The following is a 57,671-nucleotide window of genomic DNA, read 5'->3' as shown; positions in this document are numbered from 1 at the left end:
CCGTCGATAAAGACACTGAAATAGACCCAACCCAAAAAGCCGCTAACGTTGAAGGGCGTTCACCGGCCAACATCATCGGCTCAACCTTTGCTGATGAACTTAGTATCAGCACCAATGGCAGGGCAAAAGTATTTAGTGTTTCAGTGAAAGACCGTGGCGCGGTGTCATTGGCTGGCCATTCAGGAAAAGCGTTTTGGTTTTCAAAACAAGCCGGTGAGTTTGTCACCTCAAATTATTACTACCAAGCGTATCCAAGCTGGGTGGAAGACTGGAACAATAAAAGTTATATAAAACAATTTGCCGGCACTCAATGGCAATTGTTAAACAAGAAAGACACCTATTTGTTTGGCAATGACGATGATAAAGCTTGGGAGATGGATATGGCTGGCTATGGACGCACATTCCCGCACGCATTTGGCAGCGAATCATCTAAATATTTCACTACCTTGTTAACGGTCAGCCCTGTGGGTGATGAAATGACCGTCGATTTTGCCAAAGCGCTAGTAAAAGCTGAAAGCATTGGTGATGACGATATCACCGATTACTTAGCCATCAGCTTGTCCGCTACCGACTACATCGGCCACTTTTTCGGCGCGTCCAGTCTCGAATCGGAAGATAACATCTTACGTTTAGACCGAACCTTAGCAGACTTGTTTGAATTCATTGATGAGCACGTCGGTCTTACCAATACGGTGATCGTGTTATCGGCCGATCACGGCGGCCCTGAAGTGCCAGGCTATTTAAATGAGAAAAACATCTACGGTGAATATGTGCCGCGTACCGATTGGGAACAAAGCGATGAAGTCAAAGCCGTTAAAAAGCTGCTGCGCATTAATGAGCGATTGGTTGAAGCATTTTCACCACCGTATATCTATCTTGATATGGACACCATCGCCAAGACTGACTTTCCACCAGCAATGGTACAGGATTTGTTGGTCGCAGAGCTGAATAAACGCGAAGAAATTTTTACAGCGATTGCCAGCCATAAACTTGAGTCTGGAAATTTCCCAGATACGCCCATATACCAAGCGGTATTTAACAACCACAGTCAAGGGCGTTCAGGCGATATATATCTGGTATTTAATCCACACGATTTTATCAATGATTTAGAAGGCTTAACGGTCACAGCAACACATGGTTCGCCTTGGAATTATGATACCCATGTGCCAATAATATTTGTCGGTAAAGACATAGCAGCGAGAAACGTTAGTCGCCGTGTGGAAACCATTGATTTGGCACCAACCCTGTCGGCCTTGTTAAACATCAAAGCGCCGTCAGCCAGCGAAGGCAAAGTGTTGGTTGAAGTTGTCCAGTCGAAATAACTTAAGCAAATAAAAAGCCGGACTGTGCTGCACACAGACCGGCTTCTCTTTCGGGAATAAATCGATATTATTAACCGTACTTTTGCTGCAAGTGCTTAAATACGGCACGAACGCCAAACGCTTCACCGCCTTTAGGTCGACCCGATAACGGACGCACATTAAACGCCATAATATCAAAATGACACCAATCGGTACCTTGCTCAATAAATTCTTGCAAATACAGTGCTGCAGTAATAGCGCCACCAAATGGGCCATTGGCACAGTTACTCATATCCGCGACATCACTTTTCAGCATATCGGCATAGGGTTGGTGCAATGGCATCCGCCATACAGGATCTTGTATGGTTAAACCGGCATCCGTAATGCCTTTCGCAGTCGCATCATTAGTGGCGAAAAAGCCTGGCAATTCGGTACCTAAGGCAACACGCATTGCGCCAGTTAATGTAGCAAAATCAATCACCATATCTGGTTTATCGTTCATTGCTTCATCAAGCGCATCACACAACACCAAACGACCTTCCGCGTCGGTATTATCAATTTCTACTGTAATACCTTTACGAGTTTTAACCACATCACCTGGGCGCAAAGCATTGCCTGATATGGCATTTTCAACCGCAGGAATAAGCACCCGTAAACGCACATTCAAACCAAACGCCATAATGAGGCGAGCAAGACCTAGCACATGCGCCGAGCCGCCCATATCTTTTTTCATATAGCGCATACCAGCTGCAGGTTTAACATCCAAACCACCGCTGTCAAAACACACACCTTTACCGACTAAGGTCACTTTCGGTGCATCTTCGCTGCCCCAGTGTAAGTCAAGCAAACGTGGTGCGTGGCAACTTGCTCGCCCTACAGCATGAATGGTAGGGTAGTTATGCTCTAACAAATCATCACCGACAATTTCAGAAAACTGTGCGCCAAATTCATCAGCCATTGCATTGGTCACTTCAGATAAATGCTGTGGCATCATATCTGCTGCTGGTGTGTTGACCAAATCACGTACCAGAGCCGTCGCTTGATATTGCTTAAGTGTTGACTCAACCAAGTCAGCGTCATCAATGGCAAGCACAGGAAAACCGCTGTTACCGGCTTTATAACGATCAAACTGATATGCACCAATTAACCAACCAAAGGCCACTGCTTCACGGTTTTGCGCATCGGTTTGCAGCGCATATTGACCACTTGGCAACTTATTGATCAAATCGCCACAAGCAAAATGCTCGCTCGCGGATTTCACTACCATTAACGCAGATGCGATACAGCCGTCAGTTGTAGGAATAACAACCAGCCCCTTACCTTTATATCCAGTATTGTTTAACCAGTTTTGCACACTTTCAGTTTGTGCGCTTAACCAGGATTCGTAATCGCTTTCATTGATAACAAATAACGGGGTGCCAGTATTGCCGGCAATCAGCAGGTTGGACATAGTCACTCTCTTTAACGTAGGAAAATCTTGTTGTGTCATTGATATGAGGGTTGCTGCAATAAATTACAAGTAATTTAGCTGATGTTTATTGTGGCACACAATTACCTATAAAAAATACGTACTTAACATTTTTTAAATATGATTATTTTGTTACCCACAAAACACAGTTTATTAAAAAATCGATCATTCCCACGTAGCGAAATATTCAACGAGAAAGTCAATTGCCGCCCTGACACGCAAAGGCATAAACCTTTTATTTGGATAAACTATCCAGCTGTTGGCGCCCCGCCCCCAATATGGCGCTAAAATAGGTATTAGCAAATTATCGTTTACGGCATCTTCAAACGTACTTTTGGGCATGTATGCAACACCCAAACCTTTAATACATGCTTGCATAATGAGGTTTGCATTATTACTTTTCCAACGGCCATTGACCTTTATCTGTTCCTTTTTGCCGTCTGACTCGAATTCCCACGTCTCTTTATTGGCTATTAAACAATTATGATGCTTGAGGTGAACTGGGTGTTTAGGCACACCGTGTTTGTCTAAATATGATTTACTAGCTACCGCCATTAACGGGCGACTAACAAGTTTTCTGGCTATGAGACTCGAGTCGTTAAGTTCACCATAACGAATGGCAAAGTCTACTCCATCTTCAATCAGATTGACCAACCGACTGTTCAAATCGAGTTCGATAGTTAAGTCAGGATAATTAGATGCAAATTCCATTAACGCTGGCGCTAAGAAGTGCTCAGCAAATCCTCCTGCAGCGGAGACTTTCAATGTACCAGTTAAGTGGGTTTGTTGTTGACTAACTTGTTCGTTCGCCTGCTCAAGGCCAATGATTAAGTCCTTCACTTGTTGATAATAAGTACTGCCGTTGTCAGTGAGTGTGACAATCCGAGTTGAACGAGCTAACAAAGCACAACCTAATCGTTTTTCTAAACGAGACACTTGCCGACTAACATGACTCGTACTGCAACCCAATTGCTTAGCTGCAGCAGAAAAACCATTTGTTTTTGCAACGGCCGCAAATTCAATAATACCTTCAAAACTATCCATAATCGCCATTATTGCCATATAGCAACACTGTTTAACCGGTTAACTATATTATCACTTATATAGTAATAATATAATATAACTACAATAAAGTGACCTAGCTTATTTTAAATGACTAATTGGAACTATTATGAAAAAAGTACTTATACCTGTAACAAATCATGCAACCTTAGGTGAAACCAATCACGCAAATGGAACTTATGCTCCAGAACTAACCCACGTGCTAAATGAGTTAATTTTAGCGGGTATTGACTATGACATTGCATCAATTAAAGGTGGTAAAGCACCACTTTATGGCACCGACATTGAAGGTGATGATGTTAATAATAAAATATTGGCGGATGAGAGTTTTCAAAATCGCATAAACAATACTGTCCCAGCTCATCAAGTTATCATTAACCATTACGACGCGGTATTTTACCCGGGGGGGTTTGGCTTGTTAACTGACTTAGCAACGAACCAAGATTTTGCGCAATTAAGCGCTCAACACTATGAAAGTGGCGGCTTAATAGCTGCAGTTTGTCATGGCCCAGCAGCCTTGCTACCAATCACATTGAGCGATGGTGAATCATTATTATCTAAAGTTTCGGTAACAGGTTTTACTCGTGAAGAAGAAATTGATTTTGGCACAATTGACGACATTCCATTTTTGTTAGAAGAAGCACTTGCAAGAAAAGCGGCTCGCTATAACAAGGTTCAACCATGGGGAAGTTTTACTATTGAAGATAACAATGTTATCACAGGCCAAAACCCCGCAAGTGCCCATGCAATTGGTCAAGCCCTAGTTAGTAAATTAACGTCTACACAGAATTAATTAATCGAGATCATAATGGAATTATTAGACAAATTAAATTGGCGTTATGCCGCAAAAGCAATGAACGGCAAAACCGTACCTCAAGCAAAAATAGACAATATTATTGAGGCAATTTCTCTAGCACCAACGTCCAGCGGGCTTCAGCCTTTTGAAGTTTTTATTATTACAAATAAAGAAATTAAAGAAAAAATAAAGCCCATTTCGTGGAATCAATCGGTAATAACGGATTGTTCTCATTTATTAGTTTTTGCTGCGTGGGATACTTATACTGCTGACAGGATCAACAAGATGTTTGATTTAACAAATACCATTCGAGGCTTCAAAAACCAAGGATGGGAAGACTATCGTCAAATGCTATTAAATACTTACCCACAAAAAGGCGAGGAAGAAAATTTTCAACATGCGGCCAAACAAGCCTATATCGCTTTCTCTCAAGCCATCGCTGCAGCGGCTTTTGAACAAGTCGATGCAACACCTATTGAAGGGTTTGATCCAATCGCATTAGATGAAATTTTAGCGTTAAGAGCAAAAGGCTTAAGAAGTTGTGTGATGCTGCCTTTAGGATATCGTGATACCGACAATGACTGGTTAGTTAGTCTAACTAAAGTCAGAAAGAGTAAAGATGATTTAGTAACGTTGATAGATTAAACATAAGTATTCGCATATTAAATGGTATTTGGGTTAATAAAGGTCGTGACAAAATCAATGACTTTATATTATTAAATAAACACCTATGCCAGACAAAAAAATAGCGCCTTGAGGCGCTATTTTTTTATAGGGTTCAGATTAGAATGGCATTTTCATACCTGGAGGCATTTGCATACCGCCAGTAACGGCAGACATTTTCTCTTTCGAGGTTTCTTCAACACGACGAACGGCGTCGTTAAATGCTGCGGCAACCAAGTCTTCAACCATGTCTTTGTCGTCTTCCATCAAGCTTTCATCGATTTCGATACGACGAACATTATGGCTACCTGTCATGGTTACTTTAACCATACCTGCACCAGACTCACCGACAACTTCCATATCTGCGATTTCTTTCTGCGCTTGTTCCATTTTTGCTTGCATTTGCTGGGCTTGCTTCATGATGTTGCCCATGCCGCCTTTAAACATTGATCTTCTCCAATACAATAAATGATGCCGCAGCATCGAATGTCTGTCGTTATTATAACCGCCCTTGCTGATAAGGTTAAGGGCGCTTATCGGTTAATTTGCGTTAATATGTAAGGCTTGATGTCCGACGTTACAATGGCATGATCGAATTTTCATCGACAAATGCTTGAAGTTGTTGCTGCAATGCCGTGACAAAATCATCGTCGTTGATCAACTGTTTGGCCCAAGCCAATCGTTTTTCGTTGATGATTTGCTGGATCACAAACGGTGTTGATTTCGGTTCATCAACAGGGTTTATGATAACGTCAGCCTGTTGTTGCTTTAAGTTGCTGTAGCATGCTTTCATGCTTTCTAATGCCGCCGATGAGTTTAAATGCATCCAGCGGTTATCCAGATTAATGACCAATTGACTGTCGGTTGTGCTTAAATCCAACTCGGCATTTAACGCCAATTGACGCACTCGCCCACTCAAGCCCATGGCATCAATGGTGTGCGCCCAACTATCAATTTGATTGGCATCGCGAATAACAGCGGGATCAATCACGTCAGGATTAAATTCATTTGAGTGACACAAGTTCACTGCTTGATGACTTTGATGTTCAGCTGCAGGGTTTGCTTGCGCTGTGCTTTGCCCTTCTGTGACTGACTCTTCAGCGACGGCCACAGCATCATGTGATTGGCTTAAAGCGGTTGGTTCGACGGTTGCATTTGGTGTCGCAATCGCAGTAGCTCTACTTACTTCAACCGCTTCTGCTGCAGCCGTGTTTGCGTCAGTAGCACTCAAGTCGAATTCACTGGTATTAGCGTCGCTTTGAGCTGTTGCTTGTTGACCTTCTGCTTGTTGAGCTTCTACTTGTTGAGAAGACTGGGAGCTAACTTTTGGCGGACTAAGAGTCGCCTTTGCTACCGGGGCTGATGGCTTTTTTCCAGTATCCTCCGCCGCTTTACGGCGGCTACGCAACATATTGCGTGTGGCAAGCATTTTCTCGACATCGGAGTTTACATTGTCAGCAACCGGTTGTTGGTTGTCGACTTGTGGCTCAGCAGCCTGCTGTGAAGTTTGTTGTAATGGCTGAGCTTGTTGTTCCGAATGCAGAACCGGCTCAATCGCTTGCTCTGTCGTTTGAGTTGGCAGTTGCTCTGATGCTGGCGCACGTTGCATCTCAGCCATCGCTTCAAGTTGTTGCTGCTCCGATTGCAATTGCTCCGCTGATGTTGCTCGCATTTGTTTTGCTGCGAACACATCCGCTTGAGGTGCTGGGTTTTGTTCATCTGCCGAACTTAACTCAAGTTCAGGTTCAGGCTTAAACTCTGGTTTAGGTTGAGCTTTAGGCTCTGGTTCAAGCTCTTGCTTAGGCGCGGGTTCGGCTTTTGCCTTTTTTTCAGGCTCGGCCGCTGGCGTTATGCTTTGCTCAGCTGCTGTGACAGCCGTTGATTGTTCAATATCTGCGTCAAACTCAATCGTTTGTGTCGCGTTGTCCGGCATAGCGCTGGTCAATGCTTGATGAGATGCTGCAGGTTTGAAGGCCAACATACGTAACATAACCATATCAAAACCGCTTTGTTCATCACCAGCATAGGCCAGATCTTTGCGGCCATTGACGGCAATTTGATAGTAAAGCTGCACATCTTCCGGTGCCATAGCTCGAGCGAACTTATCAATCAATTTAGCTTTTTGTGCATCAAGATCAACACCGTTTGGCACCAATTGCCACAACGCCACTTGATGTAATAGCTGCAATAGCTCTGCCAATAGACGGTGATAATTAGGTGCGTATGAGGCAATATCTTGGCTCAATTGCATTAATTCTTGCGGGTTTTGTTTTAATAAGGCAACAAGGATCTTGTATACCCAATTTTGATCAACACCACCTAGCATTTGCACCACATTGTCAGAAACGATATGGCCTTGCCCTTGCGCTATAGCTTGATCAGTAAGGCTTAAACTATCGCGCATACTGCCGCGTGCAGCCTTCGCTAATAAGGCAATGGCGTCTTCTTCAAAGGTTACGGTTTCCGCATCAAGAATTTCTTTAAGCTTGGTTTCAATTTGCGTTGGTGTTAATGCTTTTAAATGAAATTGCAAACAACGCGACAACACCGTGACCGGTAACTTTTGCGGATCGGTGGTGGCGAGAATAAATTTCACATGCTCTGGCGGCTCTTCAAGCGTTTTCAATAAGGCATTGAAACTGCTTTTCGATAACATGTGTACTTCATCGATAAGGTACACTTTGTAACGACCACGACTTGGCGCGTACTGCACGTTATCCAGGATCTCACGCGTATCGTCAACCTTGGTGCGTGATGCGGCATCGATTTCAAGTAAATCGACAAAGCGACCGGCATCGATATCAAGACATACATCACATTGACCACATGGATTGGCCGTGACGCCCTGTTCACAGTTTAGGCTTTTTGCAAAAATACGAGCTATGGTGGTTTTACCGACACCTCGAGTACCGGTAAACAAATAGGCATGATGCAGGCGCTGTTGGCTCAAGGCATTCATCAACACAGTGACAACATGCTCTTGCCCCATCAATTGGGTAAAATCCTTTGGCCGCCATTTTCTGGCAAGTACCTGATAGCTCATAGTGTTTACAACCCTAAATTTGTTCTTATTATTCTGTTACAACAATGCAAAGGCGCGTCCGTTAACGGTTACTCGCCTTCATAATCCACCATAGTGTAAACATCGACACTCATCGACTCTAGGCGCTCTGGCCCTTTTAAATCAGGCAATCCAATGACAAACGCAGCGTGCTGTACTGAGGCGCCAACGTTGCGAATTAACTTAGTGGTTGCTTCTATAGTACCACCAGTGGCCAGTAAATCATCAATCATTAACACTTTATCGTCAGCGACTAAAGCGTCTTGATGAATTTCCAAGGTATCTTGACCGTATTCCAAGTCGTATGTTTGCGAAAAAGTTTCGCGTGGCAATTTGCCAGGCTTTCTTACCGGGACAAAACCAATGCCTAATGCCAATGCTAATGGCGCACCAAATAAAAACCCACGGGCTTCAGTACCAACAATTTTGGTGATTCCCATATTTTGGTATTTTTCTTTTAGGTGCTCAATGCAAAACAGAAAGGCTTTGGCATCATCTAAAATGCCGGTGATATCGCGAAACATAATGCCTTCGATTGGATAATCAGGCACGTCATGTATAACGCTTTTTAAGTAATTGATGTCTTGTTCGGTCATTAATCAAACATGGCTTAAAAGTTTGATTAAAAGGATAATAGATTTGACGCGAATTTTATAGTCGAGATTGCATTTAAGCGGATAAAAATTCGCGTATTTAGAGGATCTTGCGCTCAAGATTCGTAATTAGTTAAGCAACCTCGGTTGATTGCTCAGTTAACGAATGAATAAGGGCAATAAAATCTTCATCACTGATAGGCTTTGACAGAATAGTGTCAGCGAACTGCACTTCTGGTAATTGCTCAACAGCTTTTAGATCTTGAGTCGACATAAAGACGACAAACGATGGTTGGTTGTCAGTTAATGCTGATAAATTTTTCAACAATTGACGACCATCCATTAACGGCATCAAATGGTCTACAACACATACATCAAAACGGGTTTGTTGTGCTTTGTTATATCCATCTAGACCATTAATTGCTGTGGTGACATCGAAACCAGCCTTGGTTAACGCATTCTCCAGTTGGGTCGCAACTTTGGCGTTATCTTCAACCAACAGAACTTGCATTGTCATAATTCTTCCTTACTACAGCTTTAGAGAAACTTGTATGGGTTACAAGTAGGTAAACCAACCCATTAACATTGGCAATAATGGCATTGCAACTAAAGTTAATAGAGCAGCAAAAAGGTGGCGCTTCGAAGAAGCTTCTTTAAAGTTATCGTGTGACATTATATCGGTCTCCCTAAAAAAATCTGGCGGGATAATACACGATCAATTTAAACTTTGATATAGATCAAGATAATTATTTTTCGATCTAGCAACTAAATTGCTTTTTTAAACAATTTTATTTACAAGCATGAGTTTTGATTAACATTTTTTTAAAAAGTTCAGCGTTAAAAGCAATAATTTTCATAATAAAAAATAGAGCTTTTGAAAGCCTTAATTTACTTGATTATGAGCTAATATTTGCGTGATATTTGAGATGCGCTTAGATGGTTGAAATTTAAACAACCAACAATTTAAAAAGATATTATTGTCATTTTTAGCGTTGTCGTTTTTAGCAATGCTATTTGAAAACAATCCAAGCGAGACACTGAAACAACAATACGATTAAACAGGATTTAGGCTATCGATAAAAAGTTCTGTATATAAGTCATAAAAAAAGCCAGCTAATGCTGGCTTTTAAATTTTTGACCGGAGTCAAATGTATTAGGCGTTACTCACCGCATTTGCCTTCACCGCATTTGCTTTTTTTCTTGCCTTCACCACATTTGCCTTCGCCACATTTACCTTTTTTGCCTTCCTTGCCTTCGCCGCACTTACCTTCGCCGCATTTACCTTTTTTGCCTTCCTTGCCTTCGCCGCATTTACCTTCGCCGCACTTGCCTTTTTTGCCTTCGCCGCACTTACCTTCGCCGCATTTGCCTTTTTCTTTCTCTTTTTCGTCACCGTCGAATTCAGCTGAAGCTACAACACTTTGACTGTCAAACGGATTAACATCAGCCTTGGCAGGCATGCTTGCAAAAACCGTTAACATCAGAGCGCTTAAGGCCGCTGTGAAAAAATAATTTTTAAATACTTTCATAGTTGTCTTCCTAAATATTATTTGATTACTTACTACCATAAACACTCAGTCCAGGTCGTGGCCCGATTGCTTATTTTCGAGCAAATCAGGTATCCCATACAGACCAAGGTTACCGTTAAATAATTTCACTAGTTTGAGAATTTAGCAAGTTTTTAACAAAAACAAATACTAAGGTCACATATCCACACTACGAAAAAGGCCATTATTTTGATCAATAAAAAGCATTATTTATTGGTCAATAATCGAGTTAACAAATGCCTTTATCGACATTAACCGCGTCTCGCTGCTGCAAATTGAGATTTCACTTTGTCTGTACAATCGATCACACCACTGGTTGTTAACTGCAAAATCACATCGGCTTGCATTATGGTTTCTAATCGATGCGCAACAATAATACGGGTCATCGATAATGCGTTAATCGCTTGATTTACATAAAATTCATTATTGCTATCAAGGTGTGAGGTGGCTTCATCTAAAAACAAAATATCAGGCTGTTGGTACAAAGCTCTGGCCAGTAATAACCGCTGTTTTTGCCCTCCGGATAAGTTGCTGCCCATTTCACCAATCAAACTGTTTACCCCCATCGGCATGCTTTTGATATCTTGACTCAATTGCGCCTGCTCAATGACATTGGCCAGTTTTTGTCTATCGACTTGTTCGGCAAAGAAACTGATGTTGTCGATAAGACTGCCGCTGATCAACTGATCATCTTGTAAGACGGCAGAAAGCTTACGCCGATATTGGCCTAAACCATATTGATTGATCTCATGCTCATAAAAACACACCTTGCCCTGTGTTGCTGCTTGTAAACCCATCAGGATCTTTAGCAGCGAGGTTTTACCCGAGCCTGATGCGCCAATAATTGCCACCACTTGCCCTGGCGTTACAGAAAACGACACGTTCTTAAATAACCACGGCTCTTTATCATGATAACGAAAAGCGAGATCCTCGATACGCAATATCGCTGCCTTCGATGCTGTATTGCTGGTTTGACTAATGCGAGCTATCGGCGGTTGTATGGTAGTATTGATTGCCCTTTTTTTATCAAAATGAGGCTCTTTATCTGTTAGCGCTATATCGGCAATACGCGATAAATGCAGAGTCAGCATTTTCATATCAATAAGCCGTTCAATGAGATTGATAAGTTTGCTGATCAATTGTCGCTTATAGGCAATAAACGCAGTCAACATACCGATGCTAAGATCGCCTGCCATAACCAAAGTCGCCGCTATGTATATAACCAACAGGTTTTCCGCGGCAAAGATGGCATCATGCAGCCAATTAAAGTGAATACGCAGCTTGCCCAGCTTTATGGATAAGTTGATTTGTTTAACCAAACTTTGCTGCCACACCTGTTGGCGTTGATTCTCACATTGTCTGAGCTTTATGGTTTCAATGGCGCGCACGTTTTCCATAAAACGGCTTTGTTGTTTGGCCCCAGCAACCAACTGTTGTTCGTTAAGTTGTTTGAGTGGTTCATAGCAAAGACTACGCATGATGGCATACACGGTTACCGCAACCATCACGATCACGGTTAGCTTGACGCTATACAGACACATCATCACCAGCACGACAATTACCATCAATCCATCAACGATGGCTTCCACTAAACCATTACTGAGTAATTGCCGTACCGAGTCCATCGAACCAAACCGTGAAACAATATCGCCCATGTGCCGTCGTTGAAAAAAGGCCAATGGTAATCGTAACAAGTGATGACATAGTTGACTGGCCATCTGTAGGTTCAGCACATTAGAACAATGTAAGATAACAAAAGAGCGTAACGCTTTACTGACCAATTCAAACAGTGCCAACAAAGCAAAACCTAGTGCGAGAATCATCAGTAAGTCACTATCGCCATTTACCACAACATCATCAATGACCAACTGCAAATAGTAAGGTGTGGCAATCGCAAACAGTTGCAGCATTACACTAAGCGCTAATACCTTAAACGCCGTTGGCCATAAGCCAACGATGTGTCGAGCAAAGTCGCTGATGCGCAGTGATTGCTTTGCTCTTGCTTTAACAAAGCCTTCGTTGGGGATAAGCTCAATCGCGACACCGGTAAAGTGCTCTCCACACTCGCTTAACGACAATGTTTTTTCACCCATTGCAGGATCGTGAATAACCACTTTATTACGCTTGCATGATTTGAGCACAACAAAGTGATTTAGATCCCAATGCAAAATACACGGTGTGGTTAGCTTGGTTAAATCCGATAACGCTAACTTTAAAGGTCGGCTGTTTAGTCTAATGCCATCAGCGATATCGATAATATGAGCTACTGTGGCACCGCGACTGGAAATTGCAAAGTGTCGTCGCAAATAGGCTAAATCTGTTTTAAAACCATGAAAGCAGGCGACCATGGCAAGACAGGCTAACGCGCATTCGCTGGCTTCGGTTTGCAAAATAACAGGTAATTTCTTACCTCTAAAAAACTCTAGTCCCGCGTTAAACACGTCGGCTTTGTTTTTGTGCTGATTTTGATGCGTGTTTTTATGACTACTTTTATGATTAGGTATTGCGCTTTCACTCGACATCCTTGCCTCTTATTCTTTGTTGTCTGTTGCTTGTTGTCTGTTGCTTGTTTTCTGTTAGCCGTTCATTAGTACACCGATTGCTTCATTAGCCACTCCATTGGCCAATTATGGCTAACTAAATTACCGCTATGCTTCTCTCTCAACTGCGCGATTTAATGCGCTATCAAGGGCGCCATCAGATGCGCCCTTTAAGGCTATAAATAGGCTCAAATAACCAGTCAAACAAGGAACGTTTATCCACTTCTATATCCGCTTGCAGCAACATACCGGGCGACAGCGTTATCGCCTTACCGTAGGCTTGTACCGCTTGCGACTCAAGAGCAATGGTGACTTTATAAACAGGCTCATGAATTACTATAGGCATATGGCTATCTGCTTTGGTTAACACGGCGTTGCCAAGTTTACTTACCGTACCTTGATAGCTACCAAACTGTTGGTACGGAAAGGCTTGATACTTGAGCTTGGTGATTTGCCCTTGATTGATAAAACCGAAACCACGGGTTGGCACCAGTAATACGGCTTCCATTTGCGAGTTTTCGGGGACGATGGTCAGCAAAGAACTGCCTGCGACAACGCTCTGCCCAACCTTGTATTTAAGATTGGTCACTTGGCCACTAATTTGGGCGACCACTGTATATTGATATTGAAATTTGGCATTACTCAGTTGGCGCTGCAATTGTTGTTGCTGTTGCAAAAGCGCATGAACATCGGAAGCATGTTGATACTCAAGTTGCTGTAATTGCTGAGACGCTTGTTGCTGTTCAGAATCCATTTGTAATTGTAATTGTTCTAGCTCGTACGCCTGTTGCTGCAACAATAAAGCACTTTGCTGTAAGCGAATTACTTGCTCATCAGCAATGTGACCTTGCGCCAATAACTGTTTACCGTTTAGATATTGTCGTTGCGCCAAAGCAATACGCTGCTGTAATGCCGTGTTTTGTTTGTCAATTGCGCTGCGTAAACTTGCTGATTGTTGTTGTTTGATGCGCAAGCTGTGTTTTGATGTTTGATATAACCGCTGTTGATTATCTCGTTCGGCATCGAGTTGGCTTATTTGGTTTTGAATTGCCTGTATTTGGTCAATGTTTGCATCTTGTAATAGATCATTAGCATTACCATTGCTCATGTTATTGACAACGCCAATCGCTTGTGAGCTCAATCTTTTTTGCTCAACAACAAACAACACATCGCCGACATTAACCGTGTCTCCTTCATTTACCGCGACATGACTGACCGTGCCGGCATGCTCAGCAAAACTTTCTACCAATCCCTGTGTCGGCTGCAGGTAACCAAATACACGGGTCTTGCGAGTATATTCCTGGCCTATTAAAAACATCAGTAAGGTTGATAACAACAAGACAAACAATATTGTTAGTAAGGTAAAGCCAATAGGTTGTTTGACGATGATCTCGCCATCAAGCGATAGGTTTTTATCAACTACCTGCCGACGAAATAAACCAGAGTTACGAGCGCACCTAGAATCTATAGATTCGTTTCGTGCAACAGAATGTTGTGAAGATTGCGCGTTTGGCTTTAAACGCTTTGGCGTGGTGTCGACCATCATTCATCCTTGAATACTCGATAGTGATTTGGTTTACCATTGCTGTGCAATGTGCGAACTACAACTGTTGTAACACAACATTGGTAATGAAACTTTGGCTAAATCAGTTTGCGTAAAATACGCCAGTACCTGCACTTCAGTGTTAATGCTTGTCTATGTTAAAACAGTAAAACCTAAAGGCAGAGGTTGCAATCCATGGACGTTTAATAACCTTTAGTTTCGACATTTCTTTGAGCTTAAATATTAATTAGCTTGAGCTTTAAAACGATATTATTGCTGTATCAGGGATAGCCCTGTACTAGGCCTGTACGATTAATGAGGTTTATACAAAAACACCGTTAATGCCAATACTGTACTTAGAGTAAAGGTTGCTAGCGGAACTAATGAGCTGGTGTCTGTTGCTAACCACGCTGTATTTGTAGCTAACCAGCATGAAACCGCTGCGCCTGCGGCAAACTGCATTCGTTTTTGCTGAATTTTTGAAAGTTGCATTTCAACGTTTTCCTTATATGTGTGCCTTTTGACACATAACTGCCACCTGTTGTTATGCGGGTTTGTTTAAAAGAAATAATCCGTTCAGTTTACTGCTGAAAAAAATTATTTAAGTTGGCTGGTAAGCAAGCATGCCTTAGCGCAAAACATCCTAAAAATTACTCTACCGGTCCACCCATTTTTATATGGCTTATTAACCAAGTGTATATTCAAGCCTAGATCTGAACTGTTAATTGTCAAACCGAATTGGTTTAATTTTTTATGAAATATTTAAAACCTTTATCTAAGTCGTTCTGGTGGCAGTTACAAAGACGCGTTGTCAATTGAGCTGTGTCAGCCATTACCGCTTTACATTGACTGATGAGACCTAATTAGGTTGCCACTCTGACACTATTTACGTTTTGATTTAACAGCTTGAAAAGCAACATTTTATAAAAAATATAATCCATACAATTCATACACTTAAACCACAAAAACATCTTATTGCACAATTTTTCAATTTGCTTTTCAATTAATAAATTCTTACATTTTCCATAGGCAATGTGCACCATTGTCAGAGAACAAAAATACTAAATTCAAGGACGAGTATGATGATGACAGGATGTTTTCAATTAACAAACCTAAGCCATAAGCCCACCGCAAAAGCCCCCTCTGTTTGCGACGCAAACCTGCTTATGAAATTGCAGCTATATAAGCCCATATGTCAGAAGACCCCATAGCAAACTTGTAATTAACCAACTACCCAAAATAATAGAATTTTGCCTGTCGTTTTACCCCTTTTCGAACGTCAGCAAAATGAAAGTTAATGGATTAACTTTCACAGGAAGCCCTCAAAGGATTGAGCAATTGCAGGATGCATTGTGTACATGGATGTAGCCAAGGAGTGGCAAAAATCTTCACCGAGTAATCAAGGTGAAGTAACGAGCATGATTGGGTCTGCTGTCTTACGGATAATCCCTAAACCAGTAAGCAGCAGCTCCCGGTCATGTGAGATCGGCACAGATGTTTCGCAACTTATGGACAGACAAGCGAAACACACGAGCGGAGCGACGTACAGTATGATGCCCTTTCATTCTGGGTTACAGGACGTAACGATGAATGACCAGAACGTTGTACTGATGCTCTACCGATCTTTTTATCTGTCTATATAACTGTATAGCAAGTTGTATAGCTAGCTGCATAGGCGCAATAAACGAGGAGTAAGCATGCCCAGAAAACCGAGACATTATCTAGCCAATGTGCCGCATTATATTTTGCTGTCAGGTCATAACAAGCAAGCGATATTTTTTAACGAGCAAGACTATCAACAATTTTGCCATTATTTGAATATGATGATGCGCAAATACCATATCGCCATTCATGCCTACACTTTACTCGATAATCAGGTGCATTTATTACTCAGCGCCAGCGATGAAGAAGCGATACCGCGGGCGATTCAATACCTCAACAGCTGTTATGTAAAATACGTTAACCGCTGCTATGAGCGCAGTGGCACATTATTTCAAGGGCGACACAAAGCCAGTATCGTTGACCCAGATGGCTACCTAATCGCCTGTATGGCGTATATCGAGACCCTCTATAATCGTACTTGCTCAGAGGTAAACGATGCTCATACTTACCCTTATTGCAGTTACAGTGCCAACGGCTACCTAGAGCAAGAGCAGCAACGTAGCATAGAGCCACAAATCGCAGAGCTTATTACGGAAATCATCACACCGCACCCAAATTACCTGCGTCTCGGTGCTGATAAGCTCAATCGACAACAATATTATCAGCAGTTATGTATCGACGAAGTCGATGAACCAACCATTGAGTTTATCGAAGACAATCTAAAGATTAACTTCCCGATTGCTAGCCCATATTTTATTCGCAACCTTAGCTTTGAAACCCAATTGTTGTTTTCACATAGCAAACGAGGTCGACCACGAAAACAGAAAAAGTCACTGTTTGGTTTTATGTTAAGCGCTAGAAACCCGCTTTTATAGTGAGCGGTAAAGATCGATAATAAGCGTTAATAAGGTAATAGACTTAATAAGCTAGGCACATACAAAAAAGGCAGCGTCAGCTGCCTTTTCTTTGATTATCTAACGCAATGCTATTCGAGGATATCTCTCAAGAATTGCTCAAACTCGCCATTCACTTGTGGGTGGCGTAAACCATAAACAACATTGGCTTTCATGTAGCCAATTTTTGAGCCACAATCGTGCGACTTCCCCGTCATATGAAACGCTTCAACTGGCTCAACTTTCATCAGACTTGCGATGGCATCAGTTAATTGAATTTCATCACCAGCACCTGGTGGGGTAAATTCCAATAACGACCAGATCTCTTTTGACAACACATAACGGCCCACAACGGCTAAATTGGATGGTGCGTCCTCTAACGCTGGCTTTTCAACGATTGCGGTCATTGCATGTGATTGTCCTGGCGATATATTTTCGCCACCGCAATCAACCACACCATAGCTGCTTACTAATTCTTGCGGTACTGGCTCTACCATAATCTGACTGGTACCTGTATCTTTAAACTTGCTAAGCATGGCTGCTAGGTTTTCTGTTTTCGGATCGCTGGCAACGTCATCGATTAACACATCAGGCAACACCACGACAAACGGCTCTTCACCAACAATTGGGCGTGCTTTAAGTACCGCATGACCCAAGCCTTTAGCCTCACCTTGGCGCACGTGCATAATGGTGACATCTTTTGGGCAAATCGCCTGCACTTCATCCAATAACTGACGTTTTACCCGTTTCTCAAGGGTGGTTTCTAATTCAAATTGTTTATCAAAGTGATTCTCAATAGCATTTTTAGAAGAATGCGTCACTAAGACGATTTCTTTGATCCCAGCAGCGATACACTCGTTGACTATGTATTGAATAAGCGGTTTATCAACCACAGGTAGCATTTCTTTTGGAATCGCTTTAGTCGCTGGCAGCATACGGGTACCAAGACCAGCAACGGGAATAACGGCTTTTTTGACAGATGACATTGGCTGAGATACAGACAAAACGTATTTCCTTTTGTTTTTCTTTTAAACTCGTAATGATTATCTTTTAGTATAGACACTAAAATAACAGTGTCTTTAAAACGCTGTTTGATTATTTCACAGTACTGTGACACTTATATTATGGTCTGACAAATGAAATAAATTAACCCCATACCTGCTCGTAAATACCGCTAACATCGCCTGTTTATCTACCTTTGTGCTGCACATTATTATTCAAAAATTGCCATTCATAACATAAACATAGATTTATCTGCGTGCTTTGCTAAGCTATATTTAATCTTTTAATAATAATAACTTAACCCGAATTTTTGTAATTGATGAGTATGGATATTCACTTTGATCATCATGGCGCTGTCGAAGGTGTCACTGGCTCTTGCCATCAGCTCACCGCGTCTTTGGGAAACCATCAGCTGTCTTACTTGGTCGATTGCGGTCTTTTTCAAGGCGCTGAGATACAGCATAAACAAAAAACATCACGCCAAGCCATTACAAACTCCGCAGATATTTTGCCAGCTCATTTAGCAATAGAATTTAACGTTGATAATATTGACGCCCTGATAGTGACCCATTGCCATATCGATCATGTTGGCAGAATTCCGTATTTACTGGCGGCCGGCTTTAAAGGCGATATTTTTTGCTCTACCGCCAGCGCCACATTATTGCCGCTGGTGTTAAAAGACGCACTTAAAGTTGGCGCAATATCAAATCAACGCTTAATTGATAAAGTCATGCAACGACTCAATGAACAAATCGTTGCAGTGGACTATGGCCAAAGCGTTGAATTACCCGGTAGCAACGAAACGCTAACCGCACGATTAACCATGCAACCCGCCGGTCATATTTTGGGATCAGCCTATGCTGAAATTCAATGCTGTGGCTTGCCACTGCAAACCGAGCAAACGAAAAACTCTAAAACACAACCTACACAGCAAACCATCGTTTTCTCTGGTGATTTAGGCGCTAGCAATACGCCGTTATTACCGGAGCCAACATCGCCAAAAACTTGTGATACTTTGATCATTGAGTCAACTTACGGTGACAAAAACCATCAAGGTAGAGAGCATCGTCGTAGCACCTTAGAAAACGTTTTGTGCAAAGCGCTAGCCGATAACGGCATGGTACTTATTCCAGCGTTTAGCATTGGCCGCACGCAAGAGTTACTATATGAAATTGAAGACATATTGCACCGCAATCATCAACAATTGAGCGCTAACAAACAGCTCGGCAATCGCAAAGATGACGCCTTAGCGCAATTGCTTGATCGCATTGATATCATCGTTGACTCGCCTTTAGCGGCAAAATTTACCGAGCATTATCGAGGCTTGAAACAGCTTTGGGATGATGAAGCAAAACACAAAGTTGATAGCGGCAGGCACCCACTATCATTTGAGCAACTAAGCACCATTATTGACCATCAACAGCATATACAAACCATTGATTATTTGAAGAAAACACAAAAGCCAGCAATCGTCATTGCCGCATCAGGAATGTGCACCGGTGGCCGTATCCTCAATTATATGAAGGCTTTTTTATCTAATGCTAAAACCGATGTGTTGTTTGTCGGCTATCAAGCAAAAGGCACCTTAGGTAGACGGTTGCAACAATTAGCTCAACACCAAGATAAGCAAAATACCTTAAATCATCGCACAGTTGATATTGATGGCGAGCAAATAAACGTGAATGCCATCATCCATTCATTAAGTGGTTACAGTGCCCATGCGGATCAAAACGATTTACTCAATTTCATTCAAGGTATAAAGCCGTCACCCAAGCAAATTCGAATTGTCCACGGCGACACAGATGCAAAGGCAGTTTTAGCGTTTAAATTACAATCCTTATTGCCTACATCACAAATCGTCATACCAAACCAATAAAGGATGATAATAGACTGAAGAGAAAAGAAAATACGGTAACGTTACATTGCCAAAGCAATTGCCTAACTTTCTGATGCAAATCAAAATAATTTTATAAAAACCTATTATGCTTAAGGCATGATAATGAAAATATTGATCGGGGAAATTTATGGATAAAATACTGGTCATCGCCGACCCAGATTTTGAACAGACCACGGCCATCGAACAGGCAGATAATATCGCCAAAGCGATGGGCGCTAATTTACACGTCGTATATTTCTATTATGAAGATTTACGAGGCCTTGGAGCCAAGGGGTCAGCCCTTAGAGACAGCCTGTTATCGCGATTAGAAGACAAAGCCAATGATCAGCTAGCTGAGATCTGCGACAACAATCAATATACCTACGAAGTCGTCTGGCAAAAACACATTGCTAACTGGGTAAATAAGTACGTTGAACAACACGACGTTGCTATGGTGGTTAAAACAGGTCATCGCAGCGAGTCAATGTTTTACACCCCGACCGATTGGCATTTGCTTAGAGAAACACAAGCGCCTGTTCTTATCGTTAGTGAGGAGCAATGGCATAAAACACATAACATATTAGCTTGTGTTGATTTACAAACCCAATTGCCAGACAAGCAACAGCTTAATCACGATATTTTGCTGCAAGCATGCGAGTTAGCGCAATTGTTCGACGTTAATGTGCAGGTGTTATACACACCGCTGTTCTCCACGTTTTTACGCGATTTAGGCATTCAGTATAAAGATGAAGTGGAGGCTCATGCAAAAGACACATTAATGAACGCCATAGGTGAATTATCGGCAAAATATAATATTCCTGGTGAGCATTTTCACATACATGCTGGTAAGCCAGAGTTAGTGATCCCATCAACCGCCGGCGAACTGCATTGCCAGATCGTAGTGTTAGGCACCGTTGGCAGAAAAGGGTTACAACAAAAGCTGCTGGGGAATACCGCAGAGCAAATATTAAGCCGCTTAAAGACCAACGTACTGGCATTAAAACCTTAAGCCAAAGTGTATTAAAAGCTCTTAAATAGCACTTATTAGCCTAGCCTGCTTGGATCACACTGATACTTACCATGCAATCGAACTTGGCAACGAAACTAGGCAGCACAATAACCATTGATATGATACCGCAAGCGGATATCAGATGTTTTCATTGACCTTAGGTTAACGCATTATGAAAAACAGCATTCTAGTAATCTCTGACCAACAAGAACAAAATTATACCGCCATTAAACAGGCCGCTGAATTGGCCAAGGCGTATGATTGTGATCTGCATATCGTCAACTTTTGTTATGAGTACTTACGTGGTGTTGCCGACGTCGAGCAAGCCAAAACCCAAATAGTACAGCGATTGCATGAGCTTAATGCCCACAAACTGGTTAATACCTTACAAGGTTTGTGTGACTACGAATTTGAAACCATTTGGGCAAAAAACATCGCGGTGTGGGTCAACGAATACGTTGCTCAATTTAATCCATTTATGGTGGTAAAAACAGGTCACCGCAGCGAAGCCCTGTTATATACACCAAGTGATTGGCATTTGCTCAGAGAAGTCAAAGCACCGGTGATGATCGCATGCGATCACAAATGGCACAAAGCTCGCCATGTACTAGCATGTATCGATCTAGATACCGAATTAGAAGAGAAAAAACGACTCAATAAGAAGGTGCTAGAAAACGCCAGTATTATGGCTAAATATATCGGCGCAGAGTTGCACGCTGTTTACGCGATTGGCTATCCAAGCATACTTGCTACGGTAGGTTTATTAGATAAAAAAGAAATCGTTGCCGAACGGCAATTAGAGCTTGCCGACCGCCTCACCTTACTGCGCAGTAATTATGATATCAAACAAGAAAACCTACACATTAAAGCGGGTGACATCAGCAAGGTGATTACCTCAGTCGCTGCTGATTGCAAAGCCTCTATGGTTGTAGTTGGTACCGTTGGTAGAACAGGACTTGAGCAAAAGCTTATCGGCAATACCGCTGAACGCATTATGCACTTGTGCAAAACTGACTTATTGGCGTTAAAGCCCTAGTCAGGTAGAACCGATGATGATGTTCTACATCAAACTTTAACAAGTAAATCACGCAGCATTTGATTAGGATAGTTTTGCGTGTTGATAATTTATGATGGCGGTTTGTATTACTGCCATCAGGATCGCTTTGCAAATAACCTGTATAAAGCTGTAAATGGCGACAGCAGCAATTATTGCTGTTCCGTATACATTACCCGTCATTATTAAGGTCAGAACAGTAAGCACCAACATCAAGAGAATGTGCCTTTCAATACCACTTTTTATCGCAAAGTTATCACTGTTTTTGCGTACCACTATTTTTTCGTTAATAAAATGCTTTACGCTAATCGAACGTCCATCTTCAGACAGGAAGCAATTAAGCCCTGCATTTTGCAATATTGGATATAAATTTATTTGATGATGCCATCCTTTTAGCTAAGATTATGATTTAATTGCTTTTTTAAAAGATAGCCAAAATAGCTAACACAAACAATTACCTCTTCAATTTTCACCCAATAAATAAAAGTACCAGATTAAGTCAATAGCACTTGCCCTCTATGCATATCTATACGCATTTAAGCCCGTCTCTACTATAGAAATACTAAAGATCCCGACTTTCATCGGGATGACGGGTAAAAACACCGCAATCGAGCGACAAAATGTCTATTACAAATGCTCTACATACCATGGCATCGCTTGAGCCAGGCCTTGGTGGATATTATGTGTTGGTTGGTAACCTAAGTGTTCGCGGGCTTTGCTGATATCCGCTTGTGAGTGACGTACATCACCTGCTCTAAAGTCTTTCATATGGGCGCCATTAGGATAGTTGACACCACATGGTGATAGGTTTTCTTTAATGGCATTAAATAATTGATTTAAAGAGGTTCTATCACCAACGGCGACATTATAGACTTCATTTTTTGCTCCATCTGATGCAACTGCTGCCAAGATATTGGCTTGCACTGCATTATCGATATAACAAAAGTCTCTGGAAGTCTCGCCATCACCGTATATATCTACGGTATTTTCCGCTATCATCGCTGCAGTCCATTTTGGGATCACTGCAGCGTAGGCGCCATTGGGATCTTGACGCCGACCAAAGACATTGAAATAGCGCAAGCCAATGGCATTAAACTGGTACGCTCTTGCAAAGACATCAGCGTATAACTCATTGACGTATTTTGTCACTGCATAAGGTGATAGAGGGTTGCCTATATTTGCCTCCACCTTGGGTAGAGCTGGATGGTCACCATAGGTTGAACTTGACGCCGCATACGTAAAACTTTGCACTTTAGCTTCTTTGCTCGCGACCATCATATTTAAAAACCCAGTGATGTTAGCTGTGTTGGTTTTTATCGGATCATCCAACGAACGAGGTACGGATCCTAACGCGGCTTGATGTAAAACGTAGTCAACCTCAAATACCGCTTCACGACAGCGTTCGAAATTACTTATGTCACCTTCTAAAAATCGAAAGTTTTGCCACTGTGTAGATGACACATTGTGTTTCACATCGTCCAAATTATGACGATGACCGGTCGCAAAATTATCTAGGCCGACAACATGTTGATCATGTTTCAGCAAAGTTTCCAATAGATTAGAACCAATAAAACCGGCAACACCAGTCACTAACCAACGCTTAGGTTGTTTAGACAGTTGTGATAAAACTTGTTGATATCGTGACACGAAAACTCTCCTTTTTCGAAAGGCAGTAAGGTTATAACCTTAAATCGACGGCGTGTTTGGGCAAGATGTATTTCAAATCATAAATAAAATGACCACGTCTGCCCCACTCACGAATTTGCGCTTCTGAGAGCGCCAGAAACTGCTTGTGCGCCACAGTAAAGATAATGGCATCATAGTGATTAGTTTTAGGGGTAGATACCAAGTCGATGCCATACAGCGCTTTCGCTTCGTCTTTATCGCACCAAGGATCGTATACATCTACCACCATATTGTATTCTTGCAGCTCATTGACGATGTCAATGACTTTGGTATTACGCAGATCGGGGCAATTTTCTTTAAACGTCAATCCCATCACCAATACATTGGCATGTTCAACATGGGCATGTTGCTTCATCATGTTTTTGACTAACTGAGAGACGACATATTCACCCATATCATCATTTAAATGACGCCCTGCTAAAATCATTTTCGGATGATAACCGATATTTTCAGCTTTTTGGGTTAAATAATAAGGGTCAACGCCAATGCAATGACCACCAACAAGACCAGGGCGAAACGGTAAGAAGTTCCATTTGGTGCCAGCCGCCTCTAAAACGTCTAGCGTATCGATGTCCAACTTATTGAAAATAATGGCAAGCTCATTGATTAAGGCAATGTTTACGTCACGCTGGGTGTTCTCGATGACCTTGGCCGCTTCAGCGACTTTAATTGATGGTGCTTTATGGGTACCCGCGGTAATTATGCTGCCATAAACATCATCAATATAATCTGCCGCTTGCGGTGTAGAGCCCGATGTTACTTTGAGTATTTTGGTTACCGAATGCTCTTTATCACCAGGGTTGATTCTTTCTGGTGAATAGCCTGCAAAAAAGTCTTGGTTAAAGACTAAGCCCGACTGTTGCTCGATAACCGGTACACAATCTTCTTCCGTCGCACCTGGGTATACGGTAGATTCGAACACTACAACATCACCTTTACTGATAACTTGGCCGAGAATTTCACTGGCTTTTATCAGCGGCGTTAAATCAGGTTGTTTGTTTTTATCGATGGGCGTTGGTACCGTCACAATGTAAAAATTACAGCTTTTCAACTCACTTTCAACATTGGTGAAGCGAAGCCGTTTTGCATTTGAAAATTGTTCGGAAGACACTTCTAGGGTTGTATCGATGCCATCACGCAATTCATCAATGCGTGCTTGCTTGATGTCAAAGCCCACGGTAGGGTATTTTTTGCCAAATTCAACAGCCAAAGGCAAACCAACGTAGCCAAGACCAATGACAGCGATTTTTATTGTTGTAAGATCCATTATCTGCATAAAATATTGTTGTTTAAACAAAAGTATAGATCTGTTTTTGGAAAGTGCGCTTAAAATGAAAAAGCCGCACTATACAGCGCGGCTTCGGTGATTTAATTATCAATAATGTTATACAAGAAATTTTCTCATTATACTCGCACAGAGCCCACTCAAAAGAATTAAAAATGTCGACGGTTCGGGGACGTCTACAGGGGGTTCGACGTTTGATCAAGTTATAAAGCGAGCAGAATCAGCACCAACATCGGTTGCCCATCTAAACTCAGTTTTATCGCCTAAAAAGCTCATGAATTCTCCTTTACTTTCTCCATTGGCCTTTGGTTTAGGCAAAAAAATACCAGGCGTTGCCTGGTATTTTTGCAATGATTTGTGCTGATATTAGAATGGCAAGAAGTTGAAGGTGTAGTTCAATTCTGTTTCATTCACATCTTGTGCGCCAAAGTTAATCAAGCGAATACGTGCCAATAATTTCTTAGTGAAATCTTCATGCTCCAAATCACTTGAAACAATCTTGACGTTTTGTACTTGACCTGCCGGCGTGATGACTAGATTAACAGTCACTTTACCTTGAAGACTTGGGTCTTGACGCAGTGCACGGCGATAAATGGCGTATAACGCACCTTTATTTTTATCGAAGGTTTGACGAATCGACTCCGTTGTTCGGTTACCAGACGCCGCTTCAGATTCACTTAATGACGCCGCTGTACCGTCGCCATCGCCACCGCCGGTCGTTGGAACCCGAGCGGTAAACTCGGTTGTCTTACGACCTTCTAAGCCATTGCCGCTGCCAACATCGGCACTTAATGCCCCTGTTGCAACACCACCAGAAGTGCCTGCGACGGTTTTACCTAGCAACACACGTTCTGTCTCTTCGGCTTCACCACCACCATCTTCTAAGCTGTTTTCGGCTAAGCTGTCCATGTCAACAGACTCACGCATTTCTGCTAATGTGTCTTGCATCGCTAACAAACCGCTTTCTTCCGCTTTTTCACGAGCGCTTTTGGGCGCTTCAACGGGTTCTGGTTCGGGCTCAGGTTCAGGCTCAGTTTCCTCAGGCTCAGCTTCAGCAACCTCTTCAGGCTCTGGCTCAGGCTCAGGCTCGACTTCAACCTTTTGCTCTTGTATCTTCACTAATTGCGGTGGAATACGTTCAACTTCTTCGCGCGTACGCTCTGGTAACTGAACGATTTTAACCACGATGGTGAATAACACCGTCACCACTAAGGCGATAATCAACAGTATTCTAAACAGTCGATTATCCTCATGTTTTTGCCAAGTTGGTAACTGGTGTCGTTTAAGCTTTTGCACCATTAATTACCCCCTACCGCATCACTGCTGTCATCTTCTGCCGTACCATTTAAGATATCTTCATCAGATGCGCCGTAGGTTTGCTCTACTGCCAAAGAAATATTGGTATAACCGGCGTTTGCCGAGGTTTGCATGATTTTTTTCAGCAAACTGTAAGCAACGGTTTTATCGGCCATAATATTTACAGACAAACCATTGGCTAACTCTTCTTCGGTTAAGTCGGTGCGACGATTGCGCTGGTACTCAAGCTCTTTTAATAACTCATCGACGATGACGTCTTCATTATCAATAAGCTCTTGAGTATCGGCAACCTTACGACCTTGCAGTAGCACTACATTGGTGTTTATCGTAATGATCAAGTTGTCTTCAGCCGTTTCTTTTGATAACGATTTAGGCAACTCTATTTCTTTATTGTTTTGCAATACTTGTACGTCGGATGCATTAACCATCAAGAAGAAAACCAAAATGGTAAAAATATCCATCAAAGATACCAAAGACAATTTTGATGTCTTTGATAAACGCTGATGATGGCGAGCCATGCGTTTGGCTCTTACAGACTTCTTCACTGACTTCCTCCTTGTGCACTCATCGCTTCCAATAGCTCAGGGTTACTTACCTGTGGCGCATCACCTAAGCTAATATCTGGAAACAATTCGGCATCGACTACCGAGGCGACAACAACCGCTTTATATGAGCGAGATCTATCCATTAAGGTGACAATAGTTTGGTAATCAATTTGCGGTTCAAGCAAAATGCTTATATCGCTTTTCTCAATACCACGTTCGCTCAATAGTTGTTTTACTTGCTTTAAGACGGCCACCAACGATTCAAAGTCGTAACCTTCATCGGTATTTGGGATGGTTTTAAGCAAGTATGTCTGTGGGTAATATATTTCAATCTGGTTATCACGAACCATAAGCTCAAGAGTTTCGTCTTCCTCTTGTTCTTCATTTTCACTTTGCAGTGTTGGGTCCGTAAGTTCCGGCAACTTAAGATCTAAAACGGTAATGTGTGAAAATACCATCATCATCAAAAGCACCGGTACCAGAACGATCATCAAGTTCATAAATGACGTGATGTCGAGTTCTGCGTCCTGACGCTTGATTCGGGTTTTTCTTAACATAATTGCCCCGTATTAATCAGTCGCGCGTGATTTGCTAGCGACAGTATGGTTTTTGCTGATGATGTTTAAGAATTTAACACCAGCCATTTCCAAATTATCGACAATTTCCGTGGTTTTAGTTTGTAGTACTGAGTGACACAACAATAGTGGAATCGCTGAAATCAAACCAAATGCCGTGGTGTTCATCGCAACCGAGATAGAGTCAGAAAGCAACGAGGCTTTTTGTGACGGGTCGGCACTTGCAACCGCAGAGAACGCAGCAATTAGACCAATGATGGTACCTAATAGACCTAATAGCGTGGCAATGTTAGCCAAGGTCGCTAAATATGCGGTACGCTTTTCAAGTCGAGGCAATGTTTCCATAACGCCCTCTTCCATTGCGTATTCAATTTCTTCACGACGCGGAGTTTGCTTCATGCGAGTGATACCCGCTTTAAAAATACTGGTGATAGCGGCACCGTCATTGACTTTTTCAATGCCGTCAAAATCTAAGTTTTGTAGCATAGGCGTGATTTTATTCATCGCAGAGCCATTTTGTATGGACATTTTCATTAAGTAGATTGCGCGCTCGAGTGCAATGGCCAATCCAATGGCCAGTACAACAGCGATTGGGAACATGAAGGATCCACCTTCCTGGAAAAAACGAATAATAGTATCAAACATGGGTCTATCACCTTAGGTTGTTATCTTGCAAGCTCTTGGGCATTGCTTATTAAAATTAAAAAATCAAAAATTCGTTGCTCAATCAACGTTAGGATATTTGGGAATAGGTTATCAGCGCGATGTTACTCTTTTGTTAACACTGAAATCAGGCCATACTCTACCACAAAGCGTGGTGGTGATGACGTAAAATCTGTATTTTCAATAATGAGCGCTTGTGCCTTGTGCCCTTTTATTCTTGCGTTGCTTGTTTATGGTATTTCAATTCACGCTTTAAGCTGTCATCTTCAAGCGGTTGAAACGTCATTTTTACGCGTTGGCTTACCTCTTTTGAGCTGACCACTGTTTGCTCTGGCTTTTGCCATGGCACAATGGACGTAACTTTCGGTTGTTCCTTATCACCAACAAATGTTGATTCTAAGGTTATCACCGTACGCGTATTTGTTTTTGTTGTCGCTGTTTGGCCAACATCACCGTCATCGCTACTTTGTTGCTCATCAGTTGTTGCGTTTGCGTCATTTGACTGAGCAGCTGGAGCAGTTTCAGTTGCTGTAGTAGCAGCCTCTTGCGTCTCCTGCTCTGGAGACATTGGCGTTGCTACAACAAAACCACTAAAGGCCATGACCGTGCTCAGCATTAGCGCTGATGACCATGCAGTAATTGGTGTTGGTTTAATGTTCATAGAGTTCATCACCGTTATCCTTACTGTTTAAGCTGCATCGAAATATCTGCGATCCAGCCCTTTACCTTGTTGTTCTTTTCTTCTGTGAGCACTTGATAAGTTTGATAGTGCTGCAGAGCCTGTCGTTTTTGCCCCATATACATATCGAGCAATATACCTAGATTCAAATGCGCTTGGGCAAATGCGCCCCAAGCATTAAGTGCCGCTTCGTAAGATGCTTTAGCGCCGGTAAAGTCGCCAGCTTGGCGTTGCATAAGACCTAAACGATTGTGAGCAAAATAATTATTGTCGTTGGCTTGCACCGCACGAGTATAGTAATCGCGCGCTTTATCATTATTGCCTAACTCAAGCTCAATATCACCAAGTTGAACAAACACACCCGATAACTGCGGATTGGCCGCAGCAACATTTTCTAGGCTGACTTTCGCCGCGAATACGTCGCTTTCTTTCGTTGCCATGGCCTGCTGTACTTTTACTCGCACCTCGTTGGGCACGGTTACGGCATTCTCTTTATAAGCATTTGGCAATTGCATCAAACGCTTATATTCATCGCTTTTGCCTTCGTATGGGTCAAACACCGGCTCAACAGGTTGCTGTTGTTGCGCAGAATCTTGAGTTGCAACCTGCGGCTCTTCCACGTCAGAATCAGAAAACGTCGAGCAAGCGCTTAACAACATTAATACAGTCGCTGCACATAAAGGTTTCAACAAACCCCTTCGTCCTTCGTCATTCGCACTTAGTCCGTGTAACGGGAAATTAATACACTTCATTAATCACCTCAACAACTTGTTCTTGTTTATTATATCGTCCAGGTAACAGGCGAGATAAATCGGCAAAACTCTTTTTCACCCACTCATCATAGATACCATCTATGGTGCGTTTGGCGTTGGTTTCGTGCACTTCAATGGCTTTATCTTCAAACGGGAACGCTTGTTCTTCAAGCAGTATGTCATATTGCTCTAAGGCCAACTCGTCCAAATCTTTTGGACGCTCAGAATCCATAAGATCGGCGGCCAACTGACTGTATACTTCGGCTATACGATAATTTGCCACCGTAGTGAAATCTTTCACCTGATAATTGGCGGTTTTATTGTACGCCGTTAACGTTTGTTCTAATAATTGACGTTTACGTGTCAAAGACTTTTTCAACGGTAAGGTTAATTTCGCGCGTTTGTATTTCCCCATAAGCTCGTCGGCAAAATGCATACTCGCACTAGCGGCCAAATATTTAGAGCGCGTTGTACGGTTGGTACCGGCGTTTTCATCGGCCTTGATGATTTTATCAAGCCAAAAATTGCGTTTGCTTAAATCGCCACCTGATGACAAGGCATAGTCACTATCACCGCGGTAAAACTCGCTCATAATATGCAAGGATTCCATGTAGGTATTAAATGGCGCTTTATAGGTGTGTGCGTACGTTCGATACGCCAACATCGCCTCAGGTTTATTATCGGCTTTCATGTACGTTTCACCGGCAAGCCACAGCATTTGTCGGGTATCTTCTGAGGTTGGCTTTTCAGCCCAGCTCATTTTTAAATAAGCCGCCGACTCTTGCCATTGCTCTGTTTCCTGATAGGCGTAAGCCAATTTAGGTGGCAGCGTTTTAGTCAACGCGTTATTTGGGTAACGTTCTCTAAAGTCCACCATTAAATCAATTGCTTCGGGGTAACGCTCAAGCTCTAACAAATACGTTGACATATCATACTGTGCATTTAATCGCACTTTTGAATTTGGTGTACGTCGCAATACGCGGGCGAAATGGCGCGTCGCCTCTTGCAAATCTGCGTCTTCGGTCTCACTGCCTTTGGCAGCGACTTCACCTTGTCGATAAATACTGGCCGCTAAACGATCAATCATATCTGCGCGACGTTCATCTTCTGCTGGCATGGTATCAAGCACGGTTGCATACGTTGATTCGGCCTGTTCATATTGCTCTTCAGCAAACTGACTGTGACCAATAACAAGTAACGCCGATAAACGCTGTTCAGTGGTTAAATCAGGATTGCTATCGAGCGCTTGTTGCGCAAAGGCGATGGCGTTAATGCTATCACCTTCTTTAAAGTATTCCTGGAATAAGTCGCGTTGAACTTCGCTAACACGTTCATCATCAGAATAAGTATCAATGAATTTGGCTTTAAACTCGCGCTGCTCTAACGTGAGTTGTTGCTTTTCTTCATCAGTTTTAGCCAATGCTATCAACTCATCGTAAGTGAGTATGAGTGCGTAACCTGCTTCGTTACTAAAGTCTTCTGCGAATAGTTCGGTCACTTCTGCTTCTTGGCCCGCTAATGCGGCTTCAGAATCACCTTCAAGCACTTGCTCGTTAACATCTGGGGTTTCATCGTCTGCATCTTGTGCGGTTTGTTGCGATTCTGCCAATTCCAATCGAGCTGCGGCTTCTTCAATTGCTTGACCAGAATAGGCGACATCTTCATATAGCTTTGCAGCTCGCTGATGGTCTTCCACTTCGGTGTAGCTTTCTGCCATATAAAACTTAACTGTACTGGCGCCATTGATTTCTGGGAAGTTATCCAAAAATATTTGATACCACTTAGCCGTATCAAGGTATGCGTCTTTGACAATCTGACGCTGCTCTTCGGTGTTATTTTCGGCCAATAATCGTTTTTGCTCTTGCGCATTAGCATGGGTGTTTTGCGAAAACTCTTGCAAGATATCAAGTAATACCGGTGCTACTTGTTCTTGCACCTGATCTTTGGCATCTGGATCAACTTCTTGCCAATAAGGGCCGGTAAATTGATAGCTATCAACAAAGCCCGCTCGCTCTGCGGTTAACTCAGCAGGGAATTGACCAACACGGAAGATTTCCATTTTTTTGATCGAGTACAACACGCTAACGTGATGATACGGCGATCGCTCGATGAAAAAATCATAAACGTTAGCGGCATCTGAGTAGCGCTGTTTAGACAAGTAATACTCAGAGAGCAAATCATAATGCAGGTATTCGTATGGACGTTCACCAATACGGGCATAATGCGCGGCGATTGACTCAGAGCCTTGATCAGAAAAAATCAAGGTCATCACCGTAAAGGTTTCTTCGGTTAATTGACGATTGCGTTTATCAATAAGCTCAAGAAACTCTTCTTCGTTGTTTACTTGGCTCATAAATTTATATGGCATAACCTCGTCGAGTAAACGAGAGAACGAGGTTAACGCTTGCTGGTTTTGCTCCAGCTTAAAAAAGCTCCAGCCCATCATATATAGCGAGATGGAAAAATACGGGTTGTTTTGCACCGACTCAGGGCTCTTGTTAACCACGTAATCGTAGCTTGATAAGGCACCAATGTAATCTTTGCTTGAAAACAGGATTTCTGCTTTTCGAAACTCGGCTTCAAGCATGTGGTCGTTTTCAGGGTATTCACTGATCAAGCGATTCAGCGTTTGCAAACTTTTATCTTGCTCGCCTTGCAGATCATAGGCCTTGGCAAGTTGATACAACAGCTTGTCATTATTTGGTGAGTCAGGGTTATCTTTTATAAACCCTTCTAATGAGGTAATAGCAGTTTGATAATAACGGCCATCAGCGACTCGATCGCCACGCATTTGCGCTTCCTCAGCCTGCATCATCTCTAATACGGCAATACGCTGTTGAATTTGCGCTTTCGCTTCTTCGTCTTCAACATAGGCTAGTGTATCTTTATAGGTCTCACTCAACTCTTCAAGCGTTAGCCTTGGTAACTCAGCCTTGACCGCCGGTGACGGTTGCAAATCTAACTGTGCTAAGGTGGCGCTGCGTTGGCGCTTAGATGTTTGTTCAGGTTGTGATTCAAACAAAGTACAACCTGACAGTAGGATGCTGGATACCGACAATGCTATTAATGTTTTATGCATTACTCGCCTCCTCTGTCGTTTTGTTCGTTTTCATTAAGTTCTAGTTGTTGGTCACGGATAAAGGCTTCATCGGTCATGCGAATGACGGATATTTTCGCTTGCTCTAAGTAATCGGCAAGGGATTCTTGTTGCACGCTCAGCACATTAACTAATTTTTCTTCAATATCATTGAATAAGGTTTGCAGAATATTTTCTGCGACCAACATTTTCGCCTCGATACGCTCTTGCATGTCGTTCACTGGCGACATAGATAGTGATTGGGATTGTTGTAATCGAGATAAGTCGTTCGCCACTTGCTGTTTAGCAAGACGCCCTTCTGCATCTAGATAGTAATCGCCTATCTGCCATAACAATGCCCCACCGAGTCTATCCAGACGCTGTTGCATTTGTATTTTACTATCACTAGCAGGCATCGCATTTACCTGCTGGCTAAGCATCATGTACTTGTCGTAGGCGTTACGCAATTGATGACGCTCACCCACCACTGGATCGGCTTTAAATAGTTTGCCTATGTATTGAAACGCCAACTGGTTCATCATCAAATCTGATTGACGATACCGGCGAGATAATTCATCAAGCTGCGCTTTACGTAAAGCGACTTCACGCTGTTTTGGTAACTCTTGCGAGGTTTCTAGATTAATTTGGTAATTACTTTGGGCCAAGGCCAGTAAATCGAGCTGCCACACCTTCATCGAACTAATTGCAGCGCCCAAGCTGTTTATGTCTTTTACGTCTTGTTGAAAGCTATCTGAGGAGATTGACCCAAAACTTTGATATACTGACGGGAACTTTAGTTCGACTTGCTTGGCTTTAAGGCCAAGGGTGATGTCATATTCAGAGACCACCATTAATGATTCAATATACGCCTTGTTGTCACTGCTCAGTTTGGCTATTTCATTATCAACCACTTGCTTTTGCGCAGAAAAATCATCGCTGGCTTGCTGATAGGCGGCAAATGCGCGGCGTTTGTCGTGCATTTTTTCAAAACCATAACCTACCGCCAAACGGGCTTCTTGCGCAAACACAGAGTTATTATTGCGCGATGCAAGGTTTTGCCAAATCAATACCGCGGTTTCGTATTCTTCATTATTGGCTTTAGCCCAACCGTAACCAAGTAGCGCAGATTCGCTATCTAAGCCTTGTTGTGCGACGTTTTCAAATGCCGTCATTGCCGCTTGGTTTTCGCCTTGCTCTAAATACAAATAACCGAGTGCCAAATACGAGCGATCAATGATAGCTTCTAGCTCATCGGTAATTTCAATATCCGCGAGCTCTTCTGATTCGCTTTCATCTATTGCCACTGGTGTTAAATCAACAACAGACTGCAACGCCTGGATAATGTTTTCATTACTGGCGACATCACCTAAGGTATCTTCGGCGCCTATGTATGACATGGCGTAGTTAAAGGCTAAATAGCGATGGTATATGGAGTCTGGGCGAATATTATCTTTTGCAGTAAGCGCTGAAGGTACGTTGCCTTCTTTTAAGAACATTTGTGCGTTCAAAAAATGGTAGGCATCGCGATGCTCTTTTGCCAGCTCAGCACCGACTTTATTGAGCGCTTGACGCGCTTGGTTAAACTGACCTTTTTTGTAAAAGGCTTTGGCAAAGCGAAAATAAATGTATGAACGGTGTTCAGAATCTAGCGATTGGGTTTCATCGAACGAGCGAAACTCTTCATTGGCTCGCTCGTTCATGTCGTAACTTAACTCAAGGCCAGCACGTAAAATTTGGCTTTGCCCTGAAATGTCACCAATCCCTTGCTTGTCGTTAAGTGCCAATTGCGTGAGTGAGGCAAAATAATCTTCGGTAAAATAGTAATAAAGCGCTTGGTCACGCGCAATGCGTTGCTTGGCAGCAAGCCTCTCTGCTTGACTATTTTGACCTTTAACTTCAGCCCCAGAGTCTTGAGCGAATACTGAACTAGAACCAGCAAGCATCGCAGCCGATACTAGCGCACCTAAGTATCGGCGTTTGCTGTTAAAATTGCGTGAAAACGTACTCATAAACTACAGCTCGGTTGCTGTGAAAACAGGACGTTTAGATTCGATATCGATGCCAACTCTAAGCTCGATGGCATTGGCGTCAGCCGATTTAACGAAAGTTGTGGTGACACCACGTTTGGTTTTGCTGCCTCGTTCATTAATGCCACTGATAAAGGCAACCACTTGATGCTCGCCAACATCGACATCGCCCAGGTAGACTCGATCGACGCCGCCTCGACGCAAGGCATTTTGCTGATATTCTGTGTACAAAGCGCTGTGCACTTTTTCACCGTCAATCACTAGGGTAATGCTGGTGACGTTAAATACATCGGCCGCATCAATACTTAAATACACCGCTAGTTGGTCTGCGTCTGGGTACAACACCGCAAGTTCCAACTCTTTGATGTCAGCGGCTATATCTACCAAGCCACCTTTAAACGTCTGCAAATCTTCATCCGTCAACGTTTGTGACTCGTTTTCTGATTGTGCATGCGCGGTCATGGAAGCCCCCATAATCAGCGCTATGATTGCAAATATATTCTTGATGTTCCGATTCATGAGACTACCTTTCGCTCTGTCTGCGTGTGCCATTGCTAACCAATTTAACGTGCCTTTTAAGGTGACCTAAAAGAAGTACGCAAAACCCAAGGTTGCTTCGGTATTAAAGGAGTACTCGTCTTCTGCGCCGTATTGCTCGTGCACGTAGCCGCGAACATCAAAACGCATAGAAAAAGCATCATTAAACATGACCCGATAACCCGCACCGGCAACACCGGTTTCATTGTCACCCAAGCCATCGTAATCGGTCATACCGGCACCTAATACAAAAAACAGCGAAGTTTTTAAATCAAAGGTACTGGTTAAATAGGTATCTTGATGAAAGTTATAACCTACCACGGCATTGTATATGGTCACTTCACGATCATGTTGGCTTAATGAGTAAGAGGCTTCGATAAACCAGTTTTGCGTAAAGTGGTAGCCAAAACGGGCACCAACCGACAGATTAGTCGTTGAGTCTACGAACCTTGAATCTCCGTCGATATTCAGTGCACTAGCAAAAATGCCCACTTCAAAATCACTCGAACGGACATCGGCCTCAACAGCTTGTCGAGATAAGGCAGGTTCGATGATATCTTGAGAATTTTCTTGTGTACCCTCTTGGGCATGGACCCCGCCAGAAAACGCTAGAACGGCTAAAAGCGTGCTCAGGCTAGACTTTAGATTTACCACGTTATGCTCCTGATGACCGTTTCTCGGCCTTTTTGTGTATCCTTTGGGTTATGGGGTAACCACAACTCATTATTCTTATTATTTACGCAGCCTTCATTTAGACTGCGATCTTGATCTTACCGATCCTAGCTGCGACAAAATTTATTGCTTGGGTCGATGAAATCGAACTTTCTTATATAAGCCTGTTTAAAGCTTATTGGAATTTCTCTAAAATTCCAGATAACCCTGATGCTGTTACAACAACGGGTTTACCATTTACATCCAAAGTTTTGTTTAGTGTCATTTCTTCGACCCACCCTTCGGTGCCATCTTGAGTGATCACTTTAAAATAACCACGTTGGCGATTAACCACCGTAATCCATTCACCTTGCTCAGCGATGTAAAATACTGGGAAGTCTGTGCTTGGACCTGAATGCATGTCAATAAATGGTGCGTTCACTTGTACAACTGGTTGCTGTTCAGCAAAGACAGATGACGACAGCAGACATAGCGTCACCAGAAAAACCGATTTTAGAAATTGCATTACTTACGCCTTAATGACTCTTGTTTTCTTATGGTTTCAATGAGTTATATTACCAACGCCACACTGCGCGTTTTTCAACCCAAATCAGCACACTTTTTACACTACTTTTATTTTACAACAAGTTAGCGAAATTTTTACCTAATTCGAATCTAACAAAAAACTATTCAATAAAAAAGTCTGACCATTGATAAAAGCTAGAAATAACGACCACTTGCTTAATAAAAGTGCATAAATTGCATTTTTACAAATAAAAATGAGCCACTTAGTGTCACTTATTGCTGCGATAACATCCACCCTGTCGTCATTACGTGCTACGACACGGAATCTTTAATCTCATTTTACCTAGCGAAGATCCTGTCTTTCATTGGGATGACGTTCATTAGCCTAAAGCAAAACCTTTAACCATTTTTAAACAAGTAAAAAAAAAGCCAGTATTAACTGACTTTCTCGGCAACCTCGTCTACCTGATTTAAATACACCAAATCGCATATACCATCGGCTGGTTGAAATCCTGTTGGTGCATCCAATAAAACCTGTCTAATGGCGTGCTGATCAAATTCGCAACAGGCACTGTGAAGGCGTTCCAATAATGGCGACAGCATTTCCCACCTCATAAACACCTCTTGCGCTGTCATGATGCGCTCATTACCCGTTTTTTCAACATCTTCGCCAATGAGCAACTCTTCATAAAGTTTTTCACCTGGACGTAAGCCTGTTTCAACAATTTCAATATCACCAAAGGGGTTACTGTCGTGCTTCAGGTGCAACCCCGATAAATGCACCATTTTAAGGGCTAAATCATAAATTTTAACGGGTTTGCCCATATCTAAAACAAACACATCACCGCCCATGCCCATAGCACCTGCTTGGATCACTAATTGTGCCGCTTCTGGTATGGTCATAAAGTATCGAGTGATGTCTCGATGAGTTAACGTTATAGGCCCACCTTTCGCAATTTGTTTTTTAAATAACGGAACCACCGAACCAGAGCTTCCCAACACATTGCCAAACCGCACCATACAAAATCGGGTGTTGTGACCAGACTTATCTGCTAACGCTTGCAAGCAAAGCTCCGCCATACGCTTTGTTGTGCCCATAACATTGGTTGGGCGTACGGCTTTATCGGTCGATATTAAAACAAAGGTTTCCACGCCAACATTTATCGCTGCTTGGGCACAGCGTAACGTACCAAAAATGTTATTGCGCACCCCTTCAATGACATTGTGTTCAACCATCGGCACATGCTTGTAGGCTGCGGCATGGTAGACCGTTTGTACACCAAAGGTACTCATGACTTTTTCCAAGCGATTTTGTTTAGCAACTGAACCAAGCATTGGATATAAAGTGATGGATAACTCTTGTGCTTTTATGTAATGTTCCAATTCTTGATGGATGTTATATAAGGCAAATTCGGTCAATTCAAACAACACCAGAGCCGTTGGTCGTTGATTGACAATTTGACGGCACAACTCAGAGCCAATAGACCCGCCTGCGCCGGTTACCATAACGACCTTGCCTTTAATATCGGCATACATTAAATCTTGGTTTGGGGGTACTTGATCTCGCCCCAGTAAATCTTCTATTGAAACTTCTACAAAATCATCAATTTTCGCGCGACCAGAAACCAAATCCGACATCCCTGGAATCGCTAAAACCTCAACATATAAGCTCTCAAGCCTATTTAATATTTCGGCACGTTGACCTCGAGACGCCGAAGGGACAGCGAGCAAGACTTTGGTGACGTTATGCTTGATGACAAGGTCTTGAATATCCTCTTGTGCAAATACGTCTAAATTATTTATCGATAGCCCTTGTAACATTTTGTTGTCATCAACAAAAGCAATGGGTTCAAACTCAGCACCATTTCTAAGTGCTTTAACAAGCTGTATACCTGAAGCGCCAGCACCATAAACGATGACTTTTTGTTTGCTGCGAGAGCTACCTCGGTTGGCAAGTGCGCGAACGGTGTAGCGTGATCCACCGATCATGATTAATAAAAATGCGCCATATATAACAGGAATAGACCTCGGTACCCACGCATCGAAAGATAAACTTAATACAGCCAAAGAGGCGGCAGAAATAAACGTACTAAGAAAGACAGCCGATAACGCTAATGTACCAAGGTAGCGGATAACCGCGCGATAAAGACCAAGATGAATATTAACGACAATACTGACGCCAACAACGCCTAATAGCATCGCCCAATATTGGCCATTGAAAAACTCCACGTTTACGTCAAGTCGCAAAAACATGGCAAACCAAAATGCAAAGACAACAAACAACGAATCGACGAACACGCTGATCAACCGTTTTAACGGTCGAGACAGTTGAAAGATTTTTTCCATAAACCGCAAAATCCCAGAGATTTTAGTTTCTTATAAATAGTAAACAACACAATAGTATACGTTAAAACGCTACTTTTCGCATAATAGCATAGCAAGATCCGTGCAAAGTTAAAATTGCATTCTGCGCGGACCACTTAATTAGAAGCTATTTTAGTCATTACCTTAACTGCCTGATGGATAATTATACATTTACGAATATGAGCAGGAACAACAACGAATGCGAGATCCATATTTTTAATTCTTATCAGTATTTTTAACGTGTAACGCTTGGTTAGAAAACTAGTGACGGAAAAACGATGAACCAACAGTGTGTGCTAGTGGGACCTTTGTTATTGTTATCAAAAAACAGTGGCAATCACTCACACGATAGACACTTGTGCGACACAAATTAATACCAACTGAACGTCAATAAACTCGCTGATACATGAAATAAATCATGCTGATTTAGAACGCGTACTTAGACCAAGCATTTGACACTTTATGCCATAAAGCTATACTGACTATGTCTTATATTTGGGTTCTACTCATTTATGTGAAAAAAGCTTGGCTTCCAACCAGGCTTTTTTTGTGTCCCTCTCCTAGCGATAGAATGTATTAAAACTGCGCGTACAACCTCAGATCATTCCTTACGTCTTAGCCTCGTTCTATCTCAGTTGATATAATATAAAACCACCCTTGACATTTTATGTCAAAGCGTCATACTAAAAGAGTCTTAAAGTTGAGATCTACTCATAAGAAAGCCTGTCTTCCAAGCAGGCTTTTTTATTGCCATTTGTTATTACAACACCTCGACGAATAGAACCTCAGCGCAGTACAACATCAATCGCGTTTCAGCGTCTAAAATTTAGGTTTCCATGCGTTTTGCTTTTTCTTCATCCATTGGCGATAGCCTTGTTTTTGCCAATTCTGATTATATTGCAATGACAAATTGCCTGTCTCACTATCAACAGACAAGCGACCAATGGGTTACATCCATTTGGTACGCATTTTTTATACCCATGCGCTTTCATGCACGAGCAAAATACCTAATGTAAAAAGTACGCTAAATGTGGCACCTAACGTACAATTTTCATTGCCGCTTTCAATTCGTCCTAATGCATTGACACCGATCCCCGCGAATGTAGCATATTCGCTTTGAGTCATCTGCATCGATGTTCGTTTTGCCTTGATAAGTTGCCCTAGTGTTAACGCCGGTCTAAAGCTGCGCATTGTTAATGCGCTTTTCTTCAGGCATGGGAGAAGGAATAACCTTTCGCACCATTCCCCCCGTAAAAACCGATATCAGTGATATATAGAGATAAAACTCATGGGAACAAAGAAAAGGAGAAATCCTAAAAACTCTGTGTTAATTGGCGTTAACACATTCAAAGAGGACCTCTATAGTCGCGAGACTAAAAGCGAAATATAAGAATCCCTGATGGTATTAGAAGGCTTCAAGCGATTTGCTTAACGCATTGCCTCTGTTTACTACACAACACCAAACGCTATATTAGTATAGAGAAAAAATAATTCGCGCAAAACTTAACTCAACCTTTAGGTATAAAGTGTGACCAATTCAATTTCAGATAGGCTTGTTGAAATAGAAAACCGTCTTTTGCAACTTTCAGCTGAAAAAGATCTGTTAATAGAAGAGCGTAATAAAATCCGTGCCCAGCAGGAAGTTGAGCTTGCCAAGCATTTTAACCAACACGAATCAGTAGAAGCAAAAATAGATTTATTCATGTCTTATTTTAAAGGACGACATGATATTTACCCATTTCGATGGCAATCACAAAATGGTCGAAGTGGTTATTCACCCGCTTGCTGGAATGAATGGAAACCTAATATCTGCAATAAGCCTAGAATTAGTTGCACAGAGTGCTCTAATCAGCACTTTAAACAATATGATAAAAAAGCGGTATTTGATCACCTCTCTGGTAAACAAACCATTGGGATTTACCCACTTCTAAATGACAATACGACGTATATCTTAGCGGCAGATTTTGATAAGGATGATTGGCGTGTTTCTGTTAACGCTTTTTCAAAAGCCTGTGAGGTTTATCAAGTGCCACACCTTATCGAACGCTCACGAAGTGGCAATGGTGGTCACGTCTGGATATTTTTCAAGCAAAAAGTTCAAGCATCTATAGCCAGAAAGCTAGGCAATGGTCTATTAATGAAAGCGATGGAAATGTACCCTGCTCTGTCTTTTTCCTGCTTTGATCGGTTATTTCCCAATCAAGACTTGATGCCCCAAGGCGGCTTTGGCAATTTAATTGCGCTACCATTACAACTTGAGTCAAGAAAACAAGGTAATAGTGTGTTCTTAGATGATTATGGTACGGCTTCTAACGATCAATGGGCCAAGCTTGCATCCACTTCTAAACTCGATAGTGCTGCACTTGATCATATCCTTCGCAATCTAACGTTAATCGATGACAAGACTCATGACGATATAACTCAGGCACCTTGGAAGAAGCCACATACTCATAACAAACAAGCTATTGCAAACTGCCCCGAACAAATTTCATTAGTCATTGCTGATCAACTTTATATACCAATTGAAAAAATCCCAGGTCCATTAACGTCCTCACTTAAACAATTGGCCGTATTTTCCAATGCGGAATTTTATAAACGACAAGGCCTACGGCTATCGACCATAGGTGTTCCAAGATACATTTGCGCGGCTCATATTGAAGGAAATTTTCTCATTTTGCCACGTGGATGCCTACCATCCGTTGTTGATAAGTTAAAAGAGCAGAACGTTGACGTCCAAATTGACGATAAACGCTTTTCGGGCGATAAACTGACCACCATAAAATTTACCGGCAAATTAAAAAGCCAACAAAACAAAGCGGTTAATGCGTTATTAGATTCTTCAGTCGGCATACTCGAAGCCTCTACAGGTTTTGGTAAAACGGTCACGGCATTAGCGCTCATTGCCAAAAGAAAGGTAAATACGTTGATATTGGTCCACAGTAGGCAACTTGCCGAGCAGTGGCTAGAACGCACAAACGTATTTATAACAAACGTAGAAGTAGGTTCACTACTTGGCGGCAGAAACAAACTTAGCTATCAAGTTGACATTGCAACATATCAAAGTTTAGTCAGTCGAAATGGTATTGACATAAAGCCCTACATTGAGAAATACGGCCAAATTATTGTTGATGAATGCCATCACGTACCCGCATCGAATTATGAAAGCTTATTAAAATCCTGCAACGCTCAATTCATTCACGGCTTTACCGCCACACCCAAACGCCAAGATGGATTAGAGAAACTGATGATGTTTCAACTTGGTGGCATTGTTTATAAAGGCATAAAGTCGGGCATAATGATCAACCAACAGGTGACCGTTCAAGAAACCAATATCGATTTTCCAGCTGTATGGTCAGAGCCTGATCACAAACCTCATATTTCACAAGTTTATCAACATCTAGTCACTAATCTTGTTAGAAATCAAAAAATTGTTGACGATATTATTGCAAGCACAAAGGATAAACGTGCCGTTATGGTACTGACAGAGCGAAAAGAGCACATTGATATACTGTCAAAACTACTAACAGAAAAAGGTTTAACCGCTGTGCAATTGCATGGTGGCATTTCTGCAAAACAACGCAAAGAGCGTATAACGACACTTGAAAAGAACAAAGATCTCAGTAACGACAAACTCGTTATCATTGCGACTGGAAAATATGTGGGCGAAGGGTTTGACCTGCCCTACTTAGACACATTGTTTATCACCTTGCCTATTGCGTGGAAAGGAATTTTAGCGCAATACGCGGGTCGTATATCACGAGAATGGAGTAGTAAAAAATCAATTCAGGTGTATGATTACCTTGACCCCTACCCGACACTTAAGCGGATGTTTTCAAAACGAGAAAAGGGTTACAAGGCGCTCGGTTATGAAATTGTGTATCATCAGCTTAAATAACACGTCAAGTGATTAATGCAATGACTGACAATATCCCCTTTAATTCTAGAATTGATGGTATTCACCTACTGCCCCCCTGATACGCTAATTGGTTCTCCGACGACATACATCCACTTTTACCAGACCACAAAAACAGATAAAAACAATTATTTTTTAAAGGCTTTTATAGAGCTAGCATGCTAATCAATTGGGATTTTGAGCCCAGTTCTTAGTCTATCTAAACTCGAATTTAAAATCAGCGATTATTGTGACACTTTTGAGGAGAAATAAGATTGAAAATAATTTTTTAATTTAGAGGTGATGCTGTTCTAATTTTCCTTAAACAATATTTCTAAAGTATTCATTGGCAGATAAAGGCGTGTTCGACCATTTTGATCGCATAAAAATGTAAAACCAAATTTTTCATAAAATGCTTGCGCTTGCTCATTTAAACAATCAACTACAATCGCAAATGCTCTCATGTGTTTATTTACATTCCATAGATACTTTAACGCTTGTATCAAACAGATTTGTCCAAGACCTGAACCATGATATTCACGATGAACGGCAAGCTGTGCCAGTAAAAATACAGGGATAGGATAATTAGGTAACTTTTTATGCCATAGTGGAGGTAAGCTTTCTCTACTGATTGAACTTGGTGCGATAGAGTAAAAGGCACATATTGCTTGTTTTTGATTTGGCAACATCATCTCACTGGGCAAAACCATCGTTCGGCTAATGCCAGCTCGCATATGTTTTAAGGCTTTCGTTTTTAGAAAATCATTCAGCTCTTGTTCACCGCAATCAAAATACTGCCGCTCGTGTTGTACCTTGTTTAATTCGACAAACCTTTTAGCCCAGGTCATTTAATACCGCTTTCTTCGGCTAACCTTGCGGCATTACGTAACGCGGCATTTGGCACTTGCGCCTTATCGCATGCCGCCATAAACTCATCAAACACATTATCTTTTACCACAATGGTTTCATGTTCTTTTATGACATGCGATGCATCTTCATCCATAAGCCTAACCACATATTCAGTCAGGCTTTTCAGGCCAAGTAGTGCCGATGCTTTTTCTGCTTTTGCTTTGATTTCTTCGTCGAGACGAATATCCAATCGAGCTGTAGACATATATCCTCCATGTACGGAACAATTCCGTCACTTATCATAGTATATAATACACAGCTTTGAGATTCAAACTGTACGGATTATTGCCGGACTTGGTATTTGATGTAAACCGACTAATCAACTTAGTTAAAACGCATAGCTTAATCCAAGTGCAGCTCGTCAATATGTTAAGAACTAACGCAATCGACTACTCGGCCCTTGAAAATTATTAGCGTAACGCCGAACAAACTATACGTGCAGACTAGATTTAGCAAGTGAACTCTTAATGAACCAACTATTAAAGGAGTCATTATGTAGTGGTCAACTAGTTTTGGCCACTACATACCCTTCACTTTCAATGGTTGCCCCCAAATAGCGAGACTGCACCTTATTTATCTACTACCAGGACCTAAGCGGCTCTTTGCAGATTACTGTAACAAACAACGATTATTTCTAGTAATAACGGTAGTCATCTACCTAAAACACTAATAGATCGTTTGTTAGGGCTCCTTAGTCAGTGGAGTCTTTATCGTCAGGCAGATCAAATGGGCGACAAGTTAGCTCTGCTTAAATTTCTATATCAAAACTAATTTATGCCCATTAACCCTTTCAAATAAACTTAATATAAACTGCTGGTCAAATGCCAACCATCCCCATAAGGACATTCATATACCCTAAGATATTTGTTTTGTTCTTTTTCTATAATGCTAGCCCTCAGTTCAGCAGCATTTTCAGTATGATATGACTTTTTCACATCACCTAAGTGACCAATACAAAAATTACAATCATGGCAAGGAGTGTGTCTATTGGCAGGGCTTAGGTGCCAAGAATCACACTTATTACAATAATATGGTGTTACGTGATTTTGATGAACAGCTAATACATATTCAACCGCTTCTTGTGCAGCAAGTTCATTGTCGTAGCAGGCTTTATCTTTACCATTTCGCGTTTTACAAGTTTGAGTACACATAAATCCCCCCTACAAAGCCAATCCATTAATAACAATGTCATTGTTTGGAACGTATCTTTCCAGGTATTTGTTTGCGCTAAACCGTATTTGCTTTATTGCTCGCTCTGCTCCAACCTCAGTAATGACGTCAGAATATGAATAGTGACCTGATTCAGTGCTTTCAGTTGAACTTTGATAAAAGCGTCCCTTGGGGTCTATCATCAAATATGATTCGGTCATTTCATCATTTGTTTCATCAAAAATGGTAACGCCAGTTTCACAATGACGCTGAACGAAAGCTCTAAATTGCTCATCGTTAATTAGCAAGTTATGGCCATTAAAAGGCTTAACCTGAAACAGTTTCCATTTATCGGGCGATAGCACCTTTATAAATTCTGAAAAGTCTTCTTCTACATTTAGTTGGTTAACTACCGTATTAACTTTAAATTTCGATTTATTATTATCAGCCCTTACCCATTCAGATAAAGCCAATATGTTATCTTTAGATAATACTTGCCCTTTTCTATCTACCCTCCCGATTGCTTTTGAAACACCAACATTTTGACTATCAAAACTTATGCCCACCATATCGAATAAATCATTAGGGACAGTGTCTATGTTGTTATAAAGAAAATGGCCATTGGTTATTATTGACACCTTAAAACCATAAGACTTGGCTAAGTAAATAATATCGATAAATCGACGACCAAGAATAAAAGGCTCACCACCGGCAAAGTTAATACGAACATCACGAAATGGAATAACTTTCTTGAAAGAACAATCTTCACTAAAAAAGTAGCTAGCGAGCTCTTGTATCAAGTTTTCAACAGCAAATGGTTGGCGATGCAATTCGTTGGGTCTCCCCCATTTGGCAAAACAATACTCACAACTGTAATTGCATACTTCGGTAATGTGCCAGTTAATCACGATCTCATTGAAACTATTTAAATTTTTCGACATAATCATTTTTCCTTTTTTTGAACAACTATCGAAACTTGAGTATCGATAAACGTTCAAAATGGATAAATGAAAACGGAAAACTCCCCCCCTCGAAATATTAAAAAAGCCTCAAAAAGGAGTATTTGTGGCAGCATTACCAACGTTTGAAGAAGTATTAATAAAACTTGAGTCTCTACTTTTTGGTGAAATAGGTTTCACATCAGAAACAAAGAAGAAATTTAAATATAACGGATTACAATTTAAAAACTTCCAAGATAAGTGGGTAGAGGTGTGTATCTCAATAGCGAGAAACCTAGCATTTGATGAACGCGCTGAACGTGATCTTCTAGAAAACCTTAATTCAATATTCATGGTTCACAAAACCATTGAACTTGAAACTTTTACTTATAATGCACCTAAGCAAAATATTTTATGGCAATATCTTAGCCGCATATTAATACCAGGGCTAGCTAGGCACCACGCCTTTTGGCACTTAGACTCAAGAATTGAAGATAGCGTTGGCCAATACGGCTTTCTAATGTTACCAACTGTCTCGCCTTGTAATTCCAAACTAGAATTACCTGTCCAAAAAACTCTTAACTGGTTTTTAGATTTAATGGGCTATGATTCAAGCCAGGCCGCGACTAAAGTTGATATTGTAAAACAATTATGTCCAGATAATTCAAATAAGTCTTTTGAGTCCACTCTTAAAGATATTGATAATTGGTTAACAGGCAAAAACACACCAGACTCAACAACAATAACAAAGCTTTTTTCTGACAATATAACGCTCGAATATAAAGGTTGCCACAATATTTCAAAGTTTGAAGACTTAGAAAGCGCAAAACGTTTTATATCCCAAAAGAATCTATCTGTTAAAGATCTACAAGAAACACTTTGTCTACCTGAAAAATTCGTAACGGACTGCTTGCATAGTAAAGCAGATAACGAATCACTGAAAACATTCTTGAAAGTAATATTTAAACGATATAAAGCGCCGAGTATTAAGGAAGTAAGGACAAGGCTTCTAGTAGCAAGAGCTATCGAACAAGGCTACAAAGAACTAGTCACTTATTTATTAAAGAAAAGCTATATTTTCGAACCAAATCAAAGTAAGAACAAAGTTCTGCAGTTAATAGAACTCTATAAATTTACCTATATTCGTACGCTCGAAATTGCATATCAATATGGAAGGTTTGGTGAAAATAGGGAAAATCAAGAGTTTACTAAATCTCTTCCTTATTATTTAAGAAGTAACAGACTACTAGCCATTGCTTACGAAAAATTTAATACATTAAGCAAGCACACAGATATTCTGAACAACTTTTTTAAAAGCCAAACTCAAGTTTCGATAGAAGATATTTTTCACTATTCTGAGAAAAGTTTTGCTGAACTTTCACAACAAACTGAAAACATCGAAAACATATTTATTAATAGAACAAATGAAGCCTTTGCTATTCAGAGCACACTAAGCAAAGGCAAAACTCCAAGAAAGCATTTGGCAAGTATAAAGTCATTTCACTCGCTACTTATATCAGCCCATTATCAAAGCTTAAATCCGAAAATTGAAAAGTTACGTTTTGAACGCTTAATGGAGATTGCAAACTCAGGTGAAGAAAAGCTAGAAACCTTATCGCTACAACTTGAGAAATATATTTCACCTGAGTGTAAATTAAATTCTAAAAGCGAATTAGAATTTCAGACACTAATAACCGAATTTGAGCAGAATCTAATTGGTGAGCATTATCACTACCTGCTATATAAATACCAAGCCCATATAGCAATAATGAGAAATGATCTTACAAGCGCAGAACAGCTATTTAGAAAAGCCTTGGAGAAATGTATCCATCAAAATGTCGGAAAAAGCCGCGGGTTAATTGCACGAGATTTATTTGCAACATTGGTTGCGAAGCAAAAGCTGATCCCAAATAACCACGATAAATACTACAGAGAAATGGTTATGTGGGGAGGATTAAGAAATGATCTACAGGAGCTACCAAGCATTGAGGACATTGCTGTTAAAATGCACGAATATTTTTGGACAAAACTATATCGTCATTTTCCAAAGTACGAGGCACTAGAGACGCCAATAACGGTTAATCTAAAACCATTTTTAGGCAAATTCCTAGATTTCGTAAAAGCTACAGATTTCGATGCAAATAAATTTGAAAAATTTCTAAAACAGCATAAAAAACTAAGCAATGACATTATCAAAACCCCTCGTGGAGATAGCGTTTTACTGCAGTTAATGAAACTAGACTATTCTCATCAAGGATTTTACAAGGCGCCTTTCCCCATCTCAACAATAGATAGAAAAGGTATGGTACAAAGGCATAGGCGATGTTTAAGAATATTAATCAAAGCATGGCCTAAACTAGTCAACAAACAAGACTTTAAAATGCAAACACCATTAATGCTAGCAGCTAATGTTAACGACCTTGAAACAGTAAACACGCTTCTACAGAATAAAGCTACTAATATGAATGCTATAGATATTACGGGGAGAACTGCTCTTCACTCTGCAGTAGCCGCTAATTCAATCGAATGCGTAAAAGCTATTCTTGCAACACCTATCGATACGAAAATTCAAAATATAGACGGTGCTACAGCTTTACACACTGCCGTTAAACTAGGTTATGAAGATATAGCGATAGAATTAATAAAACATTCACCAGAGTTACTCACCATCAAAGATAAATATGATGGCACTCCAATCGATATTTTAAAGTTCATTTGCACAAATAAAGATTTTTATGAGCGTCAAAAAATTCAATTAATAGAACATCGAAGGTATATTGTTGATTATGACGTTTATAGTAGTTTGTTGAAAAGTTTAAATAAAACCTAACGTCAAATTAATTACACCTTTCCTCACACACCAAAACTGGCTTGTGTGGCCTTCTTTCATTCATCCGTTTGAATGTCGTATAGCGCGCGAGACCATTGCATAGATTAGGGCGAAAAGCATACCCTAATCTGTTGATTTACTGTGAAACGCTCTTTTGACCTAACTGAAATCCTAGCCAGTTTGTTTTTCAGCTAAATACCGCTGCTCAAAAACAACAAAACCGGCGTTATGCCAGTTTTGTTATAATATAACCGCCTATCAGTAAAACACTTAGCAAAGCGTAGTCACATATTCTCTTATTCTTCCTATCTATAATGAGTCCCAAGCTATTACATTCTTATACCTTTTCCTTTCAATGGTTAAACGAAAATAGCGAGTCTGCACCTGATTAATCCAATACTTGGACGTATACTGATTTTTAAAGACTACTGTAACAATCTACCCTTTGTTCTAGTAATAACAATAAATGCCCTTAAAAAAATAAAACAGCCGGCTATTGCCGGCTGTTTCTAACTAAATTTTATTATATTCACGATACCAGTCTACGAAACGGGCCACCCCATCTCGAACGGATACTTGAGGACGTACTCCTGTAACTTCAAACAAGTCCTCTACTTCAGCATATGTCTGGTAAACGTCACCTGGCTGCATTGGCATAAAGTTCTTTTTCGCTTCGATACCTAGTGACTCTTCAAGCGATTCAACAAAGTCTAATAACTTTACAGGGTTGCCATTACCAATATTAAATACACGATATGGCGCTGAGCTTGTCGCGGCGGAGCCTTCTTCTACTGTCCAGTCACCATTAGCTTCAGGTATCACATCTTGAATGCGAAGAATACCTTCTACGATATCGTCAATGTAAGTAAAGTCTCGTCTCATATCGCCATTGTTATATATATCAATGGTCTCCCCCGCCACTATCTTTTTAGTAAATTTAAATAGTGCCATATCTGGGCGTCCCCACGGACCATACACAGTAAAGAAACGAAGACCTGTCGTAGGAATACCGTAAAGATGAGAGTAAGTATGAGACATTAACTCGTTTGATTTCTTCGTCGCCGCATATAATGAGATTGGATGATCTACGCTGTCCGTTGTCGCAAAAGGTACTTTTGAATTCAAGCCATAAACAGAAGATGAGGATGCATACACTAAGTGTTGCACTTTTGTTTGTCGACACCCTTCCAAAATTGTTAAGTGCCCCACGAGATTAGAATCCGCATACGCTAATGGGTTATCAATAGAATAACGAACACCTGCTTGCGCAGCCAAATGAATGACACGATCAAACTGCTCTTCTGCAAACAGTGTCGAAACTCCATCCCTATCGGCTAAATCCATCTTCACAAAGTGAAATGCACCACTTTGGACAAACTCATCAAGTTCCTTTAATCGATCTTCTTTTAAACTAACTTCATAATAATCATTTAAGTTATCTAAACCGACTACCTGATGCCCCAAAGCACATAGTTTCTTTACTACGTAGTGGCCTATGAACCCGGCTGCGCCCGTTACTAAATACTTCATTCTATCCCTTAATAAACAAAACAGGCCGACAATGGTCAGCCTGTAACAAACTTTTAATCATTGGTATCAATCATTACCAAACAAATCACGTGTATAGACTTTATGTTCTACATCTAACAACTCATCTTGCATACGATTCGAGATAATAACATCGGAAATCGACTTAAACTCATCTAATTCTCGAATGACCCGAGAATGAAAAAATTCATCTTCTTCTAATACAGGCTCATAGACGACAACTTCAATACCTTTCGCTTTTATACGTTTCATAACCCCTTGGATTGAGGATGCTCTAAAATTATCAGAGCCTGATTTCATGATCAATCGGTAAACTCCAACCACCTTGGGTTGCCTTGCGATGATTGAGTCAGCAATAAAATCTTTTCGAGTCCTATTCGCATCAACAATTGCACTTATCATGTTATTCGGCACATTTTGATAATTTGCGAGTAGTTGTTTTGTATCTTTAGGTAGACAATATCCGCCATATCCAAAAGATGGATTGTTATAGTGCGAACCGATTCGAGGATCTAAGCTTACTCCTTCTATAATTGAACGAGTATCTAAGCCGTGTACTTCCGCATAAGAATCCAACTCATTAAAATAAGCAACACGCATTGCGAGGTAGGTATTTGAAAACAACTTAACAGCTTCCGCTTCAGTGGAGCTTATAAAAAGAACATCGATATCTTCTTTCACCGCCCCTTGAACTAGAAGTTCTGCAAATTTTCTAGCACGCTCCGAATCTTCACCAACGATAATACGAGAAGGATGCAAATTATCATAAAGAGCCTTACCTTCACGCAAGAATTCGGGAGAGAATATAAGTCCATCACAACCATACTCTTCACGAATTCGACGGGTGTAACCAACAGGAACAGTTGATTTAATCACCATACAAGCTGATGGATTAATCTCCATAACATCTCTAATAACGGCTTCTACTGACGCTGTATTAAAGAAGTTCGTTACAGGATCATAATCCGTTGGAGTCGCAATAACGATAAAATCAGCATTTTTATAAGCAGATTTTTTATCCAAAGTTGCTCGAAAGTTTAAACTTTCTCTCTGTAAAAACTCTGAAATTTCATTATCAACTATTGGCGATATTTTATCGTTAAGCAAATCAACCTTCTCTGGCACAATGTCTACGGCAACAACTTCATTGTGTTGCGCCATTAGCATTGCATTTGATAGGCCGACATAGCCGGTACCGGCAATTGCAATTTTCATAGTAACGTATTCTTAACTTATAGATCCCTTTGTGCTTTCCCTATCACCGAAGTAATTGCATGGACAGTTTGTTCCATCTCACTTTCGGTTAAAGTAGGGTGCACCAAGAACATTAAACTAGTCTCACCAAGTTCCTTTGCAACAGGCAAAGATTTTGAAGGTCTAAAGTTCGTGTTATCAAATGCCTTTTCTAAATAGACTTCTGAACAAGAACCTTGCATACATGGTACGCCTAATGCGTTAACTTCGGCAACAATACGATCACGATTCCAGTCATCTGCTAAAAACTCAGGACGAACAAACACATAATATTTATAATGAGCGTGTTCAATGTATTCAGGCACCATAGGTACACGGATACAGTCAAATTCATTACAAGCCTTAGCAATCATATCGGCGTACTTATTACGCAGTAAAAACCACTCGGGCATTCGTTCGAGCTGTATCCGCCCTACGGCTGATTGCATTTCCGTTAAACGCCAGTTTGTGCCAAACGATTCATGCAACCAACGGAAGCCCGGTGCATGCTCTCGCTCGTACACCGCGTCGTATGATTTACCATGATCTTTATAAGCCCACATTTTACGCCAAAGAGCTTCATCATTACATGTAACCATGCCACCCTCGCCACCTGTCGTCATGATTTTATCCTGACAGAAAGACCAACAGCCGACGTGACCAATGGATCCCACCGAACGGCCTTTATACATTGCGCCATGCGCTTGTGCACAATCTTCGATGACTGCCAAATCTCTGACATTTGCGAGAGACATTATCTCATCCATTTCACATGGAAATCCGGCCAAATGAACAGCAATAATACCTTTCGTATTCTCAGAAAGAACGTCTTCGATAGTGTTAGCGGTGATGTTTTGAGAGTTAGCATCAACATCAGCAAAAACAGGACGAGCTCCAGCAGTAACAATTGAAGATGCCGACGCCAAAAATGTACGTGATGTTACGATAACTTCATCTGTATCTCTGCCACCATTGCGAGCACCTATATTAAGTGCAACCAACGCCAAATCTAGCGCTAAAGTACCATTAGCAACTGCTATGGCGTACTGGCTGTCTGTAAAATTAGCAAATTCATGTTCGAAGTTGCGGCCTTCCTGCCCGGTCCAGTAATTAACTTTATTCGATAATAAAATCTCAGATACTTTATTAGCCTCTTCTTGGGTAAAAGAAGGCCATGGAGAAAACTTTGTATTCAACATTACTTATACTCTGTAAAGAGGGAAAAAGTGTTCAGATTTTTTTCCCAATGAAAGCTCTTCATATTTTCTTTCATTAAGCACCTGTTTTAATAGATAAAACTTCTTAATATCTTTTGAAAAACCTTTTTTGAAATTGAATAAATTATCATTTCCCCCTCCTAAGCCTCCACCAAGGTGAAATCGCTCATATCCTTTAACGTTTCCATATTTCCTAATATATTCAAACATCAATTTAGTCGGCGCGAATTTGTAGTAATTTGAAGCGGTTCCCCCTAGGTGGTATTGAATAGTTCCCTCGTAAAAGAAAAAAATCCCCATACATGCCACCTCGTTATTGAGATGTACCTTCACTAATTTCACATGCTTATTTAGTGCTCTAAATAAATTTAAATAATATTCTCGAGGGAATAAATAGTAATTAGAAGCCTTAAGAGAAGCCATAGTTGAGTTATAAACATCGATAAATTCATTCAAACAGTCATTTATTTCAACAAATTCACATACAAAATGATTTCTCTCTAACTTTTTTATATCTCTACGATGATTTGTTCTATACGCTTTAGTCTGAGTACTTTCAGAGGCTAATAAATCAACATTGACAGTTTCACCGTGTATGGTACAAACTTGGTCTAGATATTCTTCAGGCACAGTAAATGAATTCATTCGGGAAAATATTGAAATGTAGCCCTGATTATTTAAACCTCTTACCAAGGCATCAAATAGGCTAGTAAAAGTTGAAGTATTATTTGTATTTGTGATAAGGCCAGGATATCCATACACAGAGGTGAAATCTTTTAAACTTTTAACATGGGGTATATTTCTTTCCAATAGAGGCAACGCTATAAATTGTTCCCCCACTTCAGAAACCCATAATGTAGGCTTTCCACCATCTAAAGATGCATGAACCTGATGGTACTCATAAGTATGGTAAATATCTGCTCGAGATGCTCTTGAGATATATTTATCCCAACCCGACTTCGATGTGATTCCTATAACTTTATGCATTTTCCTCTCTTTACATCCCATTTTTTAGCGAAATCATGTACAGACTCAATATCTTTTTGCAACTGTAAATCCTCTATTGGCTTGCGATATGAAAGATTTTTAGCAAACTCCTTTGCCCTTGTTTCATCGAAGCCTAAGTCAAGGAAATGGGCTAACCTTTTTCCTTCCTTAATAGGTCTATGAACAAACTCATCATAATTTACTTTTATCCACTGAGCATCAGGTATATTGTGTAATTCATTTTTTATCCACTGATTTATCCCTACTACTTGAGATATCACTTGCTTTTCCTTCGATGATGTTTCAAAACTATCTGAAAATATCGGCTTGGCGGAAGCCCACTCCTCCTCATTCCCTTTAATTTTCTTCCTTAATTTTAATAGAGACAATGCATTTTCTGAAACGTTTCTGTCAATCCATATCCATTTAGTTTTAGGTTTCATTTCATGAAACTGTGATAAATGCCAATAAAGTTGAAAAACTTTATAAAGCATTGGCTTATTTTTAATTTTTGATATGTTATCAAGTACGCTTGTTAATCGTTTCCAATCGATATCAACATTAACTCTTTGCTCCATCCCCTTATAATTCAGATACTCTCTCCAAAAACCACCAAATTCATGTATATCTGAAATATTTGAAGTTGCTCCAAAACAAGAATCTGCACTTAAAGATTTGGTTGTAATTAATTTGTTTGAAAGTAACGCACCAAAGCACGGAGCTTTCCAAAAAGATGCCATAAGGTTATCGACGTAACCAACTTCGAAACAAGAGACTATATATTGTGAAAGGACAGTTGTACCAGATCGAGGAGCACCAATAACAAAAATATTTTCTTGATGGCTCCCTCCTATTTCCCCCTCATTTATATCAAATGTATGTAAAAGATTATTTGCCTTGGCTAACCAATCACTCACTATTTATATTTCCTTTAAACCTTCCCGCAACCTCATCTACTTTATGCTCAACCCCATCTCTTTTGATAACTTTAAGGACAGTCAAGATAAGTATTTTTAAATCCAATAAGGTGCTTTGATTTGCAACATACCAAACATCTAAATCAAATCTTTCCTCCCAACTAATAGAGTTTCTTCCATTTATTTGAGCCCATCCCGTAATGCCAGGTTTTACATGGTGACGCTTTTTCTGATGTTCATTGTAAAGTTCCAGATATTCTACTTTCAATGGCCGAGGACCTACTATGCTCATTTGCCCTTTTAACACATTCCAAAGCTCGGGAAGCTCATCCATACTCGACTTCCTAAGAAAGCGCCCTAATTTAGTTAACCGGTATTTATTAGACAGAAGACAACCATTTTCATCTGTTTCATCTGTCATAGTCCTAAATTTTATCATTTCAAAGATTTGACCATTTAAGCCAGGCCTCTTTTGTCTAAAAAGAATAGGGCTACCCAAATTGAAACGGACCAACATCCCGATAATTAATAAAACAGGAGCTAAAAAGATGAGCCCAACAAGTGAAAAAATTAAATCAAAAGTACGTTTCATAAAAGAATCAAAGCTCCATAATTTTAAATAATTCTTTATTTACCTTAACAACATCGAACTTTTCTAACGCCATTATTCTGCTTTGCATCCCCATCCGTTCTATATTTTCACGGTTTATAGCTAGGTCAGACATGGATATCGCGAGTTGCTCTACACTCTTGTGATCAACCAAGTATCCGTTTAACCCATTAATTACAGTATCTTTACAGCCTGCAACATTAGTTGTGATTATCGGCCTTCCTGTACTCATGGCTTCCAATACAGTTCTTGGCATTCCTTCATGATAAGACGCTAAAACAAAAACAGTACAGTTTTGGAGATACGGCCTTACATCTTTTGATTCTCCGAGATATTCAATAACACCACTTTCCACCCATTTATTCACTTCTTCTATTTTAATAGAGTCCGGAGAACTATCTTCCGGTCCCAATAATTGAAATACTAAATTTGGATTATTTTTTTTGATAGTAGCAGCTGCTTCGTAATATTCTCGTAACCCCTTTTCCTTCAATAAACGAGCAATAGATAAAAATTTCACTTTGCCTGTTGGTATCGCTGAACCTGCGAAGTGAGAAGTATTCACACCTGAACCGTTAACTCTATAGCTTTGACTTTTCTGAATAATTCCTTCATCAATAAATTTACTTTGATTATCGTCATTTTGAAATATAACACCCTTTGATTTTACCAGAGCCATACGATACAAAACCTTAACCAAATAATTTAGGCTTTTCCGTTTTATCCCTCCTGATTGAAACGCAAAACCTAAACCGGTAATCATGGCGTAGAAGTTATTAATATTACAAATCCTACTTGCAATCCCTCCCCAAATAACGGGTTTTATTGTGTATGATAAAATCATCTCAGGTTTATTCTTTTTTATAAAACGCACGAGAAAAAGAAGCATATTTATGTCTGAAATAGGATTTAAGCTATTTCTCTTAACCGGAAAAGTCGAAAATTCTACTCCCATCATTTTTAAATCGATTATTGAATCTTTATCATGATCACCAGCAATGGCCAACACTTCGTGACCTGCAGAAATCAAGTCCTTTATCAAATCCCCTCTGAAGTTAACTAAAGAGCGAGTTTTTCCAGCAATAATTAATATTTTCATTTCGTAAATTTAATAAGAATAATTTTAGTCAAAGACTTTAGGATATTCGCACATCCCCAAAAATACGATTGAATTACCCACCCTGGTTTCAACCGAATTAAGTCATTACTTATCATCGAAAGAGCATTCATTCGCTGATGTAAATTATTACGCCCTGTTACAGATCCTTCTCGTACCCTATATTTAATCAAAGGCGTATCAAGATTAGCCCCATTGTACTTCTTCAATAGCTTAAACCATAGGTCATAGTCCTGAGAGACTTTTTTACTTTCGTTATAACCGGAAAATTCTTCCAAAACTTTCCTTCTAATCATTACTGACGGATGGATAAACATGTTTTTAAAGTATATTTTTTGCTTGATTTTGATCGGATCATTCTCAGTCTTTCTGTAACCTATTTCATTTCCATTCTCATCAATGAGAATTGCATCCCCACCCACCATTGCAAATTCGACATTAGAATCTAAAAAATTGACCTGTAATTCGGTCCTATTAGCTAAGGAGATATCATCGGCATCAAGTCTCGCGACATATTCCCCGGTCGCCAATTTTAAGGCTTTGTTTAGTGAAGCAGTTAAGCCTATATTTCTATCATTTTTAATGATTTTTATCTTGGGATGGTTATTATAAATACTTAATATTTGGTTCATGCGACTACTACTAGAATCATCAACTAGTACCAATTCAATATCGGTATACGTCTGTCCTAAAATTGATTCTATAGAAGCAACAATATATTCATATTCGTTATAGACAGACATTATGTAGGAAACTTTCACTTTAAGACTCTTAGATATAAAAATAGCGATTAGGGTAGAATAGGAAAAAAGTTACTGCAGAAAGCATGACTAACAATTTCCTGTGACTTTGATGAGTATTATTAAAATATAAACTTATCAAAACCGGAATAAGTATCCATGACGATAGTGCGAACCTATCAGAATAATTGGCTGTTGAAAAGAGATTGTAAACCGAATTCAGCACCATATAAATATGCAAGTAATATAAATAAGGCTTCCATTTTTCTGCTCTATCAGTCTCAAATTGTCGGATAAACCAATACAAAATTATTGGTATTAGACTAAATAACAAAAAATCAAAACGAAACCCTGTGCTTTCTATGTTTTCCTCCCCAGCGATTAGATAACGATGCGCTTTTTCATATGCAAACATCGGTAATTCGGGTAGATAACTAAACCAAGAGGTAAAATGACCAATAAAAATCGTAGATAACCAAAGCACTGTTAACAAGCGAGTTTTAAGTTTTAATTTCTCAATAATAAGAGGTACGAATGCTAAAATTCCTGTACCGTGGAAAAGCAAACTAAAGGTTGCCCACGTCAGAAACAACTTCAATTGTCCTCTTCTGAAGTGCTCAAAGGAAATCAAAGCACACCCTATAGCGAGACCAGCTCGAATGACATTACCGGTAACTGAATAAAAGAAAGGGAAAGAAAGCATTAATACAAAATAAATAATACTTTCAGATCTTCTGAAGAGCTTGCGACCAAATACGAAAAAAAGACCACTAATGAGCAGCGTAATTATAAAAATGTAACCACTACTAGATAGGTTTAATTGAAAACTACTCCAAGTAATGGTGTTGAACAAAGGGTTATATTTAGATAAAGATAAAAACTCCCAAAAGCC

At 40.7% G+C, this 57,671-nt stretch carries 47 protein-coding genes (2 of these 47 cut by a window edge); 9 read left to right on the top strand and 38 right to left on the bottom strand.

The window, feature by feature from the left end; genetic code table 11:
* On the top strand, positions 1-1,322 hold the 3' portion of the coding sequence (locus tag HII16_RS09440) for an alkaline phosphatase family protein (RefSeq protein ID WP_248289565.1). 400 nt of this gene lie to the left of the window's left edge; the window shows 1,322 of its 1,722 coding nt (coding positions 401-1,722); the start codon falls outside the window, past its left edge; its stop codon occupies positions 1,320-1,322.
* A 70-nt stretch (positions 1,323-1,392) separates the two neighbouring features.
* Here the strand turns inward: HII16_RS09440 and HII16_RS09435 are convergent, their stop codons facing one another.
* Both HII16_RS09435 and HII16_RS09430 read right to left on the bottom strand, forming a co-directional pair.
* A complete protein-coding gene (locus HII16_RS09435) occupies positions 1,393-2,751 on the bottom strand; it encodes a leucyl aminopeptidase family protein (RefSeq protein ID WP_169129591.1) in 1,359 nt (452 codons plus the stop codon).
* Positions 2,752-2,934: 183 nt separating this feature from the next.
* Positions 2,935-3,813, bottom strand: coding sequence for a LysR family transcriptional regulator (locus HII16_RS09430; protein ID WP_169129590.1), 879 nt, complete (start codon positions 3,811-3,813; stop codon positions 2,935-2,937).
* A 127-nt stretch (positions 3,814-3,940) separates the two neighbouring features.
* Here HII16_RS09430 and HII16_RS09425 point away from each other — a divergent pair, with 127 nt between their 5' ends.
* Positions 3,941-4,624 (top strand): type 1 glutamine amidotransferase domain-containing protein, encoded by a 684-nt coding sequence (locus tag HII16_RS09425; RefSeq protein ID WP_169129589.1) that lies wholly within the window; start codon positions 3,941-3,943, stop codon positions 4,622-4,624.
* Positions 4,625-4,639: 15 nt separating this feature from the next.
* Positions 4,640-5,272, top strand: a complete 633-nt coding sequence (locus tag HII16_RS09420; RefSeq protein ID WP_169129587.1) for a nitroreductase family protein — start codon at positions 4,640-4,642, stop codon at positions 5,270-5,272.
* A 138-nt stretch (positions 5,273-5,410) separates the two neighbouring features.
* On the opposite strand, the gene HII16_RS09415 is transcribed toward HII16_RS09420, so the two are convergent.
* The 8 genes from HII16_RS09415 to HII16_RS09380 form a co-directional block, all read right to left on the bottom strand.
* A complete protein-coding gene (locus HII16_RS09415) occupies positions 5,411-5,737 on the bottom strand; it encodes a YbaB/EbfC family nucleoid-associated protein (RefSeq protein ID WP_169129585.1) in 327 nt (108 codons plus the stop codon).
* A 130-nt stretch (positions 5,738-5,867) separates the two neighbouring features.
* Positions 5,868-8,333 (bottom strand): DNA polymerase III subunit gamma/tau, encoded by a 2,466-nt coding sequence (gene dnaX, locus HII16_RS09410; RefSeq protein WP_169129583.1) that lies wholly within the window; start codon positions 8,331-8,333, stop codon positions 5,868-5,870.
* Positions 8,334-8,401: 68 nt separating this feature from the next.
* The gene (apt, locus tag HII16_RS09405) at positions 8,402-8,947 is read right to left on the bottom strand and encodes an adenine phosphoribosyltransferase (RefSeq protein WP_169129581.1); all 546 of its coding nucleotides are present in this window, start codon (positions 8,945-8,947) and stop codon (positions 8,402-8,404) included.
* A 130-nt stretch (positions 8,948-9,077) separates the two neighbouring features.
* Positions 9,078-9,461: a response regulator gene (locus HII16_RS09400; RefSeq protein ID WP_135437354.1), complete on the bottom strand. Its 384-nt coding sequence runs from the start codon at positions 9,459-9,461 to the stop codon at positions 9,078-9,080.
* Between the two features lie 643 nt (positions 9,462-10,104).
* On the bottom strand, positions 10,105-10,473 hold the full coding sequence (locus tag HII16_RS09395; RefSeq protein WP_135437355.1) for a hypothetical protein: 369 nt from the start codon (positions 10,471-10,473) through the stop codon (positions 10,105-10,107).
* A 269-nt stretch (positions 10,474-10,742) separates the two neighbouring features.
* On the bottom strand, positions 10,743-13,013 hold the full coding sequence (locus HII16_RS09390; RefSeq protein ID WP_169129579.1) for a peptidase domain-containing ABC transporter: 2,271 nt from the start codon (positions 13,011-13,013) through the stop codon (positions 10,743-10,745).
* Between the two features lie 175 nt (positions 13,014-13,188).
* Positions 13,189-14,574: an HlyD family efflux transporter periplasmic adaptor subunit gene (locus HII16_RS09385; protein ID WP_169129577.1), complete on the bottom strand. Its 1,386-nt coding sequence runs from the start codon at positions 14,572-14,574 to the stop codon at positions 13,189-13,191.
* Between the two features lie 312 nt (positions 14,575-14,886).
* Complete coding sequence (locus tag HII16_RS09380) at positions 14,887-15,066, bottom strand: hypothetical protein (RefSeq protein WP_169129575.1); 180 nt, start codon at positions 15,064-15,066, stop codon at positions 14,887-14,889.
* Positions 15,067-16,271: 1,205 nt separating this feature from the next.
* Here HII16_RS09380 and HII16_RS09375 point away from each other — a divergent pair.
* Entirely contained in the window at positions 16,272-17,051 is a 780-nt protein-coding gene (locus HII16_RS09375) for a transposase (RefSeq protein WP_169129573.1), read from the top strand.
* Between the two features lie 110 nt (positions 17,052-17,161).
* Here HII16_RS09375 and galU read toward each other — a convergent pair whose 3' ends face one another.
* Positions 17,162-18,055 carry a UTP--glucose-1-phosphate uridylyltransferase GalU gene (galU, locus tag HII16_RS09370; protein WP_169129765.1) on the bottom strand — a complete coding sequence of 298 codons (894 nt, stop codon included), beginning with the start codon at positions 18,053-18,055 and terminating at the stop codon, positions 17,162-17,164.
* A gap of 347 nt (positions 18,056-18,402) precedes the next feature.
* Here galU and HII16_RS09365 point away from each other — a divergent pair, with 347 nt between their 5' ends.
* From HII16_RS09365 to HII16_RS09355, 3 genes are all read left to right on the top strand, one after another.
* Entirely contained in the window at positions 18,403-19,947 is a 1,545-nt protein-coding gene (locus HII16_RS09365; RefSeq protein ID WP_169129763.1) for an MBL fold metallo-hydrolase, read from the top strand.
* A gap of 148 nt (positions 19,948-20,095) precedes the next feature.
* Entirely contained in the window at positions 20,096-20,956 is an 861-nt protein-coding gene (locus tag HII16_RS09360) for a universal stress protein (protein WP_169129571.1), read from the top strand.
* Between the two features lie 172 nt (positions 20,957-21,128).
* Positions 21,129-21,992 carry a universal stress protein gene (locus HII16_RS09355; RefSeq protein WP_169129569.1) on the top strand — a complete coding sequence of 288 codons (864 nt, stop codon included), beginning with the start codon at positions 21,129-21,131 and terminating at the stop codon, positions 21,990-21,992.
* A 645-nt stretch (positions 21,993-22,637) separates the two neighbouring features.
* On the opposite strand, the gene HII16_RS09350 is transcribed toward HII16_RS09355, so the two are convergent.
* The 14 genes from HII16_RS09350 to HII16_RS09280 form a co-directional block, all read right to left on the bottom strand.
* The gene (locus HII16_RS09350) at positions 22,638-23,657 is read right to left on the bottom strand and encodes an NAD-dependent epimerase/dehydratase family protein (RefSeq protein ID WP_169129567.1); all 1,020 of its coding nucleotides are present in this window, start codon (positions 23,655-23,657) and stop codon (positions 22,638-22,640) included.
* Between the two features lie 31 nt (positions 23,658-23,688).
* Positions 23,689-24,963 carry a Vi polysaccharide biosynthesis UDP-N-acetylglucosamine C-6 dehydrogenase TviB gene (gene tviB / locus HII16_RS09345; protein ID WP_169129565.1) on the bottom strand — a complete coding sequence of 425 codons (1,275 nt, stop codon included), beginning with the start codon at positions 24,961-24,963 and terminating at the stop codon, positions 23,689-23,691.
* 384 nt (positions 24,964-25,347) lie between these two features.
* Positions 25,348-26,280, bottom strand: a complete 933-nt coding sequence (locus HII16_RS09335) for an AgmX/PglI C-terminal domain-containing protein (protein WP_169129563.1) — start codon at positions 26,278-26,280, stop codon at positions 25,348-25,350.
* Complete coding sequence (locus tag HII16_RS09330) at positions 26,280-26,843, bottom strand: biopolymer transporter ExbD (protein ID WP_348981402.1); 564 nt, start codon at positions 26,841-26,843, stop codon at positions 26,280-26,282. The genes HII16_RS09335 and HII16_RS09330 overlap by 1 nt, the downstream gene beginning before the upstream one ends.
* Positions 26,840-27,400, bottom strand: a complete 561-nt coding sequence (locus HII16_RS09325; protein WP_169129561.1) for a biopolymer transporter ExbD — start codon at positions 27,398-27,400, stop codon at positions 26,840-26,842. Before HII16_RS09325 ends, HII16_RS09330 begins: the two co-directional genes overlap by 4 nt.
* Positions 27,401-27,412: 12 nt before the next feature.
* Positions 27,413-28,063: a MotA/TolQ/ExbB proton channel family protein gene (locus HII16_RS09320; protein ID WP_135437369.1), complete on the bottom strand. Its 651-nt coding sequence runs from the start codon at positions 28,061-28,063 to the stop codon at positions 27,413-27,415.
* A 229-nt stretch (positions 28,064-28,292) separates the two neighbouring features.
* A complete protein-coding gene (locus tag HII16_RS09315) occupies positions 28,293-28,751 on the bottom strand; it encodes a hypothetical protein (protein ID WP_169129559.1) in 459 nt (152 codons plus the stop codon).
* Between the two features lie 11 nt (positions 28,752-28,762).
* Positions 28,763-29,452 (bottom strand): tetratricopeptide repeat protein, encoded by a 690-nt coding sequence (locus HII16_RS09310; RefSeq protein ID WP_169129557.1) that lies wholly within the window; start codon positions 29,450-29,452, stop codon positions 28,763-28,765.
* Positions 29,453-29,498: 46 nt separating this feature from the next.
* A complete protein-coding gene (locus HII16_RS09305; RefSeq protein WP_169129555.1) occupies positions 29,499-32,591 on the bottom strand; it encodes a tetratricopeptide repeat protein in 3,093 nt (1,030 codons plus the stop codon).
* Positions 32,591-34,597: a tetratricopeptide repeat protein gene (locus HII16_RS09300; protein WP_169129553.1), complete on the bottom strand. Its 2,007-nt coding sequence runs from the start codon at positions 34,595-34,597 to the stop codon at positions 32,591-32,593. Before HII16_RS09300 ends, HII16_RS09305 begins: the two co-directional genes overlap by 1 nt.
* A 3-nt stretch (positions 34,598-34,600) precedes the next feature.
* Positions 34,601-35,134, bottom strand: coding sequence for a hypothetical protein (locus HII16_RS09295; RefSeq protein ID WP_169129551.1), 534 nt, complete (start codon positions 35,132-35,134; stop codon positions 34,601-34,603).
* Between the two features lie 66 nt (positions 35,135-35,200).
* Positions 35,201-35,806 (bottom strand): outer membrane beta-barrel domain-containing protein, encoded by a 606-nt coding sequence (locus tag HII16_RS17135; protein WP_169129549.1) that lies wholly within the window; start codon positions 35,804-35,806, stop codon positions 35,201-35,203.
* Positions 35,807-35,999: 193 nt separating this feature from the next.
* The gene (locus tag HII16_RS09285; protein WP_169129547.1) at positions 36,000-36,329 is read right to left on the bottom strand and encodes an SH3 domain-containing protein; all 330 of its coding nucleotides are present in this window, start codon (positions 36,327-36,329) and stop codon (positions 36,000-36,002) included.
* 434 nt (positions 36,330-36,763) lie between these two features.
* On the bottom strand, positions 36,764-38,674 hold the full coding sequence (locus HII16_RS09280) for a nucleoside-diphosphate sugar epimerase/dehydratase (RefSeq protein ID WP_169129545.1): 1,911 nt from the start codon (positions 38,672-38,674) through the stop codon (positions 36,764-36,766).
* A 1,546-nt stretch (positions 38,675-40,220) separates the two neighbouring features.
* Between HII16_RS09280 and HII16_RS09275 the strand changes: the two genes are divergently transcribed.
* Positions 40,221-42,587, top strand: a complete 2,367-nt coding sequence (locus HII16_RS09275) for a DEAD/DEAH box helicase (RefSeq protein ID WP_169129543.1) — start codon at positions 40,221-40,223, stop codon at positions 42,585-42,587.
* A 308-nt stretch (positions 42,588-42,895) separates the two neighbouring features.
* Here the strand turns inward: HII16_RS09275 and HII16_RS09270 are convergent, their stop codons facing one another.
* The 4 genes from HII16_RS09270 to HII16_RS09255 all read right to left on the bottom strand — a co-directional run bounded on the left by HII16_RS09270 (position 42,896) and on the right by HII16_RS09255 (position 45,583).
* Positions 42,896-43,432, bottom strand: coding sequence for a GNAT family N-acetyltransferase (locus HII16_RS09270; protein WP_169129541.1), 537 nt, complete (start codon positions 43,430-43,432; stop codon positions 42,896-42,898).
* Positions 43,429-43,698: a DUF1778 domain-containing protein gene (locus HII16_RS09265; protein WP_169129539.1), complete on the bottom strand. Its 270-nt coding sequence runs from the start codon at positions 43,696-43,698 to the stop codon at positions 43,429-43,431. The genes HII16_RS09270 and HII16_RS09265 overlap by 4 nt, the downstream gene beginning before the upstream one ends.
* Before the next feature lie 595 nt (positions 43,699-44,293).
* A complete protein-coding gene (locus HII16_RS09260; RefSeq protein ID WP_169129537.1) occupies positions 44,294-44,644 on the bottom strand; it encodes a hypothetical protein in 351 nt (116 codons plus the stop codon).
* A gap of 9 nt (positions 44,645-44,653) precedes the next feature.
* Positions 44,654-45,583 (bottom strand): viperin family antiviral radical SAM protein, encoded by a 930-nt coding sequence (locus tag HII16_RS09255; RefSeq protein WP_169129535.1) that lies wholly within the window; start codon positions 45,581-45,583, stop codon positions 44,654-44,656.
* A 124-nt stretch (positions 45,584-45,707) separates the two neighbouring features.
* On the opposite strand from HII16_RS09255, the gene HII16_RS17130 reads away from it, so the two are divergent.
* A complete protein-coding gene (locus tag HII16_RS17130) occupies positions 45,708-48,410 on the top strand; it encodes an ankyrin repeat domain-containing protein (RefSeq protein ID WP_169129533.1) in 2,703 nt (900 codons plus the stop codon).
* Positions 48,411-48,923: 513 nt separating this feature from the next.
* Here HII16_RS17130 and HII16_RS09245 read toward each other — a convergent pair.
* The 9 genes from HII16_RS09245 to HII16_RS09205 form a co-directional block, all read right to left on the bottom strand.
* The gene (locus HII16_RS09245; RefSeq protein WP_169129531.1) at positions 48,924-49,940 is read right to left on the bottom strand and encodes an NAD-dependent epimerase; all 1,017 of its coding nucleotides are present in this window, start codon (positions 49,938-49,940) and stop codon (positions 48,924-48,926) included.
* Positions 49,941-50,006: 66 nt separating this feature from the next.
* A complete protein-coding gene (locus HII16_RS09240) occupies positions 50,007-51,173 on the bottom strand; it encodes a nucleotide sugar dehydrogenase (protein WP_169129529.1) in 1,167 nt (388 codons plus the stop codon).
* 17 nt (positions 51,174-51,190) lie between these two features.
* A complete protein-coding gene (locus HII16_RS09235) occupies positions 51,191-52,390 on the bottom strand; it encodes a DegT/DnrJ/EryC1/StrS aminotransferase family protein (protein ID WP_169129520.1) in 1,200 nt (399 codons plus the stop codon).
* A gap of 3 nt (positions 52,391-52,393) precedes the next feature.
* Positions 52,394-53,395, bottom strand: a complete 1,002-nt coding sequence (locus tag HII16_RS09230) for a GNAT family N-acetyltransferase (protein ID WP_169129518.1) — start codon at positions 53,393-53,395, stop codon at positions 52,394-52,396.
* On the bottom strand, positions 53,380-54,312 hold the full coding sequence (locus HII16_RS09225) for a sulfotransferase (RefSeq protein ID WP_169129516.1): 933 nt from the start codon (positions 54,310-54,312) through the stop codon (positions 53,380-53,382). Before HII16_RS09225 ends, HII16_RS09230 begins: the two co-directional genes overlap by 16 nt.
* Positions 54,305-54,904, bottom strand: a complete 600-nt coding sequence (locus tag HII16_RS09220) for a sugar transferase (RefSeq protein ID WP_169129514.1) — start codon at positions 54,902-54,904, stop codon at positions 54,305-54,307. The genes HII16_RS09225 and HII16_RS09220 overlap by 8 nt, the downstream gene beginning before the upstream one ends.
* Positions 54,905-54,911: 7 nt before the next feature.
* Entirely contained in the window at positions 54,912-56,021 is a 1,110-nt protein-coding gene (locus HII16_RS09215; protein ID WP_169129512.1) for a glycosyltransferase family 4 protein, read from the bottom strand.
* The gene (locus tag HII16_RS09210; protein ID WP_169129510.1) at positions 56,018-56,800 is read right to left on the bottom strand and encodes a glycosyltransferase; all 783 of its coding nucleotides are present in this window, start codon (positions 56,798-56,800) and stop codon (positions 56,018-56,020) included. Before HII16_RS09210 ends, HII16_RS09215 begins: the two co-directional genes overlap by 4 nt.
* Positions 56,801-56,810: 10 nt before the next feature.
* Positions 56,811-57,671, bottom strand: the 3' portion of a protein-coding gene (locus HII16_RS09205; protein ID WP_169129508.1) for an EpsG family protein. The gene runs 219 nt beyond the window's last position; only the last 861 of its 1,080 coding nucleotides appear in the window; its start codon lies off the right edge, out of view — the gene reads right to left on this strand; its stop codon occupies positions 56,811-56,813.

The sequence above is a fragment of the Thalassotalea sp. Y01 genome (assembly GCF_012932945.1).
Classification (GTDB): Bacteria; Pseudomonadota; Gammaproteobacteria; order Enterobacterales; family Alteromonadaceae; genus Thalassotalea_A.
This window is presented reverse-complemented; position numbering and strand designations above follow the sequence as displayed.

Excerpts from the sequence above, each read along its gene's own strand:
- HII16_RS09435 (WP_169129591.1), bottom strand. The coding sequence starts at position 2,751 with ATGTCCAACCTGCTGATTGCCGGCAATACTGGCACCCCGTTATTTGTT.
- HII16_RS09430 (WP_169129590.1), bottom strand. The coding sequence starts at position 3,813 with ATGGATAGTTTTGAAGGTATTATTGAATTTGCGGCCGTTGCAAAAACA.
- HII16_RS09425 (WP_169129589.1), top strand. The coding sequence starts at position 3,941 with ATGAAAAAAGTACTTATACCTGTAACAAATCATGCAACCTTAGGTGAA.
- HII16_RS09420 (WP_169129587.1), top strand. The coding sequence starts at position 4,640 with ATGGAATTATTAGACAAATTAAATTGGCGTTATGCCGCAAAAGCAATG.
- HII16_RS09415 (WP_169129585.1), bottom strand. The coding sequence starts at position 5,737 with ATGTTTAAAGGCGGCATGGGCAACATCATGAAGCAAGCCCAGCAAATG.
- dnaX (WP_169129583.1), bottom strand. The coding sequence starts at position 8,333 with ATGAGCTATCAGGTACTTGCCAGAAAATGGCGGCCAAAGGATTTTACC.
- apt (WP_169129581.1), bottom strand. The coding sequence starts at position 8,947 with ATGACCGAACAAGACATCAATTACTTAAAAAGCGTTATACATGACGTG.
- HII16_RS09400 (WP_135437354.1), bottom strand. The coding sequence starts at position 9,461 with ATGACAATGCAAGTTCTGTTGGTTGAAGATAACGCCAAAGTTGCGACC.
- HII16_RS09395 (WP_135437355.1), bottom strand. The coding sequence starts at position 10,473 with ATGAAAGTATTTAAAAATTATTTTTTCACAGCGGCCTTAAGCGCTCTG.
- HII16_RS09390 (WP_169129579.1), bottom strand. The coding sequence starts at position 13,013 with ATGTCGAGTGAAAGCGCAATACCTAATCATAAAAGTAGTCATAAAAAC.
- HII16_RS09385 (WP_169129577.1), bottom strand. The coding sequence starts at position 14,574 with ATGGTCGACACCACGCCAAAGCGTTTAAAGCCAAACGCGCAATCTTCA.
- HII16_RS09380 (WP_169129575.1), bottom strand. The coding sequence starts at position 15,066 with ATGCAACTTTCAAAAATTCAGCAAAAACGAATGCAGTTTGCCGCAGGC.
- HII16_RS09375 (WP_169129573.1), top strand. The coding sequence starts at position 16,272 with ATGCCCAGAAAACCGAGACATTATCTAGCCAATGTGCCGCATTATATT.
- galU (WP_169129765.1), bottom strand. The coding sequence starts at position 18,055 with ATGTCATCTGTCAAAAAAGCCGTTATTCCCGTTGCTGGTCTTGGTACC.
- HII16_RS09360 (WP_169129571.1), top strand. The coding sequence starts at position 20,096 with ATGGATAAAATACTGGTCATCGCCGACCCAGATTTTGAACAGACCACG.
- HII16_RS09355 (WP_169129569.1), top strand. The coding sequence starts at position 21,129 with ATGAAAAACAGCATTCTAGTAATCTCTGACCAACAAGAACAAAATTAT.
- tviB (WP_169129565.1), bottom strand. The coding sequence starts at position 24,963 with ATGGATCTTACAACAATAAAAATCGCTGTCATTGGTCTTGGCTACGTT.
- HII16_RS09335 (WP_169129563.1), bottom strand. The coding sequence starts at position 26,280 with ATGGTGCAAAAGCTTAAACGACACCAGTTACCAACTTGGCAAAAACAT.
- HII16_RS09325 (WP_169129561.1), bottom strand. The coding sequence starts at position 27,400 with ATGTTAAGAAAAACCCGAATCAAGCGTCAGGACGCAGAACTCGACATC.
- HII16_RS09320 (WP_135437369.1), bottom strand. The coding sequence starts at position 28,063 with ATGTTTGATACTATTATTCGTTTTTTCCAGGAAGGTGGATCCTTCATG.
- HII16_RS09315 (WP_169129559.1), bottom strand. The coding sequence starts at position 28,751 with ATGAACTCTATGAACATTAAACCAACACCAATTACTGCATGGTCATCA.
- HII16_RS09305 (WP_169129555.1), bottom strand. The coding sequence starts at position 32,591 with ATGCATAAAACATTAATAGCATTGTCGGTATCCAGCATCCTACTGTCA.
- HII16_RS09300 (WP_169129553.1), bottom strand. The coding sequence starts at position 34,597 with ATGAGTACGTTTTCACGCAATTTTAACAGCAAACGCCGATACTTAGGT.
- HII16_RS09295 (WP_169129551.1), bottom strand. The coding sequence starts at position 35,134 with ATGAATCGGAACATCAAGAATATATTTGCAATCATAGCGCTGATTATG.
- HII16_RS09285 (WP_169129547.1), bottom strand. The coding sequence starts at position 36,329 with ATGCAATTTCTAAAATCGGTTTTTCTGGTGACGCTATGTCTGCTGTCG.
- HII16_RS09280 (WP_169129545.1), bottom strand. The coding sequence starts at position 38,674 with ATGGAAAAAATCTTTCAACTGTCTCGACCGTTAAAACGGTTGATCAGC.
- HII16_RS09270 (WP_169129541.1), bottom strand. The coding sequence starts at position 43,432 with ATGACCTGGGCTAAAAGGTTTGTCGAATTAAACAAGGTACAACACGAG.
- HII16_RS09265 (WP_169129539.1), bottom strand. The coding sequence starts at position 43,698 with ATGTCTACAGCTCGATTGGATATTCGTCTCGACGAAGAAATCAAAGCA.
- HII16_RS09260 (WP_169129537.1), bottom strand. The coding sequence starts at position 44,644 with ATGTGTACTCAAACTTGTAAAACGCGAAATGGTAAAGATAAAGCCTGC.
- HII16_RS09255 (WP_169129535.1), bottom strand. The coding sequence starts at position 45,583 with ATGTCGAAAAATTTAAATAGTTTCAATGAGATCGTGATTAACTGGCAC.
- HII16_RS09245 (WP_169129531.1), bottom strand. The coding sequence starts at position 49,940 with ATGAAGTATTTAGTAACGGGCGCAGCCGGGTTCATAGGCCACTACGTA.
- HII16_RS09240 (WP_169129529.1), bottom strand. The coding sequence starts at position 51,173 with ATGAAAATTGCAATTGCCGGTACCGGCTATGTCGGCCTATCAAATGCA.
- HII16_RS09235 (WP_169129520.1), bottom strand. The coding sequence starts at position 52,390 with ATGTTGAATACAAAGTTTTCTCCATGGCCTTCTTTTACCCAAGAAGAG.
- HII16_RS09230 (WP_169129518.1), bottom strand. The coding sequence starts at position 53,395 with ATGCATAAAGTTATAGGAATCACATCGAAGTCGGGTTGGGATAAATAT.
- HII16_RS09220 (WP_169129514.1), bottom strand. The coding sequence starts at position 54,904 with ATGAAACGTACTTTTGATTTAATTTTTTCACTTGTTGGGCTCATCTTT.
- HII16_RS09215 (WP_169129512.1), bottom strand. The coding sequence starts at position 56,021 with ATGAAAATATTAATTATTGCTGGAAAAACTCGCTCTTTAGTTAACTTC.